Origin of the sequence: Vibrio comitans (genome assembly GCA_024346835.1) — a bacterium.
GTDB classification, from domain to species: domain Bacteria; phylum Pseudomonadota; class Gammaproteobacteria; order Enterobacterales; family Vibrionaceae; genus Vibrio; species Vibrio comitans.
Genome location: AP024867.1, coordinates 576,249 through 633,919, shown reverse-complemented (window position 1 = coordinate 633,919; position 57,671 = coordinate 576,249). Strand labels below are relative to the sequence as shown.

Genomic DNA, 57,671 nt, shown 5'->3' with positions numbered 1-57,671 from the left:
TCATGCGGTTAAAACATTATTCGAACATGCGAAGTCTGAGGCTGGTTGTGATAATCACAAATCGTATATCGCCACTTCTATAGAAGGGGGGAGTGTTCAGTTCATAGCTCCGGATGAATTGCTACGTGAGCATCAGGATTGTGATTTGCTGTTAGTAGATGAGGCCGCAGCGATACCTCTACCGATTCTTAAGTCTATCGTAGAGCGTTATCACCGAGTGTGCTTCGCAACCACAGTGCATGGCTATGAAGGGTGCGGAAGAGGTTTTGGCATTAAGTTTGAAGCTTGGTTAAGTCAGCACAGACCAGGTTGGAACTCAGTTAAGCTTACTCAACCGATTCGCTGGAACCCAGACGATCCAATGGAAGCATGGTTATTTGATACTTTCTTACTTGATGCGGAGATTGAATCCGCACCATTAGATACCAAACTTTCTATCCATATGCAGAGAATAGAGGCTGAACGTTATGCTTGTTCTTCTGAGATTTTAAGAAAAGGGTTTGGGTTGTTGGTTAACGCTCATTACCAGACGACTCCGAATGACCTCTTTCAACTGTTGGATGACCCCAATATTGTGTTTTACCAAGCACTACAAGGGGAACATGTAGTTGGGGTTATTGTTGGATATCTGGAAGGTGGCTTAGATGAGTCGACACTTGCTGATGTGCAGTTAGGACGAAGACGACCGGCTGGGCATATGGTGCCCGTTTCTTTAGTGTCTCAACTTGCTGACAACATGCCAGCACTAGTTAGAAGCCTTCGAATTATGCGGATAGCTGTTCACCCTGATATGCAAGGGAAGGGCATTGGCAGTTGGATGTTGTCTCAGCTAACTGAGAACGAAACCAACGTAGAATATCTATCAACGAGTTTTGGTGTAACAGCAGAGCTAGCAAAATTTTGGACTGGTAATCATTTCCAATCCGTGCGCTTAGGTAGCAAACGAGACCAAGCTAGTGGCTGTTACTCTGTCACTATGATTAAACCCTTAGGCAACTCCCTGTCTTGGCTAGAAGAAGCTAGAGCTCAGCTAAGAGAATGTTTGCTAGATACAGCATCAGATATTCACCGCAACCTTTTGAGCGACGTGCTTATAGGATTACTGATAGAAGGTGAAACTAACCTTGCTTGTCATGATGAATCGTTTTATCGAGTGATAGTTAATTACGTGCAGGGTGGGGCAAGCTTTGAAGGTACTCGCTCTAAAGTTAGAACGTTACTGCTCGCAAATTTGCACAGAGTTGAATTTGAAAGAATTCATGTTATCTCTGACTTAGTGATTAAAAAGTTGGAGTGGTCAGAAGTTTGCAAGAATCATAATTTCACCGGACGAAAACAAGCCGAGGCGAATTACCGTCAGGCCATACAAGATGCTCTGCTTAGCATCCTGTAAACACGTGATTTACAGTGTAAATTCAATGATTTCTGGCTCTTGAGTCAATTTACACTGTAAATTTCACCTTATACCTCAGGCTTCACACCTCATAATAATTACTGGTCTGAATAACGTGAACACTGATAAGGGCTCTGTACATGCCCTTTCGGTGGGGAAGGCTGGTGCAATTTTCATATAACAATTAGTTAATTAGTGCGTAACATTATATAGGTATATTTATCCCGATTAATTTATTAATGGCGACTTATCTTTTGAGAACCCAAATACGTTAATCAAAATAATTACCCTCATTGTTTTTAGCTTGGGCTTATGGTGGTTATTTAATATGAAGTTAACAGGATGTTTATCTACAACTAATTATGGGAAAATATGAAAATGAAGAGACCAACTCCCCGAACTTTTGGGGTTATTTGTTTAATTTCTACAGTGACGGCATGTACAAACATAGAAGTTACCAAGGTCAATCCGGAGAACAGGTTACTGACGGATCCATTCTTACAGTTGCCAACTAAAAATTCAGTCAATGTTGTATGGTTTAGTAATTTTAAAGGCATTGAACATAAACTAATCTATGGTGAAAATACAACGTCAGATGTAGTTACGACACGACTTGAACGTATGATGGAAGATGCCTCCTCTAAACAGTTCGGTAAAAGTCATGACAAGTTAACATATAGGTCTGTTTATCGTCATGAAGCAGTTGCTACGGGACTAACACAAGGGGAGCGTGTTGATTATTCAATTACTAGTACAGATCGTGATGGTTTTGAATTTTCGAGTAGTACGTACACCTTAGCTCCTGAACCAGGCAAAGGGCAGGCATTAAGGATATTACTTACTTCTGATTTTCAGTCTAAAAAAAACGTAGTAGCCAACTATCAAAAAGTCGTTGAAACGGTTGGAATACCTGATGCGGTATTATTCGCAGGCGATTTTGTTGATGTCCCCGATCGTGCGTCAGAATGGTTTGATCAATCTAAAGTTGACGCACCCGCATTTTTTCCTGCTTTACAGGGAAACCATCAAAAATATCTTCCGGGCTCGCCATATAATGGTGGTGAAATTCTACAACATTCCCCCTTATTCGGTAGTGTAGGAAATCATGAAGTAATGGGGCGTTATTTACCGGAGAAAGAGGGATATAATCTCTATGGTAGTTTTAATGACCCTCATCCGACTTGGTTTGCTGAAGCATTATATGAAGAAGTGAAAGCAGATGTTAACCCAAATAGTGATGATACGATTAAAGCACAGTGGATTTCAGATAATTCTCATAACCAACAAAGCTTTTTAGATATTTTTACTTTCCCAAGTGATGGACCACGTGGTGAAGAATATTTTGCGACTACCTTCGGCGATGTCTTTATTATTTCAATGAATGTATCACGTATTTGGCGCTCTTGGGATGTTTCAGGTGATAGCAAATCTAAGTTTGTTGAGGCGTTAAGTACATTGCAGGAGCCTTCAGAGTGGGGATTTGGAGAGTTTATATTTGAACGTTTTGATAAAGATTCTGAACAATATGCATGGTTACAATCAGTCGTTCAAAGTGAAGAGTTTAAGCAGTCAAAATACAAGGTTGTCATGGCACACCAAGGAGTATTCGGTTTAGGAGACAATACAGTTCCTGTATTGGCAGAACCCGTAATGCAGTTAGTGGAGAAAAGTGTTAATGGCAGTGAAGTAATCACAGAGTTAACCTTCCCACTAACTACTGAGCAATGGACCACTATTGTAGTGCCTAAGTTAGAGAGCATTAGTGAAGTTCGTTACCAATATCCATTAGCTCAAGACATTTGGCTTAATGATATAGAGCCCTTGCTTCTTGAGAATGGTGTTGACTTAGTCCATATTGGCCACTCACATTTATGGAATAGAGCGCAAGTAGACGACCTTCATTATTTAGAAAGCTCAAATGTTGGCAATTCATACGGTGCTTATTATATTGACGATAGTGGCGAGTACACGGATAACAAACGCATCAGTAATTCTAATTTTTGGGTTGATGTAAACTCAGACCAGCCGCGTTGGTCTGCTGAGAACTACCCACAAAACGGTGATCCTCACGGTCGTATAATGAGTTTCCCGAGTGAATTTAGTCCGATGAAATCTGAAAATGAAAATTATCCAGACTTACCATTTGTCACAAGTAATACACTGTCAGTCTTTTCAATACTTGATACAGGAACAGGTACAGTGAAAAGCTATGTGCTAGATCCAACGAAACTCGACTCTGAAGTTCAACTATTTGACGAGTTTTCTTTGAAATAATTGTTTCAATACAATTAACTGGTAAAAAAGGGCAGCGACTTATTCAAGTTTCTGCCCTAAATTTACACTGTAAATCATCTACTTATTGACTGATTTTAGATTTCCTTTTTGTAATTCAGCAAGTACTTTATCTTTCGGTCCATCTGCGACAACAGAGCCCGAACTCATCACAATCAATCTATCAACCACTTCGAGCATCGATGTTTTGTGAGTGATAAGAATTAGTGTTTCTTCCTTCGACAAATTTATCAGTTCGTTTTTGAATAGAGCTTCGGCTCGGTTGTCCATTGCACTGGTGGGTTCATCAAGTAATAGGATCGGGGGTCTTCCAAGTAGTGCACGAGCTACGGCGACAGCCTGACGTTGACCACCTGATAACAGTTGTCCGCCTTCGCCGACTTGTCTTTCCAATCCTGCAGGGTCTTTCATGGTAAATTCAGTTACACCTGCACGCTTGGCTGCAATCATTACTTCATTATCTTCAGCAAGCTGCTTACCCAGCGTGATGTTGTCTCGTATGGAACCGTAAAAAAGAGTAATGTCTTGAGGCACACAGCCTATATTGCTTCTCACATCTGTGTGATGCAATTGTTGGATATCAGTGTCATCAATGCGTATGTGACCTGCTGTTGGCTTGTATAGCCCCATAATCAAACGCTCTAGCGTCGTTTTACCCGAGCCTATACGTCCAATGATAGCGACTTTTTCTCCCGGTCTAATGGTTAAGCTGACGTCACGAATTGAAGATACTGGTGCATCCGGGTAGTTAAACGTTACTTTATCCAGATCGATCTTGCCTTGCAGCACAGGACGATGAATGTAGCGCTTATCCTCTTCTTGTTCATCAGGCATGCTCATCACTTGTTCAATGATGGTCATTGATGATTTAGCTTGGTTGTAGCGCGTTGATAACAAAGCCACTTGAACCAAAGGACCGATCGCGCGACCACTCAACATAGTTGCGGCAATCAAGCCACCCATGGTCAGTTCTCCCTCTGAGATAAGGTACACACCCATAATTAGCATGCCGACGTTTGACGATTGCTGAAGGAAACCTGCAGAGTTTTGTACACCATCGGTGATACGGCGACTCTTGATGTTCCAGTTTGCCATATGTGCGACGGCCTCTTCCCAGCGGTACTGGAACTGACTTTGAGCGCCAAACATCTTCAGAGATTCTAAACCTGAGAGGCTTTCTATTAGGTTGGCGTATTTTTGAGACGCAAGACGCGAGCCTTCTTCGATACTGTTTCTAAGTGGCCTTTGAATTAGCAGCGAATGGAGAATCAATAAGGTAACGCAGACAATGGGTACTAAAACAACGTTACCGGCGATTAGCCAAATCACTAATAGGAAAAGTAAAGCGAACGGTAAATCGATGAGGGCTGCAATGGTGGCAGAGGTGAAAAATTCTCTAATCGATTCAAACTCTTGTAGATGTCTAGCAAACGCTCCTACCGATGGAGGACGCGCCTCCATTCTTATTCCCATTACTTTACTAAACAGCTTAGATGAAATAATGATGTCTGACTTTTTCCCAGCGACATCGATAAAGTAGCTGCGAAGGGATTTAAGCAGAAGATCAAAAATAAAGATAACGACGATACCACTCGCCAGTACCCATAATGATTCAAAGGCAAGGTTGGGCACGACTTTGTCGTAAACAATTCGAGTGAAAAGTGGTGTGGCAATAGCAAATATATTGATCAGAATAGAGGCAATGAGAACGTCTCGATATATAGAACGAGATTCTTTTAAGGTTCCCCAAAACCAGTGTCCTTTGCGCGTTTTCAATATCTCCGGAGAGCGCTGATCAAAGCGAAATTGTTTTTTGATTAGAAAATAACGTCCGCTGTAATCTTCTTCTAGGTCTTTTAGTGTTGTGGTTGTGGCGACGAACCCGGTTTCTCGCCCGACAATTTCTGCTTGCCCTTTTTCAAGGTCGACACTGAGCAAAACACAGGCTTCGTTTTCTCCAGTAAGGAGAATTGCAGGAAGAACCAGATCGGAGACTTTTTTCAACGGTGCAGATTGTTCTTTGGCTACTAGTCCTGCTCTTTCTGCTGCTCTAGGAAACAGAATCGGTGTAAGTTTACCCTCGGGTAGAGGTAAACCGTTAAGTAGTGCTTCTGGCGAGTTTGAGAGGCCGTAGTAGCGGCTGACGTAAATCAGAGAGTGAAGTAATGAGTCTTTCATTCATTGTCATCCTTGGTATCAATAGCGAAGCCTTGCAGTCCGTTAACATTGTGCATGGCTAACTTATTAATTTGTTTTTGGTTTTCTACTCTTGTGGCTATGACAAATGCGCCAATATCGTGAGCGAGTTTGGCGACGGAAGATAAGGTTTCTGTGGTCTTTTCATCATTTAGGTTCAGAGTAAATAAGTAGTCTAACTTGACGTAATCCGGTGAGAATTCTTGTAAGTAATCTAGAGATTGCAGGTGGTGAGCATAGTTATCCACGCCAAATTTAGCGCCATTGCGACGAATGGTAGAAACCAATAGTCTAGTCATCTCTTTGTGGTAGATGAACACTGCTTCATGCAATTCAAAATGCAGATAAGCGGCAAATTGAGGGTACTTCTGAAGTTGAGCTTCTAACCATGTAATGAATTCGGGTGACGTTACCGTGGTTGGGGCTAGGTTTATAGCAACAGGAACGGGTGAATTATCATTGCTCAGTTCCTTGATCATGCTTTCGATAATGTACTGATCGTAAAGATGTGCTTTGTTTTGTTTCTCCATAGGCGCAAGGAACATCACCGCAGGTGTATAGCTACCTTCATATTCAATGCCCGAAAAAATTTCTCGATGATAAGCATCACTGGCAATCCCTTTCACCAGTTGCGACTTGGTCATCACCGCATTGCGCGACATTGCACTTTCTACTAACTCTATCCATTGTGTGGTTGTAAGGGATAAGCCTTTGTTTTGATTGTGGATATATTGATTGCTTGGTTCCATTTTTGCTTTGGTTAAAGAGATATCTACGGAGCTTAGAATTGATTTAGAGTCCGGGAAACCGTCAGTAATGACACCACCAATCTCAAACTTAGTCTCATTGGCAGACTTAGATAGGTTGGATAGATTGGCTAAAAGATCACTTAACTGCTGTTCATCTTCATAAGGCGCTATGACACCCACTTCGTCGTCTAACAACCGAGCACACACTATGGAACTGTCGTTGGTCAACGTTTTAAGCGCAGGACCAACGCGCTGCATGAGCTCTGTTATTGCTTCAAAGTCATGCCTTGCCTTTGCTTGGGTCGCCTCGTCGTAACGGATAATAGCGATTACCAGCGTTTGCCCTTCAGATTTTTTCGACTCAAGTTGACTGATAAAGTAATTTCGATTGCCCAGTGTGGACGGCTTATCGATAAAGGCTTGAATGCGCAGAATATCGGCTTGTCTGGTTTGTTCTTCAACAAACGCTTTGATGCGCACTACCATAGATTCAAATGCGTTAAATACAGGGACTAGATCTTGAGTTTCAGGCTTGTTTAGGGAAATGTTGAAATCTCTATTAGCAATTTGTGTTGCTGCGCCTGAAAGCTGATTTAGTGGTTCAAGAGAGCGTTTGACGAAGTAACTGATGAGCAATAAAGAGAAAATAAAGGCTGCGATACCCACACCAAAGGTGAATTCCATATTTCTCCAAAGAGCCGCATAAGCAACACCAGGGTGACTAATTATTTCTATTTCAGCGAGCTGTAACCATCCACTGGTCACCACACGTTTCTCGTGAATAGTTTGAAAAACATCTAACTCTACCAACCACTTAGGCGCGTTATCGCCTCTAATTGGATAGCTTCTTAATATCTCATCACCCGTTTGTAGCATTACGACTCTAACAGAAGAAAAAGAACTCCCATCAAATAGAGCATTGACTGCGGTTTCCACGGCGACAGGGTCATTGTCTTCTAGGTAAGGGGAGAGAGCGAGGCCTACGGTATTGATGGCATTCTTCACCTCAGAAAATTGCTTCTGTGCAATGAATTGACGAGATTGGTGATAATCAACGTAGAACAAGCCCACAAACAATAAACTGAAGGTAATTGAGATACTGATAAGCAGTTTTCTATATAGTGTCATAATATTATTCGTCCAAATTGACCAAAGGCTGGTTTAACACGAGCTTTTTTTGTCGTTCTCGAACTTGATTCCACAAGCTTAATCGAGAAGACTTTCCAGCCACTTTTCCTTGGATACTTTCTTTAGCGAGCCACAAGTGGTCACCGTTAAAACTATAAATAGGTACAATGTCGGGGCGCTGAGAAGCGGGAAGAATCCGAAAATCCAAATTATCTAGAACAAGGGGAACAGAGTTTGGAGTGGGGTAGTAGGCAACCACCATATGAAACTGGTTGTATTCAACGGCTTTGCCGTAGATGAGCCTCAGCTTGTTTTCATCTATACCAAGCTCTAGTAGGCTGAAGTATTTGGCTATAGTGAAGTCTTCACAGTCTCCTGCGCCCACACCAACAAACTCCATAGGAGTTGCCCAGTAATCCTTTTTTCCCCACAGATGGATATCGTCAACAAACATGAATTGATTGAAGAAGTCGTTGATGAGCTTTAACTGCTCTAGTTCAGGCTTACCTGCGGCATTTGCCACGGCGTTACGCCATGCAACCACTCGCTTTCCAGCTCGCTCTCCGTAGGCTGCCTCAACCTTAGTCTTCCACAGCAGTTCTTCTTTATTGAGTGCGGAAACGCTAAATGTAAGAGTCCCTGCAAGAAGTGAAATGATTAAGGGTCTAATCATTTTAATTATTCACGCAGGGCGCGCCCTTTGGCGCTTAAAACAGGCTTAAGCAAATAGTCGAGTACGGTCCGTTTACCTGTGATGATGTCAACAGACGCCGTCATACCTGGGATAATTGGCAACTCTCCGTCACTACCAAAACCGGTTTGATCGGTATGAACTCGAACTAAATAAAAACTATTTCCTTCTTCATCTTGAATGGTATCCGCACTGATGTGCTCTAAGCGGCCGACAAGCCCGCCGTATTTGGTAAAGTCGTAAGCACTAAATTTAACGATGGCGAGAAGGCCAGGGCGCAGGAAAGCAATATCTTGAGGGGCGATCTCAGCTTCTACCACCAGTATATCTTCAGTAGGCACAATCTCGACAAGATCCATCCCCGGCTGTATCACTCCACCTACGGTATTGGTGTGAAGCTTCTTGATGGTGCCTGTTACGGGAGATGTGACAATAGTGCGGTCAACTCTATCTTCTAGACCGACGGTACTTTGTGTAATCGCTGAAAGCTCATCTTGGCTAAGGTTAAGCTTCTCTTGCTGTTCAGAGCGAAAGCCTAACGCTGCATCTACACGGCTAAGTAGCGCCTCTCTGATTGCCGCGTTAAGCACAGGTACACGCCCTCGAGCAGAGTCTAGCTCGCGTTTAGTGTCGTTGACTTGTCGTTTCAGCTTAATGAACTCGATTTGCGGTACTATGCCTTCTTCGGCTAGTGGCGCCATAAGCTCATACTCTTTCTGAGCAAAGTCATAGCCCTGCTGAAGGTTAGAGATCCGGCTTCTTACTTCATTAAGATCTTGAATTTTCTGATCAACTTGTTGATCTAATACTCTCAACTGATTTCTAAGATCATTAAGATCTTGGCGATATTCAGCGCGTTGTCTAGCGGCCAACCTAGGTTGAGTTTCTTCAAAATTGGCCGGATAGACGAGCTTATCTGTACTAATAGTGACGCTATTACGCCAATTTCTTAGAGTGACATTCTCTATAACTTCAATACTGGCTACCGATGCTGACAGTTGTAGAACCTTTGCGGTTAGGTTGTAAATCTGCTGTTCACGCTCACGAAAGTCAGATTGAAAGCGAGTGTCGTCAATAAGCAGAAGTTGTTGTCCTTGAGTGACCTGTTGACCTTCTCTTACGAGAATCTCTTTAACTAGACCACCCTCTAGGTTTTGCACCACCTGCAATTGACTAGAAGGGATAACCTTGCCACTACCTACGGTGACTTTGTCTAATTCAGCCCAACTAGCCCAACCGATAGCGCAACTGAAAAATAAAAGAACGAACCAGAGCAGTAATCTAGCGTTTGAAGGGGTGTTTAAAAGCAAAGCTGCGGTTTTATCATCCACATACTCTAACTCGGTGCGACCGAGATTTTTAAGCTTCTCTTGACTCATAGGCCATCCATTTGCGCATTGAGTGAACGAGGAAAATTGATTCTATAACGGGTCTTACGTAAACGCGCTGAGATAAAAGGAGCGTTTACTCTATAGTATTCTTATTTGTTGTTGATGTTAAGTATATGACCATTTCATTTACCATGTATTTACAACTTATTAGGTGTAGTAGGTTATTGAATTTATGAATGAATTTTTTGATTGCGAGATTGCTGTGGTAGCTGTTCGTTATTTAAATGGCAAGAATAGAGATTTACCGCCGTATGATGGTGGTTTCAATTAAAAACCCTCTTGAGTTCTTTGGCGTTGGGGCGCAGAATTTAGCAAAATCGATTTGAGGATGTGAAATGAAGTTAACGGATATTCGTCGAGACTATACCTTAGGTGGTCTTCGCAGAAAGGATTTGAAAGCAAACCCTGTTGATCAGTTTAATTTATGGTTAGAACAAGCTATCGAGGCTCAGCTTACAGACCCAACTGCAATGACAGTGGCGACGGTTGATGAGCGTGGCCAACCTTATCAGAGAATTGTTTTGCTTAAGAGCTTGGATGACCGTGGCTTTGTGTTTTACACAAACCTTGGAAGCCGCAAGGCGATACAGCTACAAGAGAACAATCGAATCAGTCTTCATTTTCCTTGGCACCCACTAGAGCGTCAGGTTCATGTTACTGGTGTGGCAGAGAAACTCACTGCAGCAGAAAACTTTAAGTACTTTACGTCTCGTCCAAAAGAAAGCCAGCTTGCCGCTATTGCGAGTAAACAAAGTTCACGTATCTCTGCGCGAGGTATTTTGGAAGGTAAGTTCCTAGAGCTTAAGAAGAAATTTGCAGATGGCGAGATCCCAATGCCATCTTTCTGGGGCGGGTATCGAGTAAAGATTGAATCTATTGAGTTTTGGCAGGGTGGTGCGAATCGCCTGCACGATAGATTCGTTTACACAGCAGATGAAACATCGGAATGGGAAATTGAACGCCTAGCGCCTTGATTTACACTGTAAAGCTACGCTGTAAGAAACTGGGTAACGAGAAAAGTAAGGAAAGACAATGTCAGGAATCAAAGAGTTAGATCAACTTCTTAAGTCAATGAAACCACATTTACAGGAAGGTGAGTTTGTCTTTTGTACTGTGAAGGGCGATTTGCAAGACTATATTGAGCTTAACCCAGTAGGCACCTTCATAGAGCCAGAAGGCTTAACTTTGATACTAGAGAGAGGGCTTGCCGATCAGAAGCAATTGTCATTTGATGGCTCCTTTCGAATGATAACATTGACTGTGCATTCAAGTCTTGAAGCTGTGGGACTAACTGCAGCTGTTTCAACTAAATTGGCTGCAAAGGATATCAGCGCCAATGTGGTAGCTGCCTATTACCATGACCATATTTTTGTTCCGGCCGCCAAAGCTGAACTGGCACTTCTGGCTCTAAATGAGTTTGCTGAATAAAACTATTCTTGAAGTACCAGATACAAAAATCCCGACACGAATGTCGGGATTTTTTGTATTGCGCTAACAAGTATTAGAAGCGGTAGTCAATGCCTGCGTAGTAACTGCGCTCAGGTCCGACATAGTTAAAGCCAAAACCTTCTGATGTCTCATAATCTTCATCTAAAAGGTTGTCGACTTTTAGCTTGGCCAGCAGATTGTCAGTGATATGATAACTAGCAGCCACGTCAATTGTAACGTATGAGTCCAAAGTACCGTTTGCATCTGGTCGCTCTCCAGTATAAATGGTAGAAAGTGACAGATTGAGAGCTTCATATCCGTAGTTCATTATCCATTTGTAGTTTTGTTTTGCTCTACGTATTAGTTGTTCGCCTGTTGTTTTGTCTTGAGGATCTTTCCAATCGCCAACTAATGTGTGTGTAACTGGGCCAGTATCGAAATCTAAAGACAATTCTATGCCTTTTATCTCAGCTTCATTAATATTTTCTAAGCTGCCGTAATTAGGTGGAGTGGAGTTGCTTACCCACGTAAAAAGATTTTCTATATTATTTTGATAGGCAGTAAGGTTCCAAGTAAGAAAAGAGTAGTAACCCGCCAACCCAACTTCATAAGATTCAGATTCTTCTGGTTTTAGGTCTGGATTAGTCGCCAAATCAAAGAATGCAGGTGCTTTAAAAGCTGTGCCGTAGCTCGCGTTGAGCATGAGTTGCTCGGTTATATTCCAGCCCGCAGCTAGTCCCCACGTAGTGTTACCACCATACATACTATTTTCATCATGCCTAACACTAGCTTCAAACAGTACAGAGGATTGTTCAACTGCAACAGTACCAAATATACCGGTATTGTTACGGGAATTTTCATCAAAATCCGAAACTGGTTGGACATTACCTAAAAAATCAATGTAATACCCTGAATTGCTTGCTTCTTCATATGAGTAATCCACACCGCCATTCAATACCAAATTATCAATACCTTTATAGGTATTTACCCAAAGAACAGAGGTCCTTTTTGATTCAATTAAAGCGGCTGGCGCACTTAGACTATCCTCACCATCGCTTTGTTGTTCATTGGAGTAGTTGACTTGCAATGAAGAACTAAAGTCTTCACGACTATATCCAACATTGCCAGACAAAATATACGCATCAGTTTCTTGAAGGTTCGGTGTAGATGTTGGAGAAGATACATATTGGTTTTCGTAGTTTTGATAAACTCCGTTAAACCCTGCTGACCAATTTTTATTTATCTGAGTAGAAATGCCACCATTGATAAACTGAGACTGATATCCATACTTATTATCGGTGTTTTGATCTGTAATATTATAGCCTTTGCTTCCTTCATTGCTGGCTACAAAATTGCCTTTAGTAGATTCAGATATATCTCCAACAGATCGCCAAGCTTCCTGATGATAATTGTTAGACCCACCATTTAGTGTTAATTCATGAACAGATGCGTCTGCAGGTTTAGTTATGATACTGATAACCCCGCCAATTGCATCGGCACCATAAACTGATGCTCTTGGGCCACGGACTAATTCAATTCGTTCAATTGCAAAGGCTGGTATCAAACCTAGAGTATTTGCGGTACCACCAGCAGCTGTATTTAAACGAACACCATCAAGCAAAATTAAAGTTTGATTACTGTTCGAGCCACGGATGAATACACTGTTTGTAGCTGCTTTAGTACCCTGAGAGGTGATTTCAACACCGGGTAAGGTTTTTAGAACATCATAAGCACTATCAGCTTGTAGCTGCTCTATTTGTTCGCGTTCAACAACGCTCACAGAAGCTAATGCAGAAGTTTGAGTTTGTTCAAAACGGTTGGCTGTGACGACCATAGTTTCATCAACCTGAGTTGACTCACTATCTTGGGCAAAAAGTGTTGGGGCATACAGCGAAACTATAGCTGTTGCTAAAATGGATTTTTTCATTTTGAGTCCTAATACGCGTAGTTATAAAAACGTTTATGTTTGCGTTTTTCTTACTGGCAGGTATTCGGACTAATGAGCACTGTAGATTTTCCTATCTACAACCTAGCGTCTCACTTCCCGCAATTAGGTTATTGCAGTGTGCAGGGTTACCCCTTAAGACGTTCGTTCTCAAATACCGCTGCGCGTCAGTTTTGGATTCACACCAAATTCCCTTTTAAGCCTGAAATCTCTGATTTCATGACACCAGCGGGGGAGAGTCTATAGAGTGTTAAAGGAGGTGTCTAGTTCCCTGAGAAAGTTGTTAAATGTGACGAAATGTAATGTTAAGCGGCTGTAATCACACTTCTCTTGATCATTGTTCCGTATTCTTTGCTTTGCCTAGTACTGCTCTGTAGGATTGTCGCCAAATTCATGGTGGTTTTATAGAGCTGAGGAAAAGCAATGTTTACAGCATCTAGTGTTTTAAATCCCGATTTCATTAACCAACCGAAAGAGACGCTTTGGTCTCTCATTTCACCTATGTATATGGTGGATGAATCGGCTTGGTTGAATGAGTTATTAAAGCTAGCAACACCTCTTGAAGAGGAAAGGCAGCGTACAAAACGTCAAACTACGGCTCTAATTGAAGCGATCCGCGCCGATAAGCGTTCAATTCAGATGATTGACGCTCTTTTATTGGAATATAGCCTAGATACCCAAGAAGGCATCTTGTTGATGTGTCTTGCGGAAGCATTGATGCGTATTCCTGACTCTGAAACCGCCGATGCCCTGATCAAAGATAAATTAACGGTAGCTGATTGGAAGTCTCACCTGAGCCAGTCTGACTCTGTGTTTGTGAATGCTTCGACTTGGGGACTAATGCTGACAGGTAAGGTTGTTGGCGTTAACAACCAAGAAACAACCAGCCCAAGTTCTGCTTTGTCTAAGCTCGTCAATAAAATGTCTGAGCCAGTGATACGTAAGGCCATGCACCAAGCAATGAAGGTCATGGGACATCAATTTGTATTGGGTCGTGATATTAAAGAAGCTCAGAAAAACGGAGCGCCATTACGCAAGAAGGGGTTCACCCACTCTTTTGATATGCTGGGTGAAGCAGCTTTAACCTCAGAGGATGCACAGAAGTACTTCAATGATTACTTGATGGCAATTGAATCTGTAGGTCGAAACAAACAAAATGATGACGAAAGTCCTGCGCCATCGATTTCTATCAAGCTATCTGCATTACACCCTCGTTATGAGGTCGCTAATAAAGAGCGTGTTCTTAACGAGCTTCATGACACATTGATCAAGCTATTAACTCGCGCTATCGAGTTGGATGTAGCCATCACTATTGATGCAGAAGAAGCGGATCGCCTTGAGCTGTCTTTGCAACTGTTTGAGAAGGTCTACACCAACGATCTTGTCAAAGGGTGGGGTAAGTTTGGCCTAGTGATCCAAGCTTATTCTAAGCGTTGTCTACCTGTTCTGGTGTGGGTGAATGCACTGGCGAAAGAGCAGGGCGATCTTATTCCTCTGCGTTTAGTAAAAGGCGCGTATTGGGACAGTGAGATCAAATGGTCGCAACAGGCAGGTTACGCCAATTACCCTGTTTACACGCGTAAAGAAGCCACTGACATGTCTTATCTGGCCTGCGCTCGATTCTTATTGAGTGATGGTGTACGGGGCAATGTATTCCCACAATTCGCGAGCCATAATGCTCATACTGTTACTGCGATTGCAGAGATGGCAGAGCATACAGACTATGAATTCCAGCGCCTGCATGGCATGGGTGATTCGCTCTATCACCATGTGATGGAGAAGTACGGTCAACCTGTGCGTATCTACGCTCCAGTGGGAAGCCACAAAGACTTGCTGCCTTACTTGGTACGTCGCCTACTTGAGAATGGCGCCAACAGTTCGTTTGTTCATAGACTGGTAGATGCGCGTTGTCCGGTTGAAGATCTAACCCATCATCCCGTTGATACCTTATTAGCCAATGAAACCCTTCATAATGATCAGATCCCGCTCCCACCACAGATATTCGGTGAGCGAGTCAATTCTATCGGCATTAATGTGGATGTGGAGAGCGAGGCGTTGCCATTTGAGCAGCAAGTCAATAGTTTCCTAGCCAAGCAATGGCAAGGCGCTCCAATCATTAATGGATCTATGATCTCTGGAACTATGATCAAGGAAGAAAGTGTTGTTGCTCCTTTTGATCGTAGCCTAACGGTAGGTAAGATCGCTTTTGCAAACCTTGATCATGTTTCCGAAGCGATTACTACAGCTCAATCAGGGCTTGAGCATTGGAGATATACACCGATTGCTCGCCGCGCTGAGTGTTTGAACAATCTAGCCGATAAATTAGAAGAGAATCTTGCAGAGCTGGTCGCTCTTTGTCATATGGAAGCAGGTAAAACCATCCATGACAGCATCGATGAGGTGCGTGAAGCGGTTGACTTCTGTCGCTACTATGCGGACAACGCGATTCACCTTGGTCCTGAATCTATTCAAGGTTTTGATGGCAATCTGCAATGGTGTGAGAGACATGGTCGTGGCGTGTTTGTATGTATTAGCCCATGGAACTTCCCGTTGGCGATCTTCTTAGGCCAGATATCGGCAGCACTTGTTGCGGGTAATACTGTCGTCGCAAAACCGGCTGAACAAACAAGCTTGATTGCCGCTCGAACCGTAGAGTTGATGCTTGAGTCTGGCTTTCCTGTTGATGTGATTCAATTCCTGCCTGGGCGTGGCGCTGAAATTGGTTCTGCTTTGACTTCTCATCCTGCGATTGCTGGTGTGGCATTTACCGGTTCTACCGCAACGGCTAAGCGAATCAACCTATCTCTTGCTGAGCGCGACAGCCAACCGGTTCCGTTCATTGCAGAAACGGGTGGCCAGAATGCAATGATTGTCGATTCTACGGCGCTCCCTGAACAAGTGGTTCGCGATGTAGTGCGCAGTGCGTTTGCTTCTGCAGGTCAGCGCTGTTCGGCGTTACGTGTGTTGTTTGTACAAAAAGACATAGCGCCAAGAATCATTAAATTGATTCAAGGTGCTATGAAAGAGTTAAGCGTGGGCCTACCTTATCTGCACAGCACCGATGTCGGCCCTGTGATTGATGAACTGGCGCAACAAAAATTGCTCGCACATATCGAGGCAATGCGCAAAACCCAGAAAGTGGTTGCCGAAGTAGAATTAGATGAGCAGTGCAACTCAGGGATGTATGTGCCGCCAACCGCAATCGAAATTAGTGATATTTCTGTGTTGGAAGAAGAGCAATTTGGACCCATCTTGCATATCGTGAAATTTGAAGCGAGCCAGATAGCTGAGGTCGTAGATACGATTAATAATACGGGCTTTGGTCTAACCATGGGTATTCATTCTCGTAATGAAACCACTTATCGTTGGATTGAGGAGAATGCCCGAGTGGGCAACTGTTATATCAACCGTGATCAGGTGGGCGCTGTGGTAGGTGTTCAACCCTTTGGTGGACAAGGGCTATCAGGCACAGGTCCAAAAGCGGGTGGACCAAACTATTTGTATCGCTTTACTGAGCATGTATGTCGAAATCGTCAAGTGGCGGATTCAACACAAGAACAGCAATCTTCGCAAACTGATGAGCAAGGGGTATAGCAATGAAAAAAGCATCTATTTGCTTCTCAGAAGCACAACATGCGTGGGCACTTTGGAATCAAACACCATACGCTGCTCGCTACGAACTTCTTAGTTCGGTAGCGACTGAACTTGCTTTGGAAAACTTTAAGGTTCCATTGGCATTTCACCATAAACACAGTGCTCAGTTATTAACTGAACCAGAACTTATGCCGGGGCCAACGGGTGAAACAAATGAGCTGTATACCGCTGGTCGTGGGGTTGCACTTATCATGGCTGACAAGTCTGTCGATCTAGGCTGTGCTAAAGCTCTCTATGCACAACTGGCGGTCGCACTTATGTCTGGAAATTGTGTGCTACTGTGTGTGCAAGATAGTGAACTGGCACAGCAAGTCTTGACGCTTATCGATAATCTCCCGCTTCCATCCGGCGTACTTAGTTTGGTGGAATATGACCAATATGCTCAACTATTGGATAGTGATGTTCGTGTTGTCTGTATTTTGGGCTCAGAAGTCCTAGTTAAGTCTGTAAACCGAAGCTTAGCGGGCAAAGCTGGTGCTATTGCCCCGTTAGTCGCTGAGATTGATTTGTATAAGATGCCAGTAGCGCAAGACCCTAAATTGTCTCTTCGTTACATTACAGAGCGTACGCGAACGATAAACATTACAGCGGTTGGCGGAAATGCAACACTGCTCGAGTTGGGTAGTGCTGAACATTAAGATCAGTAGACCTGAACAATGATGTAGAAGTACCACTCAAATACCATAATACCGAGTTGAATCCTTTGGATTCACTCGGTATTTTGTTATCTGACGTATTTAAGGAATGTGACACATGGAAACTGAGTGTACGAATAAGTATTCGTTAGTAGTTCAAGGCGGGGGACAAAAGGGAGCCTTTGCGGCCGGCGTCTTAGATACCTTTATTGCCGCTAACTACGATCCGTTTTCTTTGTATTTGGGTACTTCTGCCGGAGCACTCAATGTCTCTTCGTTTGTGACCAAGCAGCCTGGTTTAGGTTTAGACTTTATCCTTAATTACACCACTCAAAATCGCTTTTTTGACTTTAATAGATTGGTCAATAAAGAACAGGTGGCAATGGATCTCGATTGGGCCTTTCAGTTTGTGCATAGCGGTGAGTTTCCACTGGATCTGGAAAAAGGTGCTAAGAACCTGGGGTCGGAAAAAGAAGCACTGGCCTGTGTTACTCACGTAGAAGAGATGAAGGACTATTACTTTCCTATCTTTTCTGAGAATTGGTATGACGTGCTAAGAGCCACGTGCGCTATCCCTATGCTATATCATCAAGAGATTAATATAGACGGGGCAAACTGGGTTGATGGTGGTGTTACTGCAACGATACCGGTTCATGAGGCGTATCGACGTGGGGCGTGCAACATGGTGGTGATTACAACAGAGCCCATCATTGAAAAAACAGTAGAAACGAAGGTGGCTATAAAAGCTGAACCACTTGAAAAGCTTAAGTTAGAGCTTGCTCGTGGTATTGAACCTTACATCAATCGTATTGCACCCTTAAGCAAGAATGAGCGTGTCAAACATTTGAGTGACCTGTTCTTAAATCGAGTGAGTCAGCTTAAGCAAAGCCATCAGTTCCCAGCACTCAATTCTCTGCCTAAAAACTGGCTGCCGGATACAGAGAAGCTAACCGAAATGATTGCCCATCAATCACACAAACAGATAAAGGCTCATGCACCCCGTTCAATGGAAATGCTATTTGCTCACTATATGAATCATTCCAGTATTTCTGAATTTATGAATCAGCCACCAGAGGGAGTCACCATCCGAGAGATAGCACCACAAAAGCCTCTTAATTGTACTGGTTTGTTGAGTCACAAAGACGATATCCTCGCGGACTATGAAACAGGTGTGTTGGCAGGCAAAGAGTACTTATCCCAATCGAAATAAATAACTACCTTTCCTTCGTTAATTCTAAACACTTCCTTAGTGTGATTGGTATTATCTAAACTGCTTATCTTCTACTACGGTCTCAACTATGCAGCCTTCTCATGATATTGATTGGTGGCACCTAGCCACCTTTTCTCTTCTTCTTGTAATTCCTTTTGCTATCAATCGCTTCTATAAGTTAGAGCTAGGAAAAGATATCGGGTTGTCTGTTGCAAGAATGTTTGTACAGCTGACCTTGGTGGGGGCTTATCTAGAGTTTGTATTTTCGACTAACAACCTATGGCTCAACTTGGGTTGGATTGCAGTGATGCTTGGAGTTGGCGCCAGCGCGATTGTTGGTAAAGCCAAGCTGCCTCGTAAGGTATTATTTACTCCAGTCATCGGTGGTTTGATTATTGGCCTCGCTCCCATACTTTTCATTCTGTGCTGGCTAGTGGTTCAACCTACCCCAATCTACAGTGCGCAATATGTCATTCCACTGGCAGGAATGCTGCTTGGGAATAGCTTGAGTAGCAACATAGTCGCACTACAAAATCTCTATACTGCTTTTGATGAGCGAAATGAAGAGTATCAAGTTGCCATTGCATTGGGGGCTCCACCTCTATTCGCGACATTGCCATTTGTCAGAGCCGCTATGCAAAAAGCGTTTGCCCCTATCTTGGCGTCGATGGCAACAACAGGATTAGTGACCCTGCCTGGTATGATGACAGGACAAATCTTAGGCGGCGCCTCACCTATGGTCGCCATTAAGTATCAGATGATGATACTGATCGCTATCTTTGTGATGATGAGTATTTCGGTCACGCTGACTTTTCAGTTTAGTCTGCGCAGGTCGATAAATGAGAATGGAAGGGTGATCGTGGGGCTAATTAAGTGATGCCCGAGGACATCACTTAAGTTAGTTACGCATTACTTTTGAACAAGAGCCTGCTCAGGTGGATGATCTAGCTTTAAAGTCTGAGTAGGGAAGGCGACATCAGCCCCGTTGTCGTGGATTATCTGCATGATTTTCAGTAGCACATCTTGCTTTACTTCATGGTATCGAACCCAATTCACAGTCTTGGTAAAGGTGTAGACAAAGAAGTCTAAAGACGAAGCACCAAAGGTATTGAAGTTAACGATCAGTGTTTGATTTGCATCGATGTCAGGGTGGTTCTTTAGCATGTGATGCACATCTTCAATTACCTTATCGACCTTAGTTGAATCGCCATATCGAAGCCCTATCGTCTCGTAAATACGGCGATTGGTCATGCGCGAAGGATTCTCTACCACTATATTACTGAACACCGAGTTTGGTACATACAATGGGCGCTTATCAAAGGTGATAATCTTGGTCATTCGCCAGCCAATACGGTCAACCGTACCCTCAATACTGCGATCGGGAGAGCGGATCCAATCTCCAACCTTAAAGGGGCGGTCAAAGTAGATCATCATGCCGCCAAAGAAGTTAGAGAGTAGGTCTTTTGCTGCAAGACCTGCAATCAAGCCACCCACACCACCAAAGGTAAGTAAGCCTGAAAGGCTAAGCCCAAGGGTTTGCATTACTGTAAGCACGCCGATAATGACGACCAGTAATCTAGCGAGTTTAGCTACCGCTTGAACAGTAGTGACGTCTCGCTTGGTTTGTTCAAGCAGTTGATTTTCAAAGTTGGTAATGATTCGAGACAGGGTCCAAATCGCAATACAAATAACCAGAATCAGCTTAAGAGTAGAGAGCCAATTAAAATCATGAGTAAAGTTTTCTTCAAGGAATAGCCCCATAGAAACCGTACCGGGCCATAGCCAGATCAAGGTACTTACTGGAGCCTTGAGCCCATGAATGACCGCGTTGTCCCAAGTGATCTTGGTTTTTTCTGCAATGGCTTCGAGTCTTCCAATTAATAGCTTCCAAACCAGCCAGAAAACCAAACTTAGGGTGGTGATCAGAATTATCTCATTGATGATTGGACTGTCGGTTATCTTCAAGAGGTTAAGCCATTCAGCTTTGGTATGTTCCATTATTGCTTGTTTTCCTTGAGTTGATTGTTTTGCACTGCCGTTGCTACTCGAGATTGTAGCCACAGTTGCTTGTCATTGCTTGCCAGTCCGTTCTTCCAGACCATGCTAATGGTAAAGTCACTGACTTCAATAGCGGGTTTTGCGCGAGTTAGCCCGTCCGAAATGTAGGGGATCAGAGACATCAGTTTTGGCACAATACAGATGAGATTTCGCCCCTTAACTAATTGGCCAATAGTTAAGAAGTTTCGAGAAATAACTTGCACGTTTCGCTGGTGGTTTTGCTTTGCTAAGGTCTTATCGGTCTGGGTTTTCCATTGACCACCTGGGCTGACTAATGCGTGAGGAAGAGTGCAAAATTCCTCTAAACTCACCGGTGTAGTTAGTCCTGTTGCGACGGGGTCGAATAAGCAAACGTGACTTTCTTGGTAAAGCGCTTGAGATTCAAAGCCCTCACCGAGTTCAGGAAAGCTTCCTATTACCAAGTCTAAGCGCTCTTTTTCCATGATGTCGGTGAAATTGTGTCGATTCACATTAATAAAACTGACTTTAACATTGGGAGCCTGCTCAGTTAATGCGTCGAATATGAGTGGGGCGAAGACGAACTCTGCATAATCGGTGAGTCCCAATCGGCAGGTGCCATTAAAGGTTTCAGCATCGAATTTTTCTGGTGACAGGATATTGTTTTTAATTACAGACAAGACTTGTTCGACATCATTGCCTAAGTTGAGAGCCCTCTCTGTAGGCTCCATTTTATGCCCGCTACGATGAAATAACGGATCGCCTAATAGAGAGCGAAGCCGAGATAGGCTGTGACTCATAGCCGATTGGCTAATATGCAGTTCACTTGCGGCTGCGGAAACACTGCGCGCCCTAAGAAGGGCTTGAAACGCGACTAATAAGTTCAGATCAACGCCTTTCCAATTTATCTCTGTCATTGAACCTCCATAATCTGCTTTACTTATATAATCCTATTTCATTCATGAAATATATCAATACTATTAATTTGAGTCATAGAATAGCTTCGCTTAGGGTATGAACACATTTTATCGGTCGTGATTGGTTATGTTTTCAATTTTTAAAATATTTTTTGCATTGGGTTGGGTCAGTTTTGGTGGGCCAGCGGCACATATTGGCTATTTTAGAAAAACCTTTGTAGAGCAGAAAAAATGGTTAACGGATGAAGAATATGCACAATTGGTTGCTCTTAGTCAGTTTTTGCCTGGTCCCGGCTCTAGCCAGGTAGGCTTTGCTCTAGGCTACAAGCAGGGCGGTATCGGTGGAGCTTTTGCTGCCTTTTTCGGCTTTACATTGCCATCTGTGATTTTGATGTTAGCTCTGGCACTGCTGAGTAGCAGTTTGCTAGAAACGTCATTGTTTATTGCCGTTATCCACGCTCTTAAGCTATTAGCCGTAGTTGTGGTTGCTGATGCTATTGTAGGGATGTACAAGAATTTTTGTCAGACCAAACAATCTATTGGCTTGTGCCTTTTTGTGGCAGTTGCCATGTTGATGTTCAGTGGTATTGCCGCTCAAATTATTGTTCTTTTGCTGTGTGCTGTGCTTGGTTCGCTGTGGTTCAAACAACAGGATCAGTCTCAAACCCCCTCAGTAAAAGGTAAGCTCTCAGTTATTCCATTGGCGATTTTTATTGCAGTGTTGTTGATTGGTCCTTTTGTTGCAAGCCAAACACCGCTACTGAAAATATTTCATGACTTCTTCTATGCGGGTTCTCTAGTATTTGGTGGAGGGCATGTGGTTCTTCCATTACTGCAAAATCTCATTGGTGATCAGCTTACTACGGATAGCTTCTTAACTGGCTATGCAGCCGCACAGGCGGTTCCTGGCCCTATGTTTACCTTCGCTACTTACTTGGGATATGAGTTATTGCCTCAGCAACCGATTGTCGGTGCTATAGTCGCGACGATTGCTGTGTTCCTTCCGGGCTTTTTGTTGGTGTTGTGTGTGATTAACAATTGGCAGACTTTAGCTTCTATTCCAAGAGTTTCAGCTGGGTTAAAAGGCGTAAATGCTGGTGTGGTAGGGCTATTGATTGCTGCGTTGTATCAGCCAATCTTTGTCAGTGCGGTAGGTGGAGCACAAGATTTTGCTATCGTACTGATTGGTTACTTCCTATTAAAGCAGATGAAATTGCCAATTGTTGCTTTGGTGGCGAGCTTCATAGGTTATGGCATTTTACTTTCGGTTTTCTAAGTTTTAGTTAGAGGCTTTGCTCGTGTTCATCGCAGGGCGCGGGCTAAGCCCATTTAACTGAGCGTATTGCATTGGTGGCAGACCTGTAATGCGCTTAAAGGCACGAATAAACTTTGATGAGTTGGCATACCCAAGATGTGAGGCGATATCAGAGATGCTAAATCTGCCGTCTTCTAATACACGAATAGCAAACTGCATCTGCAATTGTTCTATGACCTTTCGAAATGTAGTGTGTTCATTGTTGAGCTTTCGCTGAATGGTGCGCCTAGAGGTATTGAGGATCTCAGCTGCACTATCAAGGTCGAGCTTACGCTCACCAATGTAAGGCATTAATGCTGATGAAAGTTGTTCATGGTAGGTGGTGAGCACATCGTACTCTGGCAGAGAATAGTGGTAAGGCTTAACGTTGAGCTCTTGATAGGCCTCTTCTTCCGACAAGACAATATAAGTACTTTCTCTATCAACAAAAACACCTTGTTTTGCCAATTTTAATTCACCGTCCAACCGTTCAATATCGACATGTTGAAGCCCGACAGACAGGGGAAGCCAGTCCTTACCTAGCAGCCTTCGAACATATTGAATCAAGAAGAACAGGCTCTTCATTTCCAACCAAAATGCCGAACCTTGATAGCGATTTTCATAATCGTTGGCAGTAGAGATATGGATTTTAACTTGGTTCTGATAACCCTCAAGATCCAATTGTATCTCTGACTGGCTAGAGCGGGTTTCAAATTGTTCAGTGACGTCGTTAAGAATTGAGACCAGCGTGTTGCGCTTGGAATCAATAGGAATTGGCCACATAAAACTCAACTGTGCAGTGCAATCGACTATGTAATCAAAAAATGTGTGTGGGTCAGATTCTTGATACAAGGTTTGCATAAAGTGTATGAAGGCGTATTCAGGAATCGATTCTAAGTAGGGGCGTTCAAGGTTTGACGGTAGCAGTTCGATTGCTTTCGTTATCAAGGGCGCAGGAAAGAAGTTTTTAGCACAGTTCAATACCAGCCTAATAGTTTCGACTCTTATTAAGGGGATATCAGTTTGAGCTGTACTGTTCACGTATTTTTATTCCTAGCTGAGCTTCTCACTTCAAGCTTACAACTTGAAGTGAGAAGCTCTCAACTAGAACCTTGAATCTGGGATCTAGGTCCTTGAAGAGTCGTTATTGGTTGAGCCCTAAAACATCCCAGCAAGCTTGTTTTCTACTACCGGCGTGATATTTAAACCAATCATGAAGTCTGGACGAGTTTTTTCATCTTTTTCGATGTAGTAGTTGGCTTCTAAACCGATCTTCCATGGGCGATTACCCATAATGATCGTCTTACTCACTTGAAAGTTAAGTGGGATTTCTGCTTGGTCCGTATTCCAGTCATAGGTCATTGTCGGAGAAGATGCGACTGTCCAGCCATTGCCAAGTAGTTCAACCCAGCCAATCTGTAGTGAGGTGCGGTTGATATCTTCAATAACATGTTCACCGTTTATCTTGTCAGAGTTATTTGATACACCCCAAAGGTGATTGGGAAAGAAGATAAAGATGCGATCTTTACTTGCCTTACCCAATAGCATCTCAGGGCCCACTGCAAATTGCTCAGAACTAAAGCCTGTACTGCCTGTAGGTAACTGAGCGATAAGGCCGAAGGCTGTGATGTTTCCTGGTTCTGCTTTAGGCGCATAGGCGAGGTCGAATGAGATATCACCAAAGCCAGAGTCATCCCTGTTCAAATTGCCCACATCATTATTGATGACGTAGGGCAGTGCAGGGCGAAATATGACTTTGTCGCCGTTATCCATAGGGAAGGGCAATGCAGGTTGGAACAAGATAGTTGAGCTATCTCCACCCCCCTCATAGCCTGAATAGTATTGAAACTTGAAATTTAGACTGGCAAGGGCGGTATTTGGGTTCGCCAGCTCTTTAGCAGCCTCATCAGCTAGGGCTTTTTTATCAGTATCTTGTTCACCACTTAACGCAGGCAGTGCAAAAAGCGTTGAAAGTAGGACAACAGTAGTCGCTGCTTTTTTGATAGAGTTCGGCATAGTATGACTCACTTACAAACGGTTTAATTTGTTCGAATTGCGCGCATTTTAGCCGTTGAGGCGTAGGATGATGTCCAATTTGCGCCACATCTAAATTGAGTTAGTTTGTAAGAAAATAAATAACTGCGAGCCGCCTATCGGCATTTTATATCAGTATGTGGTTTGCTCTATCTCACTATAAAATATGAAGAATTAGGAAGTTATGAGCACGGTTTCCGCACTGCAGCATGTCCCTTGTGGTTTGGGGGAGGGGATCCTCTGGCACCCTTTACGCCAACAATTGTTTTGGATCGATATCATCGAGCATCGATTGCTATCGCTTAAAGGGGAAGAGATCTTAGATATCCCACTAGAGCGAACACCTTCTGCCCTTGGCTGGGTTGATGAAGACAGTTTGCTTCTCGCAGATGAAGCCGGTCTTCATCTGTTAGATATTGAACAACAGTCCCTAAAGCTGGTTGTTGGTTTTGAGCATGATGCATTGACTCACCGTAGTAACGATGGACGCGCAGATCCATGGGGTGGTTTTTGGATTAGCACCATGCACCGAGATGCTGTTGAGGGTGAGGCTAAGTTTTATCGCTATTATCAAGGAAAGCTCACCGAGGTTATCTCAAATATCACTATTCCTAACGGCTGCTGCTTCTCTGCAGATAAACAGTGGGTTTATTTCACGAACTCGCCTACGGCGCAGATAATGAGAATGAAATTAAATAAAGAGACGGGTTGGCCTACCTCCGAGCCAGAGCTGTTTATCGACCATTCAGATAACTTTAGAGAGCCTGATGGGGCGATTGTAGCTGATAATGGTGACATGATTAGTGCGCATTGGGGCGCGGGAGAGCTAGTACGGTACTCACCAAAAGGTGAGGTTATTGCGCGCTATGTTGTTCCGGTTAAGCAGCCCACTTGTCCTGCATTTGGTGGCGAGAATCTGGATACGTTATTTGTGACCTCAGCTAAAGTGGGTATTGAGGATCGCTCAGATACTGAAGGTAAAACATTAGTATTAACTGGAGTAGGTAAAGGCATTGCTGAGCCTGCTGTTAAGCTAACTCTGTAGCGTTATAAATTGTATTTCAGAGGCCTGAGTTAAATATCAGGCCTCGATTTCCTTTCTTTACTATTTGTACACCGTCAGTTCATTGGCATGTGTTGCCACGCCTAAGCGATTCCAAGCATTCATCATGGTACAAAGAACGATTAGCTGCGCAATTTCATCTTCTGAGAAGTGTTGTTCTAACGCCTTGTAGGTGTCATCGGTAATCCCCTGCGCGTAGATATGAACCATCTCTTCCACTAGGGCTAGTACCGCTCTTTCTTTATCGTTAAATAATTTAGATTCCTTCCATACTGACAGAGCAAAAATACGTTCTTGAGACTCTCCATGCTGCAGCGCCCCCTTGGTATGAACGTGTATACAGTAAGCACACCCGTTGATTTGAGAAGTGCGAACACGAACGATTTCCTCAATGATGGGATCAAAGCCACATTGCTTTAGATAGGCTTCTACGCCAAAAAAGGCTTTATATGCGGCGGGTTGTGCATTGTATATATTGACTCGAGACATAACGTTCCTTGTGTGATGTGCTTATTTCTGAGGCATTCAATTCGCCTGTACGCATAATTTTAGTCTATTATAAGCACAGTAATAACGCTCATAATCCTTTGATCCAACTGATAAATTTATTCTACTAGTTGGGGTTTTTCTTTATACAGTGGTATTTAAGCGCTAAATGTCTTTATCAAAAAAAATCCTCTACATACTGTTGCCACTTTTAGCCGCTTTGGTCGCTGTGAGTTTTTTTGCTCAATGGCAGTACGTTTTTCCGGTCTTCAAACAGTTAGAAAGAAAAGATGCAATTACAAACTTTGAGCGAGTTATTGCCCGTTTTAATGAAGATATCGTAGATTTAGACCTACATAATAAAGATTGGGGAGCGTGGGATGAGACTTATGCGTTTATTCAAGGAAAAAACCCCGATTACATTGAAGGAAACTTAGGTGCTGAGTCTTTTCGCAATGGTCAGTTTGATTTCTTATTCTACTTTGATGAAGCAAAGTATCTTTATTGGCATGGGATTTACGATTCTGAGAGTCACTCTCTAGTTAATGATGGTAGTTTTGCTCAATTAGTTGTTGATCGTTTGCAAGCCAAGATATCTACAGTTGAATTAGACTTATTTAGCATCGATACCCATTACATGGGGTTTGTTCTTATAGATAATAAGCCGATTGTATACTCCATCCGCCCAATCTTAACCTCTCGAGAAAAAGGTCCTTCAAAAGGGTTTATTCTTCGTGGGCGTTACATTGACCCAAATTTGATTTCTGACTTTATTAAACAAACCCGTGTTCGATTTGAGATTAGCCCGGTGGAAGATTGGTCAAAAAAGTATAGTGACAAATTTACAATTACTGAAATTGACGATGAAACACTTGAAGTCGCTCGTTACGTGTTTAGTTATGACGTACCTGTGATGCTAGTGACGTCTTTTTTCCCTCGAGATATCACGCAACAGGGTAAGTTGGCGGTTCAATCAGCTTTATTTGCGAGTATTTTACTTGGTTTTTTACTGTTATTTGCGTTGTGGATTACCTTAAGAAAAGTGGTGCTAGGGCCGGTCACTCATCTTACTCACAAAGCGACGGCTATCACTAACACTAAAGACTATACAAAGCGCACACAGGTGGAGACTAGCGATGAGATAGGGGAGTTGTCTCGGCAGTTAAACAAGATGCTTGATGTAATCGAGAGCAGAGAGGCGAGCCTTGAAGAGGTATTACACCGACTCAAAGAGCTTTCAATGACAGACTCTCTTACCCAAATCTCTAATCGCTTGAAATTTGACTCTGTATCTCAAATGGAATGGCGCAGGATGCAACGTGAGACGCAACCCATTTCAATGATCATGTGTGATGTGGATTACTTTAAGCAGTACAACGATCATTATGGCCACGTTGATGGTGATGAATGTTTAGTTAAGATTGCTAAAACATTAAGCGACAGTGTGGCACGTCCAGCGGATTTGGTTGCTCGTTACGGTGGTGAAGAGTTTGTCATTTTACTACCTAGCACCGACCTTGATGGTGCAATTCATCTTGCTCAGACAGTATTAGACAAGGTTGCAGCGATGCAACTACCACACGAAAACAGTGACGTGGCACCTCATGTGACCGTGAGTTTAGGTATTGCGAGTGTCGTCCCGAATGAGGACAACTCATTGCGACAGCTTATTACTGACGCCGATAACGCGTTGTACCAAGCTAAGCAGAATGGCCGCAATACCTTAGTTGCTAGGCCCTAACAAATAACTCCCTACTTTTCTTCCAATAGAGCCTTATCTTGAAGGCTCTTTTTCAGTACCGAGCAAAGCAATACCGCTCCCATGCTAGCGCCAATGCACAAGTAAAGAGCACCAAGTTCTACTTGATTCGTTACCCAGTTCCCCACTAAGTAGCTTCCAAAAAAACCAGCAATGCACATCTGTACTGAGCCAGAAAGTGCAGAAACCGAGCCTGCGTCCTTTTTGTGTGGCTGAAGCAATAGCGTGATTGACAGTGGGAAGGAGAGACCTTGCGCCACGGTAAGCCAGGTAAATGCCCAGACGAGATTGAATACAGTAAACGGAGTAACGAGTAGCCAAAGCCCGGCAAAGAAGAATAATCCAATGCTGAGTGCGAGCAACTGAAAGGTGCTGTATCGTTTATTAAGCATGTTGAGCAATAGACTACCACCCAGAAGCCCAGCCGAGGGTATGATCATAAGCGTACCGTAGTCGGCTGCACTCATTCCCATTTCTTGCTGCATCATGTAAGGCATGATGGATAGCGATACCACTGCCGCTAGATAACTAAACCAGTTGTAAGATGCAGAACCAATAACCTGTGGGTTCTTAATTAGTTGTAAGTACTTACTTATAACTGAAGATGGTCTGAACTTTTGCTTAGCATAAGGCAGGGTTTCCGGCATCACATACCAGCCTATAACAAAGGTGGCGCCAAGATAGACAAGCACAAAAGCAAACACTGCATGCCAACTAAAGTGGAAGGCTACCCATCCCCCTAATACGGGAGAAAGAATGGGCATAATCGAGGCCGTCACTGATAGGTACGCTAAGGCTTTTGTGAGTTGTCCACCATCATAGCTGTCCCGCAGAACACTGCGTCCAAGAACTGAAGCGCTTCCTGCTCCCAATCCCTGCAACAGTCGACCAGCTTCAAGAGTGGTAAGACTATCAGACAGAGTCAGACAAATGACGGTGCCGATTAGATAAATAAATTGGCCCAATAGAAATACTGGCCGTCTGCCAATGGCGTCTGATAAGGGACCATAAAAGAGCTGTGAGAGACCAAAACCGACCAAGAATAGGGTAACAATTGACTGCAATTGAGACTTGTCGATCTGCAGACTTTCGCTAATTAAAGGTAATGACGGTAAGTAAATGCTTACACCCATTTGTCCTGTAGCAATGATCATCATTGCCAAGACTAAAGGGCCTAATTTCATCTTTGAAGAGTGTTTTAATTTCATGCAGAGTAGTTTAAATTGAAATGTATTAGATGATAATCACTCAATTTGGAATTAGATTGATTCTTGGTGGGAAGTAATATGGATTTAATTCAGAGCCTTAAAAGCTATGTGCTGGTGGTTGATGAGGGAAGCTTTAACGGGGCTGCTAGGCGCTTGTCGACTACAAGCTCAGCAGTGAGTAAGCGTATACAATGGTTGGAAGATAGAATAGGCGTACAGCTATTAAAGCGCACGACTCGCTCAGTAACTCAAACAGAAGCAGGTGCGCTGTTTTACGATAGAACCAAGAAGCTTCTCGACCAACTCCAGTCTGTAGTGGATGAAACACGCTCAGTTAGCGATAGCCCCAATGGAATGTTAAAGATTGGGGCAACCATCGCTGTAGGCTCCAAGTTTTTGGTTCATTACCTTGATGGATTCTTGAAGAAGTATCCAGACATTCGAATTCAACTGATTACAACGACTCCCGGTCAAATGCCAGAAATGAGCTTAGATCTGTTTATCTCCAGAGAGATCGAACACCTCAATTCATTAAGCTTTAAATCCAAGGCTTTGTTTGAGGATCGGTTGGGCTTTTACGCTTCACCCAAATACCTGCAAGAGCATGGTGAACCACAAAATACCACTGAGCTTCAGCAGCATAACGTATTGATTTTTGGTGAACAGCTTCACCGAGAACTGAAGCTAGCGGATGGAAAACGACTTTCTCTAAATGGCAATTTTGCTTCGACTAACCCTGAAGCTATGTTTCATGCGGCTAAAAGTGGAATGGGCATTTTGATTTCCAATGCTGTGATGATTCAACAAGAATTGACGCAAGGAAGTCTGGTCAAAATCCTTCCTGATGTCCAAGCACAAGATACTAAGGTATATGCGTATTACCCCAAGCTTGATTATGAGCATACGCGCACACGTTTGTTTTTGGAGTATTTGCAGCAACGCTTAGAAGAGGAGCAGAGCGCGTCATAGCCTCTGCTCTTAACTCAACATTAATGAGTATTTGCCACCGCGGTTTCGAAGCCTTCGGTAGAGGGTTGCAATTCACGCCACCATGCGTGTTGAGTATGGTGGCTTGGTGAGTTTACATCGACCATTTGTCCAAATACTGGAGTCACCAATTGAACTTGCTTACTGTTTGCATGGGTTAGAGCGCGCTCTAGTGGCTCAAACCAATCATGTAGAGCAAGATCGAAAGTAGAGTTATGGATAGGCAACATTGCCTTTCCTCTAAGGTCTATATGAGCTTGAACACTTTGCTCTGGCGTCATGTGAATGTCACTCCATGCGTCGTTATAGGCGCCCGTTTCCATCATGGTCAGATCAAACGGTCCATATTTTTCTCCAATAGCCTTAAATCCAGAGAAATATCCAGAATCACCACTAAAGAAAAGATTAGCTTGTTCACCTTTTATTACCCAGCTAGCCCATAAGGTTTGGTCTCTATCGAATAGACTACGACCCGAGAAATGCTGAGTCGGTGTCGCAGCAAAGGTAATAGAGCCTATGTTCTTTTCCTGCCACCAGTATAATTCAGTGATTTTTTCTTGGGGAACCCCCCAATCTTGCAAAATCTTGCCAATACGTAGTGGAACCAAAAAGTGTTCGACCCTTTTGTGTATTGACTTGATGACATGTTTGTCTAGGTGATCGTAATGATCATGACTGATGACAACCATATCAATAGTGCTGAGTTCTTTAATGGATATAGCCGCTGGTTGGAAACGCTTTGGTCCTGCCCACTGCACTGGTGACGCACGATCGCTAAACACGGGATCTGTGAGAATAGTTTTACCATCTAGTCGAATGAGCATACTGCTATGGCCTAGGCGAGCAACCGCTGCATTAGTTGTATTTTCAATATCCTTTCGGGATAGAGGAACACTTGGTAAAGCTTCTTGTGGGATAGGGTGTTCACGATCTGCTGTGACATAGGACTTAATGATGCCGTAAAGATCACCAAAGCCGCTTTTGTATTCAATCTCGTTGTTTTGAAACTTACCGTTTTTTTCAACAGATGGAAATTCAGTTGCGTTGATAGTTGTTGCAGACATTAGCAGTGCTCCCAATACAAATCGTTTCATGTAAATGTTATCAATGAAAGTAAACTATACGGTGTAGTTTACACGCAAAGCTTTAAAAGTAAACTGCTTAGTGTAAAATTAGGTGATGGTTTTTCCTCCACCATAAATAAGATATTGATAAATAATGAAAAAAACACGTAGTGAATTAAAGCGCGAAGCGATCCTCGCCGCTGCAAAGCAATCCTTTCTTGAATTTGGCGTCAAGAATACCAGCATGGATAAGCTTGCTAGCCTAGCTAATGTCTCCAAACGTACCGTATATAATCATTTCAGCTCGAAAGAAGCACTAGTGATCGAGCTAGTAGGCATCATGTGGCGAGAAGCGGTTCAAGAGATTGATTTGGTTTATCAACCAGATACGCCTTTGGATTTGCAGTTAGAAAAAATACTGTTGGCAGAAATTGAGGTGAGTTGCGCTCCCGATTACATTGAGCTGGCACGAGTCGCAATCGGTCATTATTTTTACTCCCCTGAAGAGTTGCAACTGCAAGTGGCAAAGTTTTCCAAAGAGGATAGTGCGATAGCTATTTGGGCAAGACAAGCAATGGCAGATGCAAAACTGAAGGAGTGCGATGTTAGCCTATTTACTGAACAAGCCTACGCATTGATAAAAGGATATTATTTTTGGCCTCTGTTGGTAGGAATGAGAGGTTTTCCCACACAAGAAGAAAAGTGTTTACATGCGCAGCGTAGTGCTGAATTATTATTAAGTCATTATAAATTAGCGCTTTAGGTGATGTGTTGAATCACTTTGAAGCTCTTAATTATTGGGTGTAATTAAAATTATACACCTTGCGTAAAATTTATATATTGTCAAAATATTGCTTTTTAATTAAAAAAGTGATTGAAACTCGTTTTCTTCTTAGTTAAGTTGCATGGACACAAGCAAAACAGATGCCGTTACAGCACTGCATAAATTTAGAATGCTAAGTGCTTATTCTGTAAGCGGTAAGAATTTAAGGATAATCTACTATGTACCAAACCGATGACGTTCGCATCAATAGAGTAAAAGAACTACTACCGCCAATTGCTATTTTGGAACGCTTTCCAGCAACGGAAACCGCTGCTGCGACCACATATAATTCGCGAAAAGCGATTCATGACATCCTAAATGACCAAGATGACCGTTTATTGGTGATTGTTGGTCCCTGTTCGATTCACGATACCGAGGCTGCATTAGAGTATGGTAAGCGCCTAAAAGTGCTTCGTGATGAGCTAGGTGATCGCCTAGAAGTTGTTATGCGTGTTTACTTTGAAAAGCCTCGTACTACGGTTGGTTGGAAAGGCTTAATTAATGACCCATACCTAAACGATACGTTCAAGTTGAACGATGGCCTACGCATGGGGCGTAAACTGCTCTTAGACTTAACGGATATGGGCCTACCGACGGCGGGCGAGTTTCTAGATATGATCACTCCTCAATATGTGGGTGACTTGATCAGCTGGGGCGCTATCGGTGCTCGTACTACCGAATCTCAGGTCCACCGTGAGTTGGCATCAGGCGTATCTTGCCCTGTTGGTTTCAAAAACGGTACAGACGGCAACATTAAGATTGCATCTGATGCAATTCGCAGTGCTGAGGCATCTCACCACTTCCTATCGGTAACGAAATACGGCCATTCTGCGATTGTGGAAACGGGTGGTAACCCAGATTGTCATATCATTCTTCGCGGAGGCAAGGAGCCAAACTACAGTGCAGAGCACGTTGCTGATATCAAGCAACAGCTAGAGGCCTCTAAGCTACGTCAGAAGGTGATGATTGATTTCAGCCATGCAAACAGCAGCAAGCAATATCAACGTCAAATTAACGTCTCTGAGGACGTTTCAGCGCAACTAGCGAGTGGAGAGCAAGCTATCTTCGGTGTAATGATTGAATCACACCTAGTTGAAGGTAGACAAGACCTAGTTGACGGTAAAGCCGCAACATACGGACAGTCTATTACTGATGCTTGTATTGGTTGGGAAGATACTGAGAAGGTACTACGCCAACTTGCAGACGCTGTGACCGCACGTCGCAAAGCTTAAGCTTCTAAAAGATGTTTAAAATAAAACGGCCTGATGTAAATCAGGCCGTTTTTCTATTTGTGTTAGGCGTAGCTTTAATTATTTAGCTTGGTCCAATGCTTTGATCATATCGACCAATTCGTCCTCAGTTTTAGGCTCTTTATGGAAGTCCACCGAAGGTGAAGCTCCTCCCTTGAGTATATAAGCCTTTGTCCCGCAGTGGTCATAGTGATACCAAAGTCCGTTTACGCATACGTCGGTGTAGCATCTTGGGTCTTGTTTTAGTTCCATGCGAATACTCCTTTGTTCACACTTTGTTAACAACTTCACCTTAATTCAGCTAAGCATTTCAGAAAATGATCTAGATCAATATTGTTGCGGTTTTGTTATTGAGTTGTGATTTGTGTTGGGTGTGCAGGGGACACTGACAGGAATAGGGGCGCGGGAGTTTATTACACGATTGTGGATTCAAGGTACCCTATAAAAGAACTCGAGGGTGGTGTTTAAAGGTTCCTGTCCTTATAGTGCATTCCCTTACTGAGAAAACGCCGCAGACAAAGAAAACCCAAGGTGGATGGCCTTGGGTATGGAGAGTGGGTCAGATATGTGTAAGTTAGCCAACTGATACAGATAAGACCAAATTTATGAGGCTTTAGTGTAAGCCTTCTCATTTTGTAGTCGTTGAGAAAGAAAGATGACTACAAAATCATCCTATCTGTAATTAAGTTGTAAATCTACTCAATTTATAAACAATTCGCGTAACGGCAATAAAGTGCAACTATTTTCATACTATGTTGCATCCATTAGTGCTTGCGTCATATTCCCGTTTTTTGGAAATCATAAACAGAGCCCAGTTTTAATATCTGAGTCAGTTCATCTAGCGCTGCTTGGCTTTCTGTTAGTAGAGAGGGGTCCATTAAATCTTGAGCAGAAATCGAGTCACGATAATGCTTATCTACCCATACATTGAGCGTAGAAAACAGCGACTCACTCATTAAAACTGACTGGTTCATGGCTGCTTGCTCGGCTGGAGAGAGAACAACACGTAAACGAAGACATGCAGGGCCACCACCGTTTTGCATGCTCTGTTTCAGGTCGAAGCAAAGTAGTTCATCAATGCCTTGGTGACTTGCAACTAAGGTTTGCAAATAATCGGCAACTTGCAGGTTTTCCTCACATTCTCTAGGAACAACTAAAGCGGTCTTGCCATTTGGTAAGCTAAGTAGTTGACTATTGAACAGGTAACTACCCACTGCATCAGCAACAGAGACAGCAGATTCAGGTACTTCAATTACTTTTAATGGCTTTTCTAGAGCACTGCTGAGGTCGTTGTATACCGTTTCTTTGTTGAGGAACGCCTTTTCATGACAGAACATTACGTCTCGGTTACCCACGGCGATCACGTCATTATGAAATACACCCGCGTCAATCACGTCAGGGTTTTGCTGAGCAAACACAACTTTGTCTTCTGCCAAACCATGTATTCGAGCGATTGCAGAGCTTGCTTCTAACGTTTGGCGTGCAGGGAAGCGTGTTGGTTTTGCCATAGCGCTATTGAATGCGCTCTCACCAAACACAAAGAAGCCTACACCATGATCACCATACTCATTACAGAAACGTGTATGGTTTGCCGCACCTTCATCACCAAAATAGTTGCTAGATGGAAGCGCATCATGATGAGCAAAGTGATTAGTATCGCTAAACATTCCCTTAAGGATTCGACCCGTTTGCGGGTGTTCGATAGAGCGATGAAATTTGTTTATTAGATTTGCTGGCGTAAAGTGCAGTTTGCCATCGTGTGTATCGCTGCTTGGCGAGACAGTGGCCGCGTTAGCAGTCCACATACTTGACGCAGAGCAGCAAGCCGCTAAAAGTGCCGGAGAATGTTTGGCCGCTTGTTTCAATACAGATGCTGTATCACCGGTAAAGCCCAATTGACGAAGCATACCAATATCTGGGCGGGCAAGGGGCGCAATGACGCCCTGCACCATTCCAAGGTCATGCAAGGCCTTCATTTTCTTCAGGCCTTCTTTGGCCGCTAGCTTTGGGCTAGACGCCTTAGTTTGATTGTTTTTAGAGGCAAGGTTTCCGTCAGATAGGCCTGCGTAGTTGTGAGTAGGGCCTACAAGACCATCAAAATTGGCTTCAACATGTTGGGTTGAGTTGTTCATCTTCACTCCTTGAATGGATTCTACTCTTGCTCTGCTAGAGCGTTAAACAGTGGAACAAACGGCGCAGAATCGCCTTCCTTAAGCTGCAACGTATCTGCAAGCTTGGTATCCATAATGATGGTATTGCCTTCAAGCTGAATCCCTTTGGTTGCTAGCGCTCTAAAGTGCTTCACTTTGCCGTTGCTGACGAGATAAGGCACCTCACTTGGAGTAATGTCTTTGGCAATTTTAACAGTGGCTAAGCGCTGCTCACGTACGGCTCTAATATCCCTGACTTGTGACTCCAACATTGGCCCTGCATCAAAAATATCGACGTAGTGATTGAAGCGGAACCCCTCTGACTCCAGAAGCTTACGAGCTGGCAGAGTGTGTGGGTGCGTATGACCAATCACTTCTTGAGCTTCTTCTGGTAGCAGGTTGGTGTAGATAGGGTTTTTAGGCATTAACTCAGCAATAAATACCTTGTCGTGCATCGATAGCTTATCTGCGATTGCAAAATCTAGGTTGAAAAAGTGACGTCCGAGTCCTTCCCAAAAAGGTGAACTCCCTTCTTCGTCACTAAAGCCACGCATCTCTGCGATAACCGTAGAATCAAAGCGTTCCTGATTTTGTCCCATGAACAAAAAACGACTTTTAGAGAGCAAATGGCCGTTATAGCCCATTCTCGATTCAGGAAGCAAAAACAGAGTGCACAATTCAGTGCATCCTGTGTGGAAATTGCTGAGGCTTAGGGTTTGCACCTTGCTGTATACATCAAGTTCTCGCGAGGCATGCACTGTAGTGTCTAGGTGATAGCTGTAGAAAGGGTCCTGCAAGCCGACACCTGCTTGAACTGCACAGGTACCCACCAATGTTTGCTGTTCTAGATCTTCAGCAACAAACAAATAGTACCCGTCTTCTAAAGGAGTATGGCTCTCAAACGCAGCGCAGCCATCTTCAATCATCTGATCAATGCGTTTTGGATCATCCTGCATTGAGGTGAAACCGGTACCTGTTTGTTTCGCTAATTCCGCCAGTCCTTGACGATCGCTTGCTGTAATTGGACGTATCAACAGCATAAAAAATGCATCCCTTGCAATCTAAAATGAAAAGTCACAATACAGGCTTAGAAGTGCTTAGCAAGCCTCAAATATTCATTGTGATTGAATATCCCTTATATTTATTCACTCTTTATGCAATATCAGTATCTAGCTATTCAGTTTTTGTCGATTTAAAGGGTTGAGGTTATAGAAGGCGAGTGATTATTTATGAGATCTCAAAAATAAGGTAACAATTCTAAGTTACGTTTTAAAAATGTGATCTTACGCTAAGTTTGCGCATTGGTTTTATGATTGATTTTTGAGCTTAATTCTTACTGAATTTGTCGTTGCGAAGAGAAATAAGTGCCTATACTCGTTAATGGTTAGGCAGAATTCTCATAGGATAAGCGAGGGCGATGGATGAAAATAGGGATTCTAGTATGCGGGCATTTAGCACCAGCACTTTCTGAAAATTACGGCCAGTATTCAAATATGATCGCCAAGGTATTCGAAGCGGTCAACAATGAAATTACCTTCTACGAATATGATGCATTTAATCAGCAATTGCCTGAACTAGAAGATTGTGACGGCTACATACTTACGGGGAGTGTGTGTAATGCATATGATAATGACCCTTGGATCTTAGGGTTAATAGATTGGATTCAACGCTGTGAAGCAAGGCGTAAGCCCTTGGTAGGTATCTGCTTTGGGCATCAACTTATTGCTCGTGCGCTTGGCGGTACAGTTGAAAAATCACCCAAGGGTTGGGGATTAGGCAACGATGAAGTGAATATTGTTGCGCAAAAGCGTTGGATGAATCTGTCCATCGATAGGCTGCAAATGTTGGTGAGTCATCAAGATCAGGTGATTACTGTTCCTCGCGGAATGCGGGTAGTTGCTTCTAGTGATTTTTGTCCAAACTTTATGTTGGCAAAGGACAACCACATATTCACCGTTCAAGGGCACCCTGAATTTTCTTTGGAGTTTACCTCTGAACTTATAGAAATGCGTAAACACCTAATTAGTGAGGAGCATTATCGTTCTACATTTGAGCAGTTAAAACAAGCACCAGACTCCGCTATTGTTTTGCATTGGATTGATGCCTTTTTTGTTTTCAACACTCAGTCGATTCAAGAAGAAGGTTTTCAACAGGTAGGTTAGAAAAGAAAAGGCCTAGAGAGAATTCTAGGCCAGTTTTTTTCAATCTATTGTGCAATAAATCCACCGGTTTGATGAGCCCATAACTGCGCGTAGATGCCTTTCCCCTGAATAAGCTCCTGATGGGTTCCTTGCTCCACTATATGTCCCTTATCTAGGACAATGAGTCTATCCATAGCCGCGATTGTAGATAGGCGGTGGGCAATGGCAATCACCGTTTTTCCTTCCATCAATTCGTTTAAACTCTCTTGAATGGCGGCCTCAACCTCCGAGTCTAAAGCAGACGTTGCCTCATCAAGCACCAATATTGGCGCGTCTTTTAACAACACACGAGAGATGGCAATTCGCTGACGCTGTCCTCCAGAGAGCTTTACGCCTCGCTCTCCAACTTGAGCATCATAGCCAAGATTACCAAACGGGTCGGTTAATGTTTCTATGAACTCATGGGCATGCGCTTGTTTGGTTGCCGCAACAAGCTCTTCTTCACTCGCCGTCGGGTTGCCGTACAAGATGTTATCTCGAATAGAGCGGTGCAGTAACGAGGTGTCTTGTGTCACCATGCCGATATTGCTACGCAAAGAGTCCTGAGTAACGGCGGAGATGTCTTGTTGGTCGATGCTGATTTTCCCACCTTCTACATCGTGGAAACGCAGCAGAAGGTTGACTAAAGTAGATTTCCCCGCACCAGAGCGCCCAACTAAGCCCACTTTTTCTCCGGGTTTAATATTCAAGCTCAGGTTGCTTATGACGCCCTTATTTTCACCGTAGTGAAAGCTAACGTCATCAAAATGTATTCCGCCATTCTCTACTTGAATTGGCTTCGCATCTTGCTTGTCTTTGATGTCTATGGGCTTAGAAAGTGTCGCCATACCATCAACGGTGGTGCCCATATTTTCAAACAATGCGCCCACCTCCCACATGATCCACATCGACATGCCATTCAAGCGAAGCGCTAAACTGATTGCGATGGCGATAGCGCCGATGCTGATGGCATCGTCCATCCATAGCATGATAGAAATAGCGGCAATGGCAAATACCAATACATAGTTAACCACTTCAACCATTACATTGAAGCCAGTAACAAGGCGCATTTGACGATAAACGGTATCTAAGAAACCTTCCATGCCTTCTTCTGCATATTCGGTCTCTCGTTTGCTATGAGAGAAAAGCTTCACCGTTGCTATGTTGGTGTAACTATCGACAATGCGTCCCGTCATGGTTGAGCGAGCATCGGCCTGCTCCGAAGAGACCTGCTTTAGGCGAGGTACGAAGTAGATTTGAATACCAATATACGCCAAAAGCCAGGCTAGCATTGGCAACATCAAGCGATAATCTGCTTGAGCTAGAAGCACTATGATAGAGGTAAAGTACACGCTGACGTATACAAATACATCCAGTGTCTTCATGACGGTTTCCCTTACGGAAAGGGACGTCTGCATCACCTTGGTGGCTATTCGCCCTGCGAAATCATCTTGGTAAAACGACAAGCTTTGCTTGAGCAGATATCGGTGTGCCATCCAACGGATAGACATTGGATAGTTACCCAGTAAGGTCTGATGTTGAACCAATGAATGCAAGGTGACTAGAACAGGCATAACGATCAACACCAACACGCCGTAGGTGATTAGCGTGTTCGCATTTTCTTGCATGAAGGTATCAGGATTGCTCGACCCTAGCCAGTCAACGAGTTTACCCATCATGCCAAACAGAGACACCTCGACAATAGCGACGATTGTACTAAGCAGTGCCATCAGTAGCAGAGGTTTTTCAAATCCCTTGGTGTAATAACGACAAAATGCGAAAACCGTATTTGGCGGCTGTTCAGGCTCGTTTTTTGGGAAGGCTTTGGTGAATCCTTCGAAGATTTTATACATACATCAATCCTAAAATGCACCTTGCCGAGAGACAGTAAGAAAAGAGTGAGCAAGGCTTAAATAGTGTTTTTTAAACAGACACTTAGATAGATAGGATAGTCGATGATAGGGGAAAGAACATCTTAAAACCGTCATCCCAGAAAATTCCAAAGGAATTTATCTGGGATCTTGGTAAGTACTTAACCAAAGTGTGCACATACTATGGTTCTGGATAACCCTATCGGGTTTCCAGAACGACGATTTTAGGACATGTGCTCATCAAGAAGCTGCACTCATAATGGCAAGGTTCTTACCATTTTGCTTACCTCTATCAGTGGCTTGTAGCGATGACGAAAGTGTCTTATCTACTGAATCACGTAGGTGAGATACACCTATGCTGACAGTAAAGTTAACGTTGACGTTATCAAAGGCAAACTTATGCCTTTCGATAGCCTCACGAAGATTTTCAGCCAAACTAAATGCATGCTGCTGATCAACAGCATGATAAAGCACACAAAATTCATCACCACCGGTTCTGGCTGTTGATAGCGTCGATGATGCAGGGAAGTGCTTTGTGATCACACTCGACATCTCTAGTATCAACTGATCGCCACAGGTGTAACCATACTGATAGTTGATCAGCTTTAAGTCATCCACATCAATAGTGAGCAGGTACACGTCACGGTGACCCTTGTAGCGACTGATTTTGTTGCGCAGTGTAAACAAATTATCTTGGTTTGTAGTAGCATCACGCAGTGAAATTTGTTGCTGGAACAGTACGTTAGACAGTGAAGTCTCGATATACGTTTGTAGTAGCTTCATCAAACTTGAGAATGTCTGAAATCTACTTTCGATGAATATCACCCCAGTAAGCCCATTGTGCCCATGTAAAGGAATACGGTAATACTTGGCACTAAACTGAATTTTATTAGCCAGCGGATCGTTACTCGCTGAGCGTTGATATTTCACTTTACTTGTCAGTAAGTCGAGAGCGTACTCTTTATCAATGAGGATTGATTGTTCTTGTCCATGGTAATCAACGGTGTAAAACGTGTGACTGTCATGATTGTACAGGCAAAGTTGCACGCGTCGGCGTGTACAGAACCTTCCCAATAGATATTGAGTCTGATTTTTGAACTCTAGCAAGCTCGTTGCTTTTGATAAGTCGGAAAGTGCTATTTGTAATTGTTTATTTAGGTGATGAAAGACAGATACAAATAACAATAAGCTAAGTGCCACAAAGCCGATAAGCAGCATTGAGTAGCTGTGAGCAAACAGTTCAGATCGAGATATTGACGAAAAGTAGATCCAATTCATGCTGTTCTTGGCGTTGTAGGACGCAAGTTTTGCATCGCCATGGAACAAGTAATTGATTGAACCATAGGGTTGATTGTTTGGCAGTGCAGTATTTGGATTAAACGCGTAGCTTGGTGTATCAGAAAAATAATAACTAACGGGTTGAGCTCTCTCATCTTGCGAGATCTCACCTGCCATTGAATATTTATAAACTACAGCCATTTCTCCAATCCTATTGGGATTAGGGTGGAGTATCACCTTGCCTGTAGCCCTATCAACAATGAACACATTGCCACTGTTTAGGGTGCGTAGGTCGATGAAAGCTTGGCTTGCATACATTAGGTCAAATTCAATAATGTACTGTGGGATTCCTGCTGGGTTTTTCTCACGTATGCCGACAACCCAACGACGATTCTGACTACGATAAAGACTAGATATCTGATATTGATTGTCCATAAAACTGACATCAGTCCAGCTTGCTTCTGGCATATCAAACTCAGTGGCTTCGGTATTGTACATACTGGCATTGAAAATGGCAGTTTCAGATACAGATGTGTTTGTGTTTGGGTCATAGCGCAAAATATCATTGTAATTCTCTGTATTACGTATGATATCGACAGCGTTTAGGTTTGAAGCACTAGAGTCTTCAAGTGCAGAAGAACGATTTAGAGATGAGAAAATATTGACGCTGTTTTTTAGCTGCGCCTGGATCAGCTTAGAAGCCGTTCTGAGATTAGCTTGCGTCTGTTTCAGTGCATCATCTTTAACACTAGTATAGTGTTGATAAGCAACGAAAATTAATACTGTACTGAGCACGACCACATAGGGTCGCATAAGCCGAATAATAGTTCTTGGTAAAGCCATACTGAGTTCGTTGTTTCTTATATTGGTTGAGCGTTGAACGCTATTCAGTTTCGCGGTTACTTTTTGTCCGCTTTGAAACGAAGGGCGATTGTATATCAAATTATTGTGTGATCAAGCTCTCATTTGTTTGTTGGCATATAATGACAAGCGCCATATTAAAACGTGTTTTTATATTCATAGTCTTGATATAAGACAGATTGAGAGCGGTATGCTAGTTCTTTTGTCTGTGGATGGCGGGCAGAAAAGCACAATAATAATAGAATGTACTGGCTATGGTTGGTTGTATGAATTGACTGAAGATCAAAAAAATAGCCCCAGCAAATTGCTGAGGCTAGGTTTAATGTAGAAAAGGTAGTGATACTAGGCTTCTAAGGTTTCTTGCTTAACTGGTAGTATTTTTGCTGGCCCTTTAGCTTTCAAAATAACCATAGATTGAGGCTTGAGTAACATATCTCTACTAATGGTGCCTTTGCCTGTTTCTGATTCACCGGTATCGCAGATCAATGTCCAACGATCGGTTCCACCGTCTGGCAATTTAAAGCGAGCCGGTGTTGGAGATTGGTTGATATAGTACAGAAGTTCAGCACCATCTTTACCGATACCTAACTTCAATGAAACCGCGTTTAATTGGTTCCAGTCATCCATCTCCATCAAATTACCGTCGGGACGATGCCAGCTGACTCGGTTGTCGTTGCGGGTTTCTCCGCTAAACGCTTCAATGAATGGAATCATGTGCTCGCGACGAGCTTCTAGCATGTTCGCAAGCCATAACTTGAAGTTCTCTTCATGTTCTTCAAGTTCCCAATCCAACCAACTGGTTTCATTGTCTTGGCAATAGGCGTTGTTGTTACCTTTTTGGGTGTGTGACACCACATCGGCGGTAAGAATGTGAGGAATACTGAAAGAGAACAGTAGGCTGCTCATAAAGTTACGTTTGCGCTTTACTCGCAACTCGATGATATCAGTACTTGGTGTTTCTCCCTCTACACCCAGGTTATCTGAGCGGTTGTCACCATGACCATCATGGTTGTGTTCACCGTTCTCTTCGTTGTGCTTCATCTTATAAGACACTAAGTCTTGCATGGTGAAGCCATCGTGGTAGGTGATGTAGTTGATGGTCATCTTGTGTGGCCAGCGGCTAGCGCTGTACAAATCACGTGAACCCATAATGCGAGTGGCAAATTCTTTTAGGAAACCTTGATCGCCTCTCCAGAAGCTTCGAGTAATATCTCGGAACTTATCATTACACTCATTCCAACCATCAGGGAAGTTACCCACTTGATAACCATTTGGGCCAATATCCCACGGTTCAGCAATCAGTTTCGTTTCTTTAAGCACAGGATCTTGTGCTACTGCCTTAAAGAAGGCCGCCTCACGATTAAAATTATCACCGTTGCGACCTAGAGTTGCTGCAAGATCAAAGCGGAAACCATCAATCTTAAACTCTTGTACCCAATAACGTAGGGTATCCATTACTAGGTTTAGCGCTGGTTGATAATTCAGATCGACGGTATTTCCACAGCCCGTGAAGTTAGCGTAGTGGCAGCCGTGCTTAAGGTAGTATTGGTTGTCTAATAGTTTGAGGTTAAAAACGGGACCGCCATCACCGCCTTCAGCAGTATGGTTGTAAACCACATCTAAAATGACCTCGACGCCATTTTTGTGTAGCTCGCGAATCGTGGTTTTTAGCTCTTGAACTGCATCTGTATCAGCGTAGCGAGGATCTGGCGCCATGAAGACATACGGGTTGTAACCCCAGTAGTTGACCTTGTCCATATCCAGTAGATGCGGTTCATGCATGCAAGCCGCGACAGGTAGCAATTGCAGACAGTTGATGTTTTGTTCTTTATAGAAGGAAAGCATCTCTTTGCTGACAAGGCCTAAGTATTTGCCTCTATGCTTAGCGGGAACCTTCTTATTGAGCTTTGTCAGGCCCTTAGTATGAGTTTCAAACAACACTATTTCTGAGCGAGCTAAGCGAGGAGGCTCGACTTCTTGCCAGTCAAATTCTGATGAAGTAACGACTGACTTGGCCATTGACCAGCTTTTTTCATTAGAAAATGGTGTTTTATAGTGAAGCGGTTCGCTCAAGGCTTTAGCGTAAGGGTCTGAAAGGAGGATTTTTTCGCCATTTGGGTCAATGACAATGAAACCGTATTCTTGGCCCGCAGCAACACCCTCTACATAGATGTGCTTAATGCCAGCGTAGTTTTCAGTAATTGGGTAGGCTTTGAACTCACCTTTGGAGTCGAAAAGCGCTAGAGAAATCTCTTTGCAGCTGGGTGCATGAATAGAGAAATTACATCCACTTTTATCTAATTCAGCGCCTAGCGGATAGGGGCGCGATTTCTTACTACTCATTCGTTGTTTTTGTCTTTTGTTTATTTTGTGAATGGTTTGAGGGTTAAGTTAAAAGGTTTGGCCAGTTAACGCAATAGTGATTGTGCCATGAAGCCTGCTCTGAGCAGGTTTTAACTCAAAATATTGAACAGCGTACACTATCTATAGTGTTGCCGAACTAGGCGTTTTTATTGGGCTGGTGGGAAGGATGCTCTCTAATAAATGTGTCAAACGTACTTTCGTAAAAGCTAGTTGAGATCTACATCACGAAATATACTATTTAACGAAATTAGCTGGAAAATAAACGGAACTTTTAAATAGAGACATAGATCTAACTCTGCACACAATCAACTGTGACCTCTATCTCTAGCAAAGGGTGATCTCCTCCTTAATTGTGTGATCACATAGACAAGTAGCTAGATCTACGCCCCCTCATCCCCTCCCTACTTCCCCCGCTATTTAATCAAGGGAGGAGGACTGCGACCCACACCGTTCGAACTATTATCTCTCCTGTCGAATAAGAACAGTTTTCGCACTTACGTTTTTTGTTGGCTGTATTAACGGAATGGACTGTTAAGCAACGAAGAATGTATTAGAAAAATAAAAAAAATCGTTTCGGGAGTTAACGAATAATGAAAAAGGTAAGCCTACTAACAGCTGCAGTAACAGCAGCCCTACTATCTACTTCTGCTGCTGCAGTAGATTTCAATGGTTACATGCGTGCTGGTACTGGTATCAGTGGTAACAGTGGTGATGACGTTTCTTACAATAAGAACGGTATCGGTCGTCTAGGTAACGAAAACGACAACTACTATGAGTTTGGTTTTGCAGAAGACCTACAAACTGGTGATGTGAACTGGCGTCTAGAGTCAATGATCGCTTCTGGTACTGAAGGTGCTAACGGTTGGGAAGACAGCGACTTCAACGTAGCTCAATTCGCAGTTAAAGCTAAAGGTCTAATCGCTTCTGATAAAGACGCGACTCTTTGGGCTGGTAAAACATACTACCAACGTAAAGACATCCACATCACTGACTTCTACTACCTAAACACATCTGGTACTGGTGGTGGTATTGAGAACCTATCTGTTGGTAACCAAAAACTGTCTCTAGCACTTATGCAAGATGGTGAAACAGACGATTCAGCTGGTTTCATCTTTGATGCACGTCTAGCAAACATTGGCCTATGGTCTGATGCTAACCTAGAAATTGCTCTTGCATACAACTTTGCAAATGAAAAATCTGGTGGTTCGCAAGAGGCTGACGACGGCTTGCTAGCGACATTTATCCTTCAACAAGGTCTAAGCAACGGCTTTAACCAAACTGTATTCCAGTTCGGTACTGCTGGTTACGGTGTTCAAGCTGCTAACTTCTGGGGTTCAGGCGCATACTACGCACGTGGTACAGAAGCATTCAATGACTCAACAGGTTACCGACTAATTAACTGGGGTGTAATCTCAATGGGCGACTCTTGGGAAATGGGTCATCAGCTAGCATTTATGGCTGGTCAAGATATCGGTGGTCAAGGTCCTGCTGGTAACTACACTGGTCAACAGTTTGATACTGATCAGTACTCTGTAGTTGTTCGTCCAATGTACAAGTGGAGTGATTCTATGCGTACAGTATTCGAAGCTGGCTACAACGCTGGTGAGAAAATCAACAACACTGGTACAGGTACTGAAGACTTCGGTAGCGGTAAAGTGACAATCGCTCAAGCATGGGCAATGGGTGACAGTTTCTGGGCTCGTCCTGAAATCCGCGTATACGGTTCTTACCTAGTTGATACTGAAGATGACAATGCATTCGGTGCTGGTGAAGATACAGAATACGTTGTTGGTATCCAAGCTGAAGCATGGTGGTAATCAAACCTTTCTAGTTTGAATTAGGTTTATCAAATAGCCGACGTTCAGTCGGCTATTTTTTTAAGGGCTTTACTCTGCTGTATTTGCTATAACAGATAATCAAATTTCAAAGTCATTAAAAAAATAACAAAGGAAACATCCAATGAAATTACGAGCCTTAGTGTTAAGTTGTTGTGTGGCTCTTGCTGGTTGTGCAACCCAAGATACTATCCATCAAGTGGGGCAATCAGACACTGCTGCCACTTCAGTAGCATCGCTAGTTAAATCACCGTTTGCTCTGGATACCCAAGCTTTGGTTACGATAGACCAAAACACTCAAGTATTGAGCAATGATGAAATTGACAGCCCAGTTGTCGCCTTTGAAATTCCATCAAATCGTGGTCCTTTGGATATTTCAATTACAAGTAATATGACCTCTGAGAAAGAATTCTTTTCTCCTAATGTGATGATTGTAAGCAACGATGGAGAAGTGATAGAACAATATGACGCTTCTGCGTTTGAGTATCGTCGCCCGCGTCTAGCTTGGGGTGATCGCTTAGTTGCTGAAATTCGATTTACGCCTCCGGTTGATCAGAAAACTGTCACCATGTTGATTTACACAACACCGGAAGAATTGGCTAAAACAACTGATCGTGTAGACCCTTACCGTGCAATGGTTGAAGGTCAGGGCGGTTATATGCCAGAGCTCAAAGATATCCCAACACCGCACGCCAAAACAGGCAAACTGGTAGTTGAGGTTGCAGGAGCTAGCGCTGGTATATTTGCAAAAGATGAAGCAGATAAAAAGACGCAAAACTTAGATGCAACCGTTGAGAAATCAACGCAAGACTACTACCACAATGCCATTCGTAAGGCTGTCGAAGAAGACAACATGCCAAAAGCACTTGCGCTTTTAGATGAAGCAAAAGAGCTAAATGTGGAAGGTGCTCAGCAGGTGTACATTGATGCATTAGAGGCACGCCAAGCTAAATAACTTTTAACCCGAAATACTTTGTGTATTTGTCCTGTTAGCCAGAGAAGGTTTCAACCTTACTCTGGCTTTTTTTGTATTCAGGTTATTCAGAAGTACAACAACTCGTCATTCCAGCCTTGAGCTGGAATCTTGAGTAGTTCGGTTTGAGTATGTGCGCTCTAAGATACTGGCGTTCGCCAGCATGACGAGTGGTGGATTCGAAGTGATGTGCGATTGTACCCACTAAGTCGTCATTCCAGCCTCGAGCTGGAATTTTGTGTGGTTCGGTTTGGGTATGTGCGCTCTAAGATACTGGCGTTCGCCAGCATGACGGGTGGTGAATTCGAAGTGAAGTGCAGTCGTCCCCACTAAGTCGTCATTCCAGCCTCGAGCTGGAATCTTGGGTAGTTCGGTTTGAGTATGTGCGCTCTAAGATACTGGCGTTCGCCAGCATGACCGGTGGTGAATTCGGAGGGATTGTGGTCGTACCCACTAAGTCGTCATTCCAGCCTCGAGCTGGAATCTTGGGTGGTTCGGTTTGGGTATGTGCGCTCTAAGATACTGGCGTTCGCCAGTATGACGGGTGGTGAATTCGAAGTGATGTGTGGTCGTACCTACTAAACCGTCTTTCCAGCCTCGAGCTGGAATCTTAGGTGGTTCGGTTTGAGTATGTGCGTTCTAAGATACTGGCGTTCGCCAGTATGACGGGTACATAACTTGCAGTGGAGTGCCACATCTAGCAACTTGTCATTCCAGCCTTGAGCTGGAATCTTAGGTGGTTCGATCTCTAAGTACTGGTGTTCGCCATTACGACGTTAGTTTAGCGCGTAGTGACTTAGTCAGTTAAGCCAAAGTCAACGCTACAGCCTCACTCGGTGGCAGCTTTAGGCTAATCTCACCCTCACCATTGCGCACTCGCATCTTGCAGAGCTGACTTTTCCTCAGATTATCTCGGAGTTTATAGCTGCCATCCACAAGCCCCCACTTGGTGATAAGCTCTTTCGGTATGGTGATGGAAATATCAAACGGTTTCTTGTGGTTAAAATTTGCTGCCACAATCAAAAATTCATCAGGTTTAGTGTCTTTGGCGGTACGTGTAAACAAGTAGATACTGTCACGCTCTTCAGTTAGTCGGTCTTTGTTGGCTTGTTGTAGGCCGTCAAAATCTCCAACTAAAGATTTACACTGTAAACTGAAATTCATTAGATTTGAGTAGAATTGTCGAAGCGATCTCTCTTGTTTTGTGAGTTGGCCACCGTCAAATTTGCCATTGTTCATCCAGCGCTGGTGGTGTGGGACTCCGATGTAATCGAAGATGGACGTTCGTGAAGGCTTGCCAAAGCCGGCATCTTCGTTACCGGGCTCTCCGACTTCTTGTCCAAAGTAAAGCATCGTCGGCGATGAGCTCATCAATGCGCTGACAACCATAGCGGGTTTTGCACGTTTAGCATTTCCTGCAAATTGCGGCGATGCAATCCGCTGCTCATCGTGATTTTCAAGAAAGTGCAACATGTGATGCTCTATATCGAACAATTCCTGCTGGACATTATCGATTGCAGAGGCGGGCAACTTTCCTTTTGTAACAGCTCGCAGGGTGTCATAGAGCCCCATCTTGTCATAGAGGTAACCCATTTTTCCCAGTTCAATATAGTCGCGATAGAGGCTTGGCTGATAGATTTCGGCTAATAAAAATGCTTTAGGGCTCTTTGTTTTGATGCTGGAATTCATATAGCTCCAAAACTCAACAGGCACCATCTCTGCCATATCATAGCGGAAGCCATCAACCCCAAGATCTAGCCAATATAGAGCGATATCACGAAACTTCCGCCAAGAATCAGGCACCTGCTTGTTTAGCCAGAATTCTTGATGTTCATGATAGCTAAGATGTCGGTAGTTATCGGGGAGTTCGTCGAAGTCTTTACTACCATCTGGGTGTAGGCCGTAGTTTATCTTTACCGTTTCATACCAATCATCAAAATCGGGTCGCGAAGTGCGAGCGCCATTGCCAGTCCATCTTGCAGGGTATTCCTCAAAAGGAGATATCGTATAAGGGCATGGCTTCCCTCCTAAAGGCTCAAACTCTGAAGGCATGCTCGGGGGTATAAATTTTTGCTTAGGAATGTAGTAGAAATTGTTGTCCCGACCATATTCAACACTGGTATCGTCATCGACACCAAAATCAGTAACGCCAGGAGGATTGTTTAATCCTGTGTACTGACGCGCCACATGATTAGGCACAATATCGATAATGACGTTTAAATTGTGATTGTGGCATCGTTCAATCAGTTGCTTTAACTCCGATAGTCCCTCTATAGGGTTGTTTGCTAAGTCTGGATTGACAGAGTAGTAATCTTTTACAGCATAGGGAGAGCCTGCTCTTCCTTTTACTACGCACGGATGATCGTTGCTTATACCGCAATCGGTGTAGTCAGAGATAAGCGCATGGTGTGGTATCCCTGTAAACCAAATGTGAGTCATGCCTAATTTTTTGATTTCAGATAGGGCTAAATCAGAAACATCGCTGAGCTTACCCAAGCCATTTTCTTCGCTTGTTCCCCACGGATTCCAATTACTCTTCTTGTTGCCAAATAGACGAGTAAACACCTGATAAACATTGAACTTTTTATATGACATCGCTCTTCTACTGAAATGAAAGGGCAAATCCGCTATTGAATGAAGAATAGAGAGTATTCATGATTTTGCATTTTCGAAGACTGATTTAAGTATGATAAAGACTGATAAAGCGTGACCTTAGTCTATAATTTAACCATATCTTAGTTGATGGGATAACATTCCTAGGCTTCAGATATTTGTGCTTGGTATGCCTATCACATTCTTAATGATGTCATGGCAGGCCGAGCTTTTGTCGCACGGAGGTACTGTATGGATACAGTTACTGAGATTATTGCTACCGTCGGCTCGATTTTTGCTTTTATGGTTGTATTTTTAGGTGTGGCGAAATGGTTTTCAGGCCGCACTGAACGAGCAGAGAAACGACGTCAGTATGCAGAACAACAAGCTCATTTAGCTGAAGCAGAGCGAGTACGAATCCATAAAGAAAAAGTTGCTCTTGCTGATAATGGACATTTGGCTAAACAACTCGAATTAGCCCGAGAAAGCGAGCTGACACACCCAAAAGAGGCGGTGTATTGGTTTGAAAAAGCGGCTTTGCAAGATAGCAGAGACGGTATAGAAGGTCTTGTGAGGGTGTGTGAGGCGTCTTCTGGAGACGTTGTAGCTCAAGATAAGTATCGCTATTGGCGAAATGCTCTAGATGCTCTTAATGGTGATGAACAAGCTGAGTATGAGCAGGGTATTGCTTTGTTCGAGGGCTTTGGTATTCGCAGTAATATGGATAAGGGTTTACAGTTAATAGAGCATGCCGCTAACAAGCGTTGTGTGAGGGCACAGATGTTTTTGGCTGATTGGTATAAGTCACCCGAAAACCCACTGGCTGATGAAGATAAAGCCAAAATGTGGAAAAGCACATTGGAACATGCTGAGATCAACGATAACTCCAAGTAGGGATCGCAAGGAGGATGTTGTGAAAATATTATTAATGCTATTACTGGTGAGCTTTGCTAGGTTCTCTTTTGCGACAGAAGAAGTAGCAGCAGGTGCTGATGGAGCGGCAGGTACGGGTACAGCCACATCAGCGACAGGAGCGACCACCGGCGGTGTTGCTGCAGGAGCGACAGCCTCAACCCTTGCCTCGGGAACTGTTATAGGTGCTGTTGTGGCTGTGAGTGCTGTTGTTATTGTTGCCGGAGTCGCGATTGCTGATGCTGGCGATGACTCCCCCTCTACTACGGTCAACAATCCATAAAGTTTTACCCTCAAACACCCGAACCACTTTCTTTTGGAAAGTGGTTTTTTTCTGTCTGTAATCTATTGTTAATAAAGATTTTTCTTTGAGCTTTGCAGGGATGGCAAGATGGTACAAAGGGGACTGTTGTATTTTTCATACCCGAGAAGATTGCCTTACAAATTTGATGGAGGTTGGGCGAGACCCCAAAAATCTAGCAACTCCATTTTAGAATTCCAATCCGATAGACTAAAGCTACTTTTGAGGACTAGGCAGATTCAAGTTCGAATAATGTGTGCTATTAACAGCCCAAAATAGTTCCTTTTCAAGTTCATTGGCGACTCTCTGGCTGCTTAGCTCACCACCATATGGATTTACTCCCTTCTGCTCGTAAAAGTACCGTTCAGCCAGATGGTGTTCTTGAATCAGTATCTTACAGTTGGTGGAATGGTGAGGAAGTTTATCTTGCTCTTGGTGCCACCATTTTTATTAGCTTGGCTTTCTCGATAGCTCTAGCCAGTACAGCGAAACTGATCAACGCTATTACAATGTCATTGACCAAGGAACGACAGGGTTTGTTAGTGCTTACTATACACCTCGATGGTCTTGGCTAGATGGCACTTTGTTTAAAATGGGCGTTGGGGAGTTTCTAGCGGGTGATATAGGTGCTCGATTGGATTTTTCCAAACAATTTGATTCAGGGGTCATTGCTGGAGTATTTGCCAGCTTTTCAGATTTAACACCCGAGGAGTATGGTGAGGGAAGCTTTACTAAAGGCTTTTATATCTCGATACCGTTTGATGTTATGACGGTGAGACCAAGTCAGAATCGAGCCAATTTCACATGTCTTCCAATCACCCGAGATGGCGGTCAAATGCTACAGCGCAAATACGAGCTATTTGAAGTGACAGACGCAAGAAGCCCACGGTACCAAAGAGCTTCGGAAAGATAGAAGATTAATCGAAGCCTAAAAAAACGCCTCTTAATAGAGGCGTTATAGGGTGACTAGTTATCCGGCCGAGCCGCCAGTACCACCTGTTGGTGGTGGCAGTTCTTCTTCTACAGGAGGAATATCTGTAGGAGGGATTTCTTCCAATTCTTCACCTTCTGTTACTGGTGGTGGTGGAACAGCTGTGGTGTCGTCCGGATCTGATATCGTGTCAAAATTTTCGTCTTTGAAATAATCAGTCGTATCAACATATGTTGGTACAGTTTCTCCATCGACCTCTTTGGTTGGGAAGTCAGGATCCTGAGCTACAACTGTTGCTGTTTTCTGAGTAGCGGTTTCAAGTTGGGATGCGGTAGTGGTTCCTGCTGTAATATTATCTACTTGAGCGGCAATAGCATCAGATAGTACCATTGTAGAAGCTTGGAGGTTTTTTGAGGTGGTTTCATCTAAGCTACTAAGTGTTTCTTCTGGATTAGCTAAAAATTGCTTTTTCTGCTCCTCAGTCAGGTTAGTACCTGCTGGAAGGGTCTCATCAAAAGCCTCATTTATAATTGCGTCTAAATCCACTTCTTGATTATTTTCTTCGGCCTCAAAAATTTTCAAAGCTACTAGAGTAGAGTATGGTGTGCCAACTATAGGTTGCCCCGACTCAACTAACTGCCCTGGTACTAGGTAACGGACATTTGTCATTGGCTTGTTATTGCTTTCATCTACCGCTGCTTGAGTACCGCCTCCACTTGGATAGATGTTTTCTCCAAACTCAAAAATACACGAACTAGGGTTTTCATCAAATAATGGGAAGTTTCCTTCACCAATATTGATAATTCCTTTTCCACCAGTTTCACCAATATAATCCCAGCCATTTTCGGCACAATTCATATAGGCGTCTAAGTATCTAACGGCACCATCAAAAGCTTGAAGGGAGGTTGAAGAACCTCCTGGAGCTTCTACATAGTTATCATTGTCGCTGCCACATGCCGCAAGAAGGGCACCACTAACAGCTAATGCGATTATTTTATATTTCACAGTCATCCTCCTGTGTGAAATAAGCGCTATCCATCCATGCTGGAGAGCAAATTAAAATCAGTTTGTATTGTGTTTAGCGCCAGTGGTAGGCAGCTGAGATCCCGAAATAGTTGATATCTGGGCCACCAATATCGTTATACCAAGTGTAGTCTAGAGCGCCAGACCAGTTCTTGTTAAACTCGTATTGAAGTCCTAGACCAAGGTGCGGTGTCCAACCTGTGTCATCCTCGTAGACACCTGAGCCATTTGCGCTCCAGTCGTACCATTGCGTACCAACTTTGCCGTAAATTGCCAAGCGTTCAACGATGTCATAAGAAAGTTTTGCAGTTAAATTTATGGTTTGAGCATCATAACTACCAGATACGTCTTTTAGATCTGCTTCACCAAGGTCTTGATAACCCAGTTCGAATGCGAGCCATGGCAAAGTTTGCATGCCTACGAAGACACCCCAAGAGAAATCTGGGTCGTCAACGCCAGTAACGCTAGTCACGCCAGAACCGAGACTGCCCCAGTTAGTTGTACCTAGATTGATACCACCATAATAGTGATGTTTATGGCTATTGGCTTCTTCGGCTATTGATGCCGAGGAGAACGCAACCAGAAGTGAGACAGCTAAGCTGATTTTTTTCATTGGCTGAAATCCCTATCAGTAAAAATCAATTCTTGAATACCAAATTGGTATCAAGACCACACTACAATTTATCTTAACCCATTGTTTAATAGTAAAGTTTCATAAGATTGAACTATTTGTGTCAATTGTGAATGATTTGTAGTTATTTATGATCAGCATCTCATTTGTGGATTTATGTTATCATTTTGTTGCAGTGAGAAGTCCTGTTCCGAAGGGATTTACCAGTGAATTGCGCAAGAATCGGGTTGTGTATCAAAGCGTTAACAATCACACTGAATCAAACGGTCTTAATTCACTAACGTAAGGATCTTTGATTTGACTATATCAAGCATGCTTCGGCTTATTTGCCTAGCTGCGATCTGGGGAGGTTCGTTTCTCTTCATGCGCATTTCCGCTAATGCTCTTGGCCCCGCTTATCTTATTGAGGCAAGGGTGCTATTTGCTGCAATGAGTTTGTTGGCTGTGGCTTGGTATATGAAAAAGACATTGGATTTCTCTGCACATACCAAGCACTTCTTTATTATTGGTTTGTTCAATACAGCGTTGCCTTTTCTATTGTTTGCCTATGCAGCGCAAACTTTACCCGCTTCCATTTTATCAATATTGAACTCAACCGCAGCGATATGGGGCGCGGCAATTGCCATTGTTTGGTCGAGAAGTCTACCAACGCTAAAGGTTATTACTGGTTTAATTTCTGGTGTTGTAGGGGTTTATATTTTAGTTGGGCTGGATAATACCCATCTATCTGATGGTTCTGGAGTAGCGATGATCGCAGGGATTATGGCTGCGTGTTGTTATGGCATCGCTAGTAACTATGCGAAAAGTGCCCCTAAAATTTCGTCGTTTGATAATGCTCACGGGAGTATGTGGGCGGCGTGTTTGATTGTTCTTCCTCTGCTGCCCTTTATGCCCATTAGAGAAATGCCAGACGCACAGATTTCGATTTCAGTGATATTGCTAGGTGTAGTGTGTACGGGGCTAGCCTACCTTCTTTATTTTAGGCTTATAGAGGATCTTGGCCCGCCATCAGCACTCTCTGTAACCTTCTTAATTCCTCTGTTTGGTATTCTATGGGGTTACCTATTTCTTGAAGAGCAAGTAGGCTGGAATACCGCTTTAGGTGCATTGTTTGTTATTGGCGGGACTATGTTAGTAACAGGTTTTTCTATAAAGAAAATGCTCGCATCAAATAGAAGAGTTAAGCATGAATACTAGTCAGCAACGCCATTACGATACTGTCGAAAAAGCGATTGTATTTATTAGAGAGCATATAAATCGGCAGCCAAGTCTTGGCGAAATAGCAGAGCATGTTCACCTTAGCGAATACCACTTGCAGCGTATGTTTACTGAATGGGCAGGCATTTCTCCAAAGCGTTTTATGCAGTCGATGACCAAAGAGCGTGCACTTGAGGTATTAAAGAGTTCCTCGAACCTTATTGATGTGGCTGACGGTGTCGGTTTGTCAGGAACAGGACGATTGCATGATTTGATTGTGTCCTGCGAGGCAATGACTCCAGGAGAAGTGAAAAGCTTGGGTTCGCAGTTGATCATCTCTTTTGGTGAGGCGCATACACCGTTTGGATTAGCGGTGATTGGCTGGACCGAAAGAGGAGTATGCTTTCTACAATTCGTAGATAGTAATGTTATTGAGACGGCATCGATACTGAAGGATCAATGGGCAATGGCCACATTCAAACAAGCAGATGCGCAAGGTATCGCCAATAGTATCTTTTCTGGTTCCGGTGATAAGGTGCACCTTCTTGTAAAAGGCACTAACTTCCAAATCAAGGTGTGGGAAGCGCTGATGAAGAGTCACACTGGAGAGTTATTCTCTTATGCTCAGGTAGCTGAATGTATTGGGTCACCGAAGGCCTCACGCGCGGTGGGCAGTGCTGTTGCATCTAATACCATTGGCTTTTTAATACCTTGTCATCGGGTTATTAGGGGAGATGGGGATGTTGGCCAGTTCCGCTGGGGCAGTGATCGCAAGGTCGCAATTCAAGGGTGGGAAGCGGCGCAAGTTGGCTAATTTATCCCCTTGTTTAGATGAGATAACAGATCAAAAAAGCCCGAGCATCAAAGATGCTCGGGCTTTTCAATGTTTAGTAATTGAACACGCTATCTTAGAAAATTAGATGTGCTACACCGGCGATGACTGGCAGAGTGATCAAGGTTCTTAGAATGAAGATGATAAATAGTTCACCGATATTCACTGGAATCTTGCTGCCCAGTAGTAGAGCACCGACTTCTGACATGTAGATAAGCTGTGTTACTGACATTGCTGCAATTACAAAGCGAGTCAATTCGCTGTCGATAGAAGCAGCCAGAATAGATGGAATGAACATATCAGCAAAACCGACAACGATGGTTTGTGATGCTGCTACTGCTTCAGGAATAGCGAGAAGTTCAAGGTAAGGTACAAATGGTTTACCCATAATCGCAAATACAGGGGTGTACTCAGCGATAACCAACGCGATAGTACCTAGGCCCATAACAACCGGTAGTACACCAAAAACCATATCTACTGCGTTTTTCACGCCTTCTTTAGCGACTGCGCTAACCGAAGTAACTTGACCTGCCTTGCGTAGTGCCAAGTCCATACCCCAAGAGAAGGTCGAATGTCCCGCAGGAATAGCGTTCGCATCATGATCTGGCTTTGAGCCGTCGATGAATACGTCTTTCTTACGGCTCAATGGAGGAAGACGTGGAATAATCACTGCCGCCACAAAGCCTGCTAAGCAGATAGCGCCATAGAAAGGTAGGAATAGGTGTTCTAGTTCAACTTGAGCAATAACCACCAAGCTAAAGGTAATCGATACAGCTGAGAATGTGGTACCAACAACAGCAGCTTCGCGTTGAGTGTAAAACTTGCTTTCGTATTGCTTGCTGGTCATCAAGATACCAACACTACCGTCACCTAACCAAGACGCCATACAGTCGATAGCTGAACGTCCTGGAAGGTTGAATAGCGGGCGCATGATTTTACTTAATAGCGTGCCAAACAACTCCAGCAAGCCAAAGTTAAGTAGGAAAGGAAGAAGCAAGCCAGCAAAAATGAATACAGAAAATAGTGTTGGTAGTAATCCGTCTAGAACCAGTCCGCCCGTATTTTCTTCCCAGATAGCTTCTGGACCCACCTGGAAATAGGTCAGTGCAACAGCAAGACCACCAATAATACGCACAGTCAGCCAAAGTGGTGATGGCTTGAACAGTCCATTTAAGAAGTCATTATCTTCGATAACGCGCGGCGTTTTGATAGCACACAATAGTGATGCCAATGCCATACCAGAAATGATCAGTGTAATAATACCAATCAAGCTACCTTCAAGTGCACCTTGTAGAGTCTTGGCTAGTACAGCAACAGGGATCGTTAGGTTACCGTCATAGCTGATTGGAGCCATGAACAAGAACAGTCCGATGATCGAAGGGATGAAGAACTTCCAGAAATTGCCTTTGACAGGCTGCTCAGCATCATTCGGTGCTGGTTTATTTGTTGTGTTAGTTTGCATTGTTAACTCGTGCTTAACGTCTAAATAAGGACACTAGAATTGTTATGTTAGATAGCTCAATTGTGAATCTATCAAATTGCGCGCAAGGATAAGCATCTTCGCATTCGATAGCAATACTATTCATTAAAAATGTCTATTTATTCAGGGCGAGATTCTGATATTTATGATCTCTGCCATGTTTTGTAACGACATTGTGTGCATTGTAAGAATTTTGTTGCTTTACAAGAAGTGCTCCATTTGCTCTGAAAACTGCACCCAGTCATGTTTGCGTTCTTCATAAACAGAAAAGCTAGGAGGCGGGAAATCTTGAACATCGAAGACACCCATTGGGATGACCGCATACTCTCTTGCTGCTGATAATGAAAGTAACATTGTGGTGCCGCATGCTGGACAGAAGCTATGTTTGACTGAGTTGTTGCTGTCGGCAATTCTTGTGAAATGGTTGAGGTCCCCATTAATGGCGACTTGTTCTAAAAGAAAACGAACTTGGACTCCGAAAACACTCCCTGTTCGTTTCTGACAAGAGACACAGTGGCACAAAGCTGAACGGATAGGATCGCCTCTAGTGATAATCTCAATTTGACCACAGCTACACGACGCCGTACGAACTTTCTGCATTTTTGTTCCCTCCATGACCCTTACAATACTAATCATAGCAATGAAAT

General features: G+C 43.4%; 45 protein-coding genes, 1 pseudogene and 1 riboswitch (1 of these 47 only partly in view). Of the genes and pseudogenes, 23 read left to right on the top strand and 23 right to left on the bottom strand.

Annotated features, from left to right (window positions below):
• On the top strand, positions 1-1,393 hold the 3' portion of the coding sequence (locus tag OCU46_RS16695; protein ID WP_141270437.1) for a tRNA(Met) cytidine acetyltransferase TmcA. Its footprint begins 641 nt before the window's first position; the window shows 1,393 of its 2,034 coding nt (coding positions 642-2,034); its start codon lies beyond the left edge, outside the window; its stop codon occupies positions 1,391-1,393.
• Between the two features lie 378 nt (positions 1,394-1,771).
• Positions 1,772-3,667 (top strand): metallophosphoesterase, encoded by a 1,896-nt coding sequence (locus OCU46_RS16690; RefSeq protein ID WP_208733525.1) that lies wholly within the window; start codon positions 1,772-1,774, stop codon positions 3,665-3,667.
• Positions 3,668-3,745: 78 nt separating this feature from the next.
• On the opposite strand, the gene OCU46_RS16685 is transcribed toward OCU46_RS16690, so the two are convergent.
• From OCU46_RS16685 to OCU46_RS16670, 4 genes are read right to left on the bottom strand one after another with little or no spacing between them, the layout of a single operon-like run.
• Positions 3,746-5,863, bottom strand: a complete 2,118-nt coding sequence (locus tag OCU46_RS16685; protein WP_141270441.1) for a type I secretion system permease/ATPase — start codon at positions 5,861-5,863, stop codon at positions 3,746-3,748.
• Positions 5,860-7,758, bottom strand: coding sequence for a bifunctional diguanylate cyclase/phosphodiesterase (locus OCU46_RS16680; RefSeq protein WP_141270443.1), 1,899 nt, complete (start codon positions 7,756-7,758; stop codon positions 5,860-5,862). Before OCU46_RS16680 ends, OCU46_RS16685 begins: the two co-directional genes overlap by 4 nt.
• Before the next feature lie 4 nt (positions 7,759-7,762).
• Positions 7,763-8,431 carry a transglutaminase-like cysteine peptidase gene (locus OCU46_RS16675; RefSeq protein WP_141270445.1) on the bottom strand — a complete coding sequence of 223 codons (669 nt, stop codon included), beginning with the start codon at positions 8,429-8,431 and terminating at the stop codon, positions 7,763-7,765.
• Between the two features lie 5 nt (positions 8,432-8,436).
• Positions 8,437-9,828, bottom strand: a complete 1,392-nt coding sequence (locus OCU46_RS16670; protein WP_141270447.1) for an HlyD family type I secretion periplasmic adaptor subunit — start codon at positions 9,826-9,828, stop codon at positions 8,437-8,439.
• Positions 9,829-10,175: 347 nt separating this feature from the next.
• Here OCU46_RS16670 and pdxH point away from each other — a divergent pair, with 347 nt between their 5' ends.
• Together pdxH and OCU46_RS16660 are read left to right on the top strand one after the other, a co-directional pair.
• The gene (pdxH, locus tag OCU46_RS16665) at positions 10,176-10,814 is read left to right on the top strand and encodes a pyridoxamine 5'-phosphate oxidase (protein ID WP_141270449.1); all 639 of its coding nucleotides are present in this window, start codon (positions 10,176-10,178) and stop codon (positions 10,812-10,814) included.
• A gap of 58 nt (positions 10,815-10,872) precedes the next feature.
• Positions 10,873-11,268 carry an ACT domain-containing protein gene (locus tag OCU46_RS16660; RefSeq protein WP_141270451.1) on the top strand — a complete coding sequence of 132 codons (396 nt, stop codon included), beginning with the start codon at positions 10,873-10,875 and terminating at the stop codon, positions 11,266-11,268.
• Between the two features lie 73 nt (positions 11,269-11,341).
• On the opposite strand, the gene OCU46_RS16655 is transcribed toward OCU46_RS16660, so the two are convergent.
• Positions 11,342-13,195: a TonB-dependent receptor domain-containing protein gene (locus tag OCU46_RS16655; protein WP_141270453.1), complete on the bottom strand. Its 1,854-nt coding sequence runs from the start codon at positions 13,193-13,195 to the stop codon at positions 11,342-11,344.
• Positions 13,196-13,233: 38 nt separating this feature from the next.
• Positions 13,234-13,458, bottom strand: a riboswitch (cobalamin riboswitch).
• Between the two features lie 178 nt (positions 13,459-13,636).
• Here OCU46_RS16655 and putA point away from each other — a divergent pair.
• From putA to OCU46_RS16635, 4 genes are all read left to right on the top strand, one after another.
• Positions 13,637-16,807 carry a bifunctional proline dehydrogenase/L-glutamate gamma-semialdehyde dehydrogenase PutA gene (gene putA / locus OCU46_RS16650; RefSeq protein ID WP_141270457.1) on the top strand — a complete coding sequence of 1,057 codons (3,171 nt, stop codon included), beginning with the start codon at positions 13,637-13,639 and terminating at the stop codon, positions 16,805-16,807.
• Between the two features lie 2 nt (positions 16,808-16,809).
• Positions 16,810-17,505, top strand: coding sequence for a hypothetical protein (locus OCU46_RS16645; protein ID WP_141270459.1), 696 nt, complete (start codon positions 16,810-16,812; stop codon positions 17,503-17,505).
• A 115-nt stretch (positions 17,506-17,620) separates the two neighbouring features.
• Positions 17,621-18,712 (top strand): patatin family protein, encoded by a 1,092-nt coding sequence (locus OCU46_RS16640; RefSeq protein WP_141270461.1) that lies wholly within the window; start codon positions 17,621-17,623, stop codon positions 18,710-18,712.
• Between the two features lie 88 nt (positions 18,713-18,800).
• Entirely contained in the window at positions 18,801-19,589 is a 789-nt protein-coding gene (locus tag OCU46_RS16635) for an ABC transporter permease (protein WP_141270463.1), read from the top strand.
• 32 nt (positions 19,590-19,621) lie between these two features.
• On the opposite strand, the gene OCU46_RS16630 is transcribed toward OCU46_RS16635, so the two are convergent.
• The gene (locus OCU46_RS16630; RefSeq protein ID WP_141270464.1) at positions 19,622-20,710 is read right to left on the bottom strand and encodes a mechanosensitive ion channel family protein; all 1,089 of its coding nucleotides are present in this window, start codon (positions 20,708-20,710) and stop codon (positions 19,622-19,624) included.
• Entirely contained in the window at positions 20,710-21,645 is a 936-nt protein-coding gene (locus OCU46_RS16625) for a LysR family transcriptional regulator (RefSeq protein WP_141270466.1), read from the bottom strand. The genes OCU46_RS16630 and OCU46_RS16625 overlap by 1 nt, the downstream gene beginning before the upstream one ends.
• A 127-nt stretch (positions 21,646-21,772) precedes the next feature.
• Between OCU46_RS16625 and chrA the strand changes: the two genes are divergently transcribed.
• A complete protein-coding gene (chrA, locus tag OCU46_RS16620) occupies positions 21,773-22,921 on the top strand; it encodes a chromate efflux transporter (RefSeq protein WP_141270468.1) in 1,149 nt (382 codons plus the stop codon).
• A gap of 3 nt (positions 22,922-22,924) precedes the next feature.
• On the opposite strand, the gene OCU46_RS16615 is transcribed toward chrA, so the two are convergent.
• Entirely contained in the window at positions 22,925-23,980 is a 1,056-nt protein-coding gene (locus tag OCU46_RS16615) for a helix-turn-helix transcriptional regulator (protein WP_141270470.1), read from the bottom strand.
• A gap of 117 nt (positions 23,981-24,097) precedes the next feature.
• Positions 24,098-24,955 (bottom strand): transporter family protein, encoded by an 858-nt coding sequence (locus OCU46_RS16610; RefSeq protein WP_141270472.1) that lies wholly within the window; start codon positions 24,953-24,955, stop codon positions 24,098-24,100.
• A 202-nt stretch (positions 24,956-25,157) separates the two neighbouring features.
• On the opposite strand from OCU46_RS16610, the gene OCU46_RS16605 reads away from it, so the two are divergent.
• Complete coding sequence (locus tag OCU46_RS16605; protein WP_141270474.1) at positions 25,158-26,018, top strand: SMP-30/gluconolactonase/LRE family protein; 861 nt, start codon at positions 25,158-25,160, stop codon at positions 26,016-26,018.
• Positions 26,019-26,078: 60 nt separating this feature from the next.
• Here OCU46_RS16605 and OCU46_RS16600 read toward each other — a convergent pair whose 3' ends face one another.
• Positions 26,079-26,525, bottom strand: coding sequence for a carboxymuconolactone decarboxylase family protein (locus OCU46_RS16600; RefSeq protein ID WP_141270476.1), 447 nt, complete (start codon positions 26,523-26,525; stop codon positions 26,079-26,081).
• 166 nt (positions 26,526-26,691) lie between these two features.
• On the opposite strand from OCU46_RS16600, the gene OCU46_RS16595 reads away from it, so the two are divergent.
• Complete coding sequence (locus OCU46_RS16595) at positions 26,692-28,263, top strand: sensor domain-containing diguanylate cyclase (RefSeq protein WP_141270478.1); 1,572 nt, start codon at positions 26,692-26,694, stop codon at positions 28,261-28,263.
• Between the two features lie 11 nt (positions 28,264-28,274).
• On the opposite strand, the gene OCU46_RS16590 is transcribed toward OCU46_RS16595, so the two are convergent.
• Positions 28,275-29,489, bottom strand: a complete 1,215-nt coding sequence (locus OCU46_RS16590; RefSeq protein WP_371858832.1) for a multidrug effflux MFS transporter — start codon at positions 29,487-29,489, stop codon at positions 28,275-28,277.
• A gap of 78 nt (positions 29,490-29,567) precedes the next feature.
• On the opposite strand from OCU46_RS16590, the gene OCU46_RS16585 reads away from it, so the two are divergent.
• Complete coding sequence (locus tag OCU46_RS16585) at positions 29,568-30,458, top strand: LysR family transcriptional regulator (protein WP_141270480.1); 891 nt, start codon at positions 29,568-29,570, stop codon at positions 30,456-30,458.
• Positions 30,459-30,478: 20 nt separating this feature from the next.
• On the opposite strand, the gene OCU46_RS16580 is transcribed toward OCU46_RS16585, so the two are convergent.
• Positions 30,479-31,570, bottom strand: coding sequence for an MBL fold metallo-hydrolase (locus OCU46_RS16580; RefSeq protein ID WP_208733526.1), 1,092 nt, complete (start codon positions 31,568-31,570; stop codon positions 30,479-30,481).
• 124 nt (positions 31,571-31,694) lie between these two features.
• On the opposite strand from OCU46_RS16580, the gene OCU46_RS16575 reads away from it, so the two are divergent.
• The gene (locus OCU46_RS16575) at positions 31,695-32,303 is read left to right on the top strand and encodes a TetR/AcrR family transcriptional regulator (RefSeq protein ID WP_141270484.1); all 609 of its coding nucleotides are present in this window, start codon (positions 31,695-31,697) and stop codon (positions 32,301-32,303) included.
• A 239-nt stretch (positions 32,304-32,542) separates the two neighbouring features.
• Positions 32,543-33,595, top strand: a complete 1,053-nt coding sequence (gene aroG / locus OCU46_RS16570; RefSeq protein WP_141270486.1) for a 3-deoxy-7-phosphoheptulonate synthase AroG — start codon at positions 32,543-32,545, stop codon at positions 33,593-33,595.
• A 78-nt stretch (positions 33,596-33,673) separates the two neighbouring features.
• Here the strand turns inward: aroG and OCU46_RS16565 are convergent, their stop codons facing one another.
• The 3 genes from OCU46_RS16565 to astA all read right to left on the bottom strand — a co-directional run bounded on the left by OCU46_RS16565 (position 33,674) and on the right by astA (position 36,803).
• Positions 33,674-33,865, bottom strand: coding sequence for a hypothetical protein (locus OCU46_RS16565; RefSeq protein WP_141270488.1), 192 nt, complete (start codon positions 33,863-33,865; stop codon positions 33,674-33,676).
• Positions 33,866-34,389: 524 nt separating this feature from the next.
• Positions 34,390-35,745 carry an N-succinylarginine dihydrolase gene (gene astB / locus OCU46_RS16560; protein ID WP_141270490.1) on the bottom strand — a complete coding sequence of 452 codons (1,356 nt, stop codon included), beginning with the start codon at positions 35,743-35,745 and terminating at the stop codon, positions 34,390-34,392.
• Positions 35,746-35,765: 20 nt separating this feature from the next.
• A complete protein-coding gene (gene astA / locus OCU46_RS16555) occupies positions 35,766-36,803 on the bottom strand; it encodes an arginine N-succinyltransferase (protein WP_141270492.1) in 1,038 nt (345 codons plus the stop codon).
• A gap of 381 nt (positions 36,804-37,184) precedes the next feature.
• Here astA and OCU46_RS16550 point away from each other — a divergent pair, with 381 nt between their 5' ends.
• Positions 37,185-37,925, top strand: coding sequence for a glutamine amidotransferase-related protein (locus OCU46_RS16550; RefSeq protein ID WP_141270494.1), 741 nt, complete (start codon positions 37,185-37,187; stop codon positions 37,923-37,925).
• A 44-nt stretch (positions 37,926-37,969) separates the two neighbouring features.
• Here OCU46_RS16550 and OCU46_RS16545 read toward each other — a convergent pair whose 3' ends face one another.
• The 3 genes from OCU46_RS16545 to glgX form a co-directional block, all read right to left on the bottom strand.
• The gene (locus tag OCU46_RS16545) at positions 37,970-39,796 is read right to left on the bottom strand and encodes an ABC transporter ATP-binding protein (RefSeq protein ID WP_141270496.1); all 1,827 of its coding nucleotides are present in this window, start codon (positions 39,794-39,796) and stop codon (positions 37,970-37,972) included.
• Between the two features lie 258 nt (positions 39,797-40,054).
• Positions 40,055-41,935 carry a sensor domain-containing diguanylate cyclase gene (locus OCU46_RS16540; protein ID WP_141270498.1) on the bottom strand — a complete coding sequence of 627 codons (1,881 nt, stop codon included), beginning with the start codon at positions 41,933-41,935 and terminating at the stop codon, positions 40,055-40,057.
• A gap of 360 nt (positions 41,936-42,295) precedes the next feature.
• The gene (gene glgX / locus OCU46_RS16535; protein WP_141270500.1) at positions 42,296-44,296 is read right to left on the bottom strand and encodes a glycogen debranching protein GlgX; all 2,001 of its coding nucleotides are present in this window, start codon (positions 44,294-44,296) and stop codon (positions 42,296-42,298) included.
• Positions 44,297-44,907: 611 nt separating this feature from the next.
• Between glgX and lamB the strand changes: the two genes are divergently transcribed.
• Together lamB and OCU46_RS16525 are read left to right on the top strand one after the other, a co-directional pair.
• Positions 44,908-46,134, top strand: coding sequence for a maltoporin LamB (gene lamB, locus OCU46_RS16530; protein WP_141270502.1), 1,227 nt, complete (start codon positions 44,908-44,910; stop codon positions 46,132-46,134).
• Between the two features lie 142 nt (positions 46,135-46,276).
• Positions 46,277-47,107, top strand: a complete 831-nt coding sequence (locus OCU46_RS16525) for a MalM family protein (protein ID WP_141270504.1) — start codon at positions 46,277-46,279, stop codon at positions 47,105-47,107.
• An 822-nt stretch (positions 47,108-47,929) separates the two neighbouring features.
• Here OCU46_RS16525 and OCU46_RS16520 read toward each other — a convergent pair.
• Positions 47,930-49,720, bottom strand: a complete 1,791-nt coding sequence (locus tag OCU46_RS16520; protein ID WP_141270506.1) for an alpha-amylase family protein — start codon at positions 49,718-49,720, stop codon at positions 47,930-47,932.
• Positions 49,721-49,969: 249 nt separating this feature from the next.
• On the opposite strand from OCU46_RS16520, the gene OCU46_RS16515 reads away from it, so the two are divergent.
• The 4 genes and pseudogenes from OCU46_RS16515 to OCU46_RS16500 all read left to right on the top strand — a co-directional run.
• Positions 49,970-50,611, top strand: a complete 642-nt coding sequence (locus OCU46_RS16515) for a tetratricopeptide repeat protein (protein ID WP_141270508.1) — start codon at positions 49,970-49,972, stop codon at positions 50,609-50,611.
• 19 nt (positions 50,612-50,630) lie between these two features.
• The gene (locus OCU46_RS16510; RefSeq protein ID WP_167495353.1) at positions 50,631-50,912 is read left to right on the top strand and encodes a hypothetical protein; all 282 of its coding nucleotides are present in this window, start codon (positions 50,631-50,633) and stop codon (positions 50,910-50,912) included.
• A gap of 347 nt (positions 50,913-51,259) precedes the next feature.
• Positions 51,260-51,505: a capsule biosynthesis GfcC family protein gene (locus OCU46_RS16505; protein WP_244311364.1), complete on the top strand. Its 246-nt coding sequence runs from the start codon at positions 51,260-51,262 to the stop codon at positions 51,503-51,505.
• A pseudogene (locus OCU46_RS16500) lies at positions 51,427-51,843 on the top strand (YjbH domain-containing protein); the annotation flags it as partial. The gene OCU46_RS16505 and the pseudogene OCU46_RS16500, both read left to right, overlap by 79 nt.
• 57 nt (positions 51,844-51,900) lie before the next feature.
• Here OCU46_RS16500 and OCU46_RS16495 read toward each other — a convergent pair.
• Positions 51,901-52,872, bottom strand: a complete 972-nt coding sequence (locus OCU46_RS16495) for a hypothetical protein (RefSeq protein WP_337972469.1) — start codon at positions 52,870-52,872, stop codon at positions 51,901-51,903.
• Between the two features lie 67 nt (positions 52,873-52,939).
• A complete protein-coding gene (locus OCU46_RS16490; protein ID WP_141270514.1) occupies positions 52,940-53,497 on the bottom strand; it encodes an outer membrane beta-barrel protein in 558 nt (185 codons plus the stop codon).
• Positions 53,498-53,827: 330 nt separating this feature from the next.
• Here OCU46_RS16490 and OCU46_RS16485 point away from each other — a divergent pair, with 330 nt between their 5' ends.
• Together OCU46_RS16485 and OCU46_RS16480 are read left to right on the top strand one after the other, a co-directional pair.
• On the top strand, positions 53,828-54,712 hold the full coding sequence (locus tag OCU46_RS16485; protein ID WP_141270689.1) for a DMT family transporter: 885 nt from the start codon (positions 53,828-53,830) through the stop codon (positions 54,710-54,712).
• Positions 54,702-55,526 (top strand): methylated-DNA--[protein]-cysteine S-methyltransferase, encoded by an 825-nt coding sequence (locus tag OCU46_RS16480; RefSeq protein WP_141270516.1) that lies wholly within the window; start codon positions 54,702-54,704, stop codon positions 55,524-55,526. The genes OCU46_RS16485 and OCU46_RS16480 overlap by 11 nt, the downstream gene beginning before the upstream one ends.
• A 94-nt stretch (positions 55,527-55,620) precedes the next feature.
• On the opposite strand, the gene OCU46_RS16475 is transcribed toward OCU46_RS16480, so the two are convergent.
• The gene (locus tag OCU46_RS16475) at positions 55,621-57,006 is read right to left on the bottom strand and encodes a YjiH family protein (protein ID WP_141270518.1); all 1,386 of its coding nucleotides are present in this window, start codon (positions 57,004-57,006) and stop codon (positions 55,621-55,623) included.
• 219 nt (positions 57,007-57,225) lie between these two features.
• Complete coding sequence (locus OCU46_RS16470; RefSeq protein WP_141270520.1) at positions 57,226-57,624, bottom strand: GFA family protein; 399 nt, start codon at positions 57,622-57,624, stop codon at positions 57,226-57,228.
• Positions 57,625-57,671: the final 47 nt, after the last annotated feature.

Excerpts from the sequence above, each read along its gene's own strand:
- OCU46_RS16470 (WP_141270520.1), bottom strand. The coding sequence starts at position 57,624 with ATGCAGAAAGTTCGTACGGCGTCGTGTAGCTGTGGTCAAATTGAGATT.
- OCU46_RS16645 (WP_141270459.1), top strand. The coding sequence starts at position 16,810 with ATGAAAAAAGCATCTATTTGCTTCTCAGAAGCACAACATGCGTGGGCA.
- OCU46_RS16595 (WP_141270478.1), top strand. The coding sequence starts at position 26,692 with ATGTCTTTATCAAAAAAAATCCTCTACATACTGTTGCCACTTTTAGCC.
- OCU46_RS16485 (WP_141270689.1), top strand. The coding sequence starts at position 53,828 with ATGCTTCGGCTTATTTGCCTAGCTGCGATCTGGGGAGGTTCGTTTCTC.
- OCU46_RS16635 (WP_141270463.1), top strand. The coding sequence starts at position 18,801 with ATGCAGCCTTCTCATGATATTGATTGGTGGCACCTAGCCACCTTTTCT.
- OCU46_RS16625 (WP_141270466.1), bottom strand. The coding sequence starts at position 21,645 with ATGACAGAGATAAATTGGAAAGGCGTTGATCTGAACTTATTAGTCGCG.
- lamB (WP_141270502.1), top strand. The coding sequence starts at position 44,908 with ATGAAAAAGGTAAGCCTACTAACAGCTGCAGTAACAGCAGCCCTACTA.
- OCU46_RS16540 (WP_141270498.1), bottom strand. The coding sequence starts at position 41,935 with ATGGCTTTACCAAGAACTATTATTCGGCTTATGCGACCCTATGTGGTC.
- OCU46_RS16605 (WP_141270474.1), top strand. The coding sequence starts at position 25,158 with ATGAGCACGGTTTCCGCACTGCAGCATGTCCCTTGTGGTTTGGGGGAG.
- glgX (WP_141270500.1), bottom strand. The coding sequence starts at position 44,296 with ATGAGTAGTAAGAAATCGCGCCCCTATCCGCTAGGCGCTGAATTAGAT.
- OCU46_RS16630 (WP_141270464.1), bottom strand. The coding sequence starts at position 20,710 with ATGGAACATACCAAAGCTGAATGGCTTAACCTCTTGAAGATAACCGAC.
- OCU46_RS16550 (WP_141270494.1), top strand. The coding sequence starts at position 37,185 with ATGAAAATAGGGATTCTAGTATGCGGGCATTTAGCACCAGCACTTTCT.
- OCU46_RS16585 (WP_141270480.1), top strand. The coding sequence starts at position 29,568 with ATGGATTTAATTCAGAGCCTTAAAAGCTATGTGCTGGTGGTTGATGAG.
- OCU46_RS16480 (WP_141270516.1), top strand. The coding sequence starts at position 54,702 with ATGAATACTAGTCAGCAACGCCATTACGATACTGTCGAAAAAGCGATT.
- OCU46_RS16515 (WP_141270508.1), top strand. The coding sequence starts at position 49,970 with ATGGATACAGTTACTGAGATTATTGCTACCGTCGGCTCGATTTTTGCT.
- OCU46_RS16505 (WP_244311364.1), top strand. The coding sequence starts at position 51,260 with ATGGATTTACTCCCTTCTGCTCGTAAAAGTACCGTTCAGCCAGATGGT.
- astB (WP_141270490.1), bottom strand. The coding sequence starts at position 35,745 with ATGAACAACTCAACCCAACATGTTGAAGCCAATTTTGATGGTCTTGTA.
- aroG (WP_141270486.1), top strand. The coding sequence starts at position 32,543 with ATGTACCAAACCGATGACGTTCGCATCAATAGAGTAAAAGAACTACTA.
- pdxH (WP_141270449.1), top strand. The coding sequence starts at position 10,176 with ATGAAGTTAACGGATATTCGTCGAGACTATACCTTAGGTGGTCTTCGC.
- OCU46_RS16685 (WP_141270441.1), bottom strand. The coding sequence starts at position 5,863 with ATGAAAGACTCATTACTTCACTCTCTGATTTACGTCAGCCGCTACTAC.
- OCU46_RS16660 (WP_141270451.1), top strand. The coding sequence starts at position 10,873 with ATGTCAGGAATCAAAGAGTTAGATCAACTTCTTAAGTCAATGAAACCA.
- OCU46_RS16680 (WP_141270443.1), bottom strand. The coding sequence starts at position 7,758 with ATGACACTATATAGAAAACTGCTTATCAGTATCTCAATTACCTTCAGT.
- OCU46_RS16580 (WP_208733526.1), bottom strand. The coding sequence starts at position 31,570 with ATGAAACGATTTGTATTGGGAGCACTGCTAATGTCTGCAACAACTATC.
- OCU46_RS16690 (WP_208733525.1), top strand. The coding sequence starts at position 1,772 with ATGAAGAGACCAACTCCCCGAACTTTTGGGGTTATTTGTTTAATTTCT.
- OCU46_RS16520 (WP_141270506.1), bottom strand. The coding sequence starts at position 49,720 with ATGTCATATAAAAAGTTCAATGTTTATCAGGTGTTTACTCGTCTATTT.
- OCU46_RS16655 (WP_141270453.1), bottom strand. The coding sequence starts at position 13,195 with ATGAAAAAATCCATTTTAGCAACAGCTATAGTTTCGCTGTATGCCCCA.
- OCU46_RS16525 (WP_141270504.1), top strand. The coding sequence starts at position 46,277 with ATGAAATTACGAGCCTTAGTGTTAAGTTGTTGTGTGGCTCTTGCTGGT.
- OCU46_RS16545 (WP_141270496.1), bottom strand. The coding sequence starts at position 39,796 with ATGTATAAAATCTTCGAAGGATTCACCAAAGCCTTCCCAAAAAACGAG.
- OCU46_RS16600 (WP_141270476.1), bottom strand. The coding sequence starts at position 26,525 with ATGTCTCGAGTCAATATATACAATGCACAACCCGCCGCATATAAAGCC.
- OCU46_RS16610 (WP_141270472.1), bottom strand. The coding sequence starts at position 24,955 with ATGCCGAACTCTATCAAAAAAGCAGCGACTACTGTTGTCCTACTTTCA.
- OCU46_RS16495 (WP_337972469.1), bottom strand. The coding sequence starts at position 52,872 with ATGACTGTGAAATATAAAATAATCGCATTAGCTGTTAGTGGTGCCCTT.
- OCU46_RS16575 (WP_141270484.1), top strand. The coding sequence starts at position 31,695 with ATGAAAAAAACACGTAGTGAATTAAAGCGCGAAGCGATCCTCGCCGCT.
- OCU46_RS16475 (WP_141270518.1), bottom strand. The coding sequence starts at position 57,006 with ATGCAAACTAACACAACAAATAAACCAGCACCGAATGATGCTGAGCAG.
- OCU46_RS16670 (WP_141270447.1), bottom strand. The coding sequence starts at position 9,828 with ATGAGTCAAGAGAAGCTTAAAAATCTCGGTCGCACCGAGTTAGAGTAT.
- OCU46_RS16590 (WP_371858832.1), bottom strand. The coding sequence starts at position 29,489 with ATGAAATTAAAACACTCTTCAAAGATGAAATTAGGCCCTTTAGTCTTG.
- OCU46_RS16565 (WP_141270488.1), bottom strand. The coding sequence starts at position 33,865 with ATGGAACTAAAACAAGACCCAAGATGCTACACCGACGTATGCGTAAAC.
- astA (WP_141270492.1), bottom strand. The coding sequence starts at position 36,803 with ATGCTGTTGATACGTCCAATTACAGCAAGCGATCGTCAAGGACTGGCG.
- chrA (WP_141270468.1), top strand. The coding sequence starts at position 21,773 with ATGTTTTCAATTTTTAAAATATTTTTTGCATTGGGTTGGGTCAGTTTT.
- OCU46_RS16490 (WP_141270514.1), bottom strand. The coding sequence starts at position 53,497 with ATGAAAAAAATCAGCTTAGCTGTCTCACTTCTGGTTGCGTTCTCCTCG.
- putA (WP_141270457.1), top strand. The coding sequence starts at position 13,637 with ATGTTTACAGCATCTAGTGTTTTAAATCCCGATTTCATTAACCAACCG.
- OCU46_RS16675 (WP_141270445.1), bottom strand. The coding sequence starts at position 8,431 with ATGATTAGACCCTTAATCATTTCACTTCTTGCAGGGACTCTTACATTT.
- OCU46_RS16640 (WP_141270461.1), top strand. The coding sequence starts at position 17,621 with ATGGAAACTGAGTGTACGAATAAGTATTCGTTAGTAGTTCAAGGCGGG.